A 44739-nucleotide genomic window follows, 5' to 3' on the forward strand; every position below is an offset into this window, starting at 1 on the left:
GAACAATAGTTTCGTTAAACGTGATGATAAGGTTAGAACCATCCCAACGACCAGCTGTAACAAACGGAGGCATTGCATCACGAATCACTACGCGAGCATCAGAGTTTGCATTAGCTAGGTTGCCACGTGCATCTACAATTGAACCATTAGTGAAATCAACCGCTTCATTATGGTCGTTGTTAGCAAAGGCAATCATATCAGCAACAGTGAAACGTGCTAAATCAGAACCTGACTTAGGTATTACATTGTTACCAGCTGTATCAACTGTACCAACAATTAAGTTACCATCAACATCTCTTGTTAAGCCATTCAACACACCAGTAAGTGCTAGAGCAACTGAAGCAGAATGTAATGGTGAAGTTGCACCAGTAGCAATTGTTTCAGAGAAAGCCACACCTAAACTGTTACCACGGTCAGACCAACCTGCAAAACCAGGGCCGCTATATAGTGGGTTATCATTAGCACCTTCGTTATCCAAATCAGTGTCGAAAGCAAATGCATCAAACTCTTCATAACGCTCTGCAATATTATTTGACGCTGTAGGTGTCAAATGACGTGGTTGGATGTAAATGATTGGGTCACCCTCATCACCACTCACACTACCTTCAGCTACTTCACCACCAGAACCTGTTGCACCAGTACCAGCAGAAGCAGTTGTAGAGCTGTAGTCAGCTTCAATTGCCCATAACTCGTAGTTTTCTTGCAAGATTGTAGTTGGAGCCACTTTATCTTCAAGAGTTACAGTTATTGGAGTACCAGACACACCAAATGCACCAGTAGGAGTAAGGGTTACTGTCGCACCGTGAGAAGTAGTAGGAACAACAACTTCAAATTCACCAGAAGTCGCAGAGAAAGTTACAGTACCTGCAGTAGCAGTAACACCTGTTGCATTATCTACAGAACCTACAATTACCGCTGTGTCATTGGTAAACGTGTCACCAAAACGTTCAGCTAAACGCTCACCCGTATCAAGACCTGCTACCGCGTTTTCTTGACCATTTAAGTTTGTTACATCAGAACCACTACCTTCGTTATCCCAAGAAGGGCTAACTGCTAGTAATGAAGAATCTAGAGTTTTAACTAGTTGCTCAGCTTCAAGACCTTCTGGTGTTTCAGGAGGCGCGATATAAGTACATAGACGTGCACGAATATAACCAATTTTACCCGTCTCTTGAGAGAACACGTCACTTGCAATACCGAACTCAGTTGAACCAGCACCGTCACCAGCAAGAGTATCAATAACTAAGTTATCTTCGACAGCATCAGGAGCAGTTAAAGCGCCACCAACACTGTAATCATCACCAGTCACGATTACATTCGATTTGTTATCTACATATTGATGTTGTGGGAACCAGATTGAGAAACGTGTCTCATCATCAAGGGCTTCAGCAAGTACAACAGTCATAGACATGCCGTCATCTGCCAAAGTAACAGACGCTACTTCTGCTTCAACTTGAACAGTATCGTCAGCGTTGGCCGCTAAAGTTACTACCACATCAGTAAGATCAACATCAGCAGCTGAAATAGCTTCACTGAAGTTCAATGTGATACCGTCAGTACCATCAATACCTTTACCTAAAACTTCGTATTCATAAGTAGTGGTACCAGCGCCTGTAGTCTCGCCAATTGAACCAGCAACACTTGATATATATGGAGCACCTGGAGTGATATCAGTCTGCGTGAAGCCAACTGGACATACTTCGATAGTGCCTAAGAATTCTGAAGAACCTTCTGAAGCTGTAGCAAAAGCAGCACCACCAGACGTAATTTCCCATCCTTGTTTAGCTGAAATAGTATAGCCAGAGTTAGCTGCTAAAGCTGCAAGTGAGAACATGCCGTCAGCATCTGAACCGATTGTGTGAGTGTCTTCTGCAGTTGTTATTAGAGAACCATTCTCAAAACCACCGCCAACGGAGTCATTAATGTCGTCAGAAACAGCACTGAAATCTAGAGATAAGATGTCAGCAGTATCAGCTAATGGAGCCCCTGTACGGCAATCACGAATATAACCGTAAGCACCAGCGTTTAACATAGGAAGTACAGCGATACCTGCTTCTGCAGTAAAACCATCTACAAATGTTTGAACTGTAGTGTCGGAGTTAGAACCATTGCCACCGCCATTATCGCCTTGACCGCCAGTGTTATTAACTTGAGCTTGAGGAGTTACTGTTACAAGCGCACCTAAATAATCAGCAGTTCCGCCAATTGTTACAACTAAGGTTTGAGTTACGTCATTGTCGCTCTCGTCACCCTCGTTGTTTACGCCGTTAACATTAGTTACGCCAACACCAGTAAATACATACTGACCACCAGCATTTGTAGTTGTTTCTTGGCTACCCAAGTAAACCATTACATCAGCAAGAGGATTGCCGTTAGTGTCAACAACAACACCTTGAACTGTGCCTGTTAACTCTGCTTGGTTGCCAGTTTCGTTCTGAGTTGCGTCAACTGTAGAAGTAGAATTAGATGTGCTACCCGCATCGCCTTCTGAGTCACCACATGCAGCTAAACCTAAACTTAGGACTACTGCTAGTGCTACTTTAGTTTTATAAAATTGAGTTGTATTAACCATTATTATAGTGTTCCTATTTATTTAAATATTATTAAGTACTTTCTATGTGAACATATTGAGTACATTTCAATCCTGTTTTTCGGTTTGCAACATTATCATGTTTTACGGGCAAGCAATATATCATCATATATTTGTTATTGACAAATAACATTTACGCGTAGAAACACTTATTCATAGTTAAAACCTATAACAATCCTTCGTAGTAGTTCTGTTTCAAAACAAAATTTTACGTAACATATAACTATTAAACTGGATAACTATATGACGTCAAACAAAATTGTATAATGATAGAAGCGTACCAGTCAAGCACCTAAATCAAATTCGTTTAACACATATTCCATGATGTATTCCACGAATTACAAAGTATATAGGGAAGGGGGAGTCGAAGTACCCAATTTTCTCATCAATTTGTAATTAGTTTGCTCAAAATGTAATTTTTTAGTGGTTTTATTGGGTGATTGTGGAACTTTTTGACTATTTAGTGTTCCGATTTCGGTTAAATGCCTAAAGAATATAAATTTTGCTTGGGGGTAAAATTCAAGAAATAATTTATTTTTGAAGCTAAATCGAGAGGTTTTGCTAAGTGTTTGTATATAAAGGTATAGAAAATTACTTTTTATAGTGAAGGTCATTCACTTTTTTCATCAATAGTTTAAGTCTGTTATCGCCACTTCAACACACTCTTCATTATTGAATTATCGAAAGGTCTTCCAATTAATACTTAAGGATAAAAGTAACTCCCTTAGCGACAGCGCTCGTTGTTGTCCTTTGCCTTTGTGATCCCATTTATGGCCACAACAAGCAGCAGTGAAAATTGCCTTACTCGGTTTGAGCAGTCTTAGATTAAGGATATCCTCTTGTCTGTAATTTTGGTCGGCAAATTCACCGTCAAGGTTAAACCAGCCAAATTTGTTAGTATGCAGTTTGTGCTGGTTTAGGTCGATTCTGTCAATTGAGTCAAGTTCGATATATTCACAGCCTAGCTGTTTAATATAAACAGCAACACAACAGCCAATTTGAATATCCTTTGAAAACCATTGTTGGGTTTTTTGTGGGTCGTAATTGTTGGCCATACATTTAGCGGCTTGTTTGGCTTGCCAACTGGCGTTATGAATATCAACTTGTAGCGGTGACTGTTTTTGCAACAGGCTATAAGCAGCGCGTTTGACATGATGCCTTAATCCGGCGATTTTGCGTTGCAGCAAACTTACGTTAGTTATTTTTTGCTGGGCTAAACTGGCCAGCTCTCGTTCATACAGGGCATTACACAATTCAGCATAATGCAGCTGACGTTGGTCGTCAGAAAAAATATCTACCTGTTGAGAGTGGGAACTATGCATGCTTTTGTATTGTTAGAAACTAAAATGGCCAGCGTTAGCCGACCATTTTATACTCAAAAGTTTGAAGTTGCAGTTAATATTACATAGAGAACATTATCTGCTACTGCTAAAAGCCAGACTTACTGACCTTTCACTTCAGATAAACCGTTAAAGATAGCTTTGTCGCCTAAGAACTCTTCAATACGTAATAATTGGTTGTACTTAGAGACACGATCAGAACGACATAATGACCCCGTCTTGATTTGACCCGCCGCTGTACCTACTGCTAAATCTGCAATAGTTGCATCTTCAGTTTCGCCACTGCGGTGTGAGATAACAGCAGTAAAACCAGCATCTTTCGCCATTTTGATCGCGGCTAAAGTTTCAGTTAACGAACCGATTTGGTTAAACTTAATTAAGATAGAGTTACCAATACCGTTTTCGATACCGCGGGCTAAAATCTTAGTGTTAGTCACGAACAAGTCATCACCCACGATTTGAACTCTGTCACCTAACAATTTCGTTTGGTAAGCAAAACCGTCCCAATCTGACTCGTCTAAACCATCTTCAATTGAAACAATGGGGTATTGGTCACAAAGTGTGGCTAAGAAATCAGAGAACTCATTAGCTGTAAATTGTTTGCCTTCACCTTTAAGGTCGTAGATTGCAGATTCTTTGTTGTAGAACTCGGAGGCTGCACAATCCATGGCTAAAGTCACGTCTGTACCTAGCTCGTAACCTGCCGCTGCTACCGCTTCTTTGATTACCGCTAAGGCATCAGCGTTTGAGGCTAAATCTGGTGCAAAACCACCTTCATCGCCAACCGCTGTATTTAGGCCTTTGGCAGATAATACTTTTTTAAGGGCGTGGAAAATTTCAGCACCCATACGTAACGCTTCTTTAAAGCTTTTTGCGCCAACAGGTTGGATCATAAATTCTTGGATATCAACGTTGTTATCGGCATGCTCACCACCGTTGATGATGTTCATCATTGGCAATGGTAAAGAGTAAACACCTGGGGTGCCGTTTAAATCAGCAATGTGTTCAAACAATTGTACACCTTTTGCGTTTGCTGCAGCTTTAGCAACGGCTAAAGACACCGCTAAAATGGCGTTAGCACCAAATTTTTCTTTGTTCTCTGTGCCATCTAAGTCGATCATGATTTGATCGATTTCAGCTTGGGCTAGTGAATCTTTGCCAATTAATGCGGGTGCGATGTTGTCATTAATTGCAGCAACGGCTTTTAATACCCCTTTACCTAAATAACGTGATTTGTCGCCGTCGCGTAATTCTAAGGCTTCACGTGAACCTGTCGATGCGCCAGAAGGAGCAGCAGCACGGCCCCACACGCCAGACTCTAAATATACATCGGCTTCTACCGTTGGGTTACCACGAGAGTCCATGATTTCACGAGCAATAATTTTACTGATATTTGACATTCTTGTTGCCTTCTATTAATTGTGATTCTTAAAATATTCGCCTGCGGCTTTGACAAAACCTGAAAAGAGCGGGTGACCGTCGCGAGGCGTGGAGTTAAATTCTGGGTGAAACTGACCCGCTACAAACCAAGGGTGTTCAGCAATTTCAATGACTTCTACCAAACGTTTGTCTGCAGATAATCCTGTGACTTTTAATCCTGCTGCTTCGATTTTTCCGCGCAGGTTGTTGTTGACTTCGTATCTGTGTCTGTGGCGTTCGTAAATTTCGGTGGAACCATACATATCTTGTACTTTACTGCCAGGAAGTAAGTGACACAGCTGACTACCTAAACGCATAGTGCCGCCTAAATCTGAAGATTCATCTCGAGACTCGGTGGTACCTGCCGCATCTAACCATTCAGTGATCAGCCCCACAACAGGAAAAGGTGAGTTAGGGTCGAACTCGGTACTGTTGGCATTTTCCATGCCCGCAACATTACGTGCATATTCAATGAGCGCCACTTGCATGCCTAAACAAATCCCTAAATAAGGCACCTGATTTTCTCGAGCGTATTTAGCTGCGGTGATTTTACCTTCAATACCACGCTCACCAAAACCACCAGGCACCAATATGGCATCAAGGCCCTGAAGAATATGTTCACCTTTACTCTCAATATCTTGGGAGTCAACATATTTGATATTCACCGTTAAACGGTTTTTTAAACCGGCATGTTTAAGGGCTTCGTTAACTGATTTGTAGGCATCGGGTAATTCAACATATTTACCAACCATACCTATGGTGACTTCACCTACTGGATTTGACTCAGCGTAAAGTACTTGTTCCCATTCGGTTAGGTCAGCTTCGGGGCATTCTAAACCAAATCGTTCAACCACTAACTCATCCAAACCTTGGGCTTTAAGCATGGCGGGGATTTTATAAATACTGTCGGCGTCTCGTAACGATATCACTGCCTTGTCGATAACATTAGTGAACAATGCGATTTTTTGGCGTTCGTTAGAAGGTAAGGGCACTTCAGAACGACACACTAAAATATCTGGCTGAACCCCAACCGAGCGTAGTTCTTTAACAGAATGTTGTGTGGGCTTGGTTTTAACCTCACCTGATGCCGCAAGATAAGGCACTAAAGTAAGATGCATAAACATGGCGCGATTGCGACCTACCTCAACACCTAATTGGCGTATTGCCTCAATAAAAGGTTGCGATTCAATATCACCTACTGTGCCGCCTACTTCTACTATGGCAACATCCACACCTTCAGCACCCGCAATCACGCGGCGCTTAATTTCGTTAGTGATATGTGGAATAACCTGGATTGTGGCACCTAAATAATCACCTCGGCGCTCTCTTTTAAGTACTTCTTCGTAGACACGGCCAGTAGTGAAATTATTACGTGTGGTCATGCGTGTACGAATAAAACGTTCGTAATGACCTAAGTCTAAATCTGTTTCGGCACCATCGTCGGTGACAAACACTTCACCATGTTGAATTGGGCTCATCGTGCCAGGGTCAACGTTGATATAAGGGTCAAGCTTGAGCATAGTAACGCTTAAGCCCCTTGCTTCTAGAATTGCCGCAAGTGAGGCTGCAGCAATACCTTTTCCAAGTGATGAAACCACACCACCTGTGACGAAAATATAATTTGTCATGTGAACCCTAATAAAGGCGTTTGAATTGAATAGGTTTGTACAGTTTGGTTTGAACTCTCTTGTTGAACTTATCGAACCTTCTCAAGATCTCAAGAATTAAACCACTACTAGACGGGAAGATATTATACTAACAAAAGGCACCCCAGACAAAGACTAATCTGAAATAAAAGACAATAAGGTATGTCAATTTGATGAAATACCCATCCCCAACTCATTAGTTGAGTAGTGATGTAAGGGAAGGGTATTAAATGTGGCAAGTACTAGCTCACTAAATTGTATAAAGCCCCGCCCAAGCTGCCTAGTATGAGCACAACGTTGGCCAAAAAGCCCAACACAAAACCAAGTGCTCTACTGCGAGGGTTTTTCACATAAGATACGTAATAAACGGGGCGGCCTACTAAAAATACCACACCAATTGCTGCGGCTATTACCGGGCTGATAAACAAAGAAAATATCCACAGAGCCGGAATAAAAACAATTAATTGCTCTAAGGTGTTTTGTTGCACGCGGTAGTACCTTTCCCAAGTTGGATTACCCGTTACAGCAGGTGCAATCACTTGATATTTCTCTCGATTCATTCCAACTTTGAAGCCAAAAAACAAATATTCTATTAAAGCCAAAAGCGTAACAATTGCTGGTAATTCCACTGGGTGTTCCTTATTTAGGTTAAGTCATTTTGATAGTAATAGGTTTACTCTTCAGCCGCCAAGGTTTTGAGTTGATATAAATACTCAAGGGCCTGCTTAGGGGTGAGATCGTCTGGGTTAATCTGTTTCAAACTCAAGCGTAGGTCATCCACAGAATTAAGTAGGTTGAGTTGTTGTTCACGCCTAGCGATGGGTTGTTGCTCAGGTGCAGGCTGGTTTTCTAGTTCTGCCAATTTATGTTTAGCTTGCTGGATCACACTTTTGGGAACGCCGGCTAACTGTGCCACTTGTAAACCGTAACTTTTGTTGGCGGCCCCTTCTTGTACTGCATGCATAAAACGAATGGTTTCTTGATGTTCTGCTGCATCAAGATGCACATTGGCTAATTCAGGTAATTCTTCGGCAAGTTGTGTGAGTTCGAAGTAATGGGTGGCAAATAAGGTATAGGATTGCAATTTAATGGCTAAATATTCAGCGCAAGCCCAGGCTAATGACAATCCATCGTAGGTACTAGTACCACGGCCAATTTCATCCATTAACACTAAACTGTTTGCCGTTGCGTTATTGAGTATGTTGGCGGTTTCGGTCATTTCCACCATAAAGGTTGAGCGGCCCGAAGCCAAATCGTCAGAGGCACCGATACGGGTGAATATTCTATCTATGGGTCCGATTTGCGCGTTTTCTGCAGGAATAAAACTACCGATATAAGCCATTAAAACAATCAATGCCGTTTGCCGCATGTAAGTAGATTTACCACCCATGTTAGGGCCAGTGATGATTAACATGCGCCTATGGGGATTAACAGCTATAGGATTGGCAATGAATGGGTCTTTCATTACGTGTTCCACTACTGGATGCCGCCCTTGGCCAAAGTGAATGCCACTTTGTTCGCTCAGTTCTGGGCAATGGTAATTCAGCGTTTCAGCTCGTTCTGCAAGATTGGTGAGTACATCTAACTCTGCAAGTGCATCAGCACTTTGCATTAAACTGCTTAGTTCAGGTAACAAAATATCGAATAGTTCATCGTACAAACGTTTTTCTAATGCCAAGGATTTACTTTGACTGGTGAGTACTTTGTCTTCGTGCTCTTTTAGTTCTTGAATAATGTAACGTTCGTTATTTTTTAAGGTTTGCCTACGTACATAATCAGCGGGCACTTGGTCAGCGTAGCTGCGGCTCACTTCTATAAAATAGCCATGTACTTTGTTGTAACCCACTTTTAAGGTGGCAATGCCAGTGCGCTCTTTTTCGCGCTGTTCCAGTTCATCTAAATAATCGGTTGCCCCTTTGGATAAGGCGCGAAGTTCATCTAATTCAGCGTTATAGCCAGATTTTATGACGCCGCCGTCGCGGATCAAAACCGGAGGTGCTTCTTCTATGGCATTATTGAGTAAATCTGCAAACCTAGGAAATTGATTGATATCGTTTGCCAATTGCATCAAGCCAGTGTTGGCGCTTTCGGCCGATTGGTCAGTGACAAACTCTTGGATTTCGGGCAACAACATAAACCCTTGGCGTAGCCGAGCAAAATCTCGGGGTCTGGCTGAACGCAGTGCTAAACGCGCTAATACCCGTTGCATGTCACCTACCTGTTTGAGGCTAGCTTGCAATTGTGGGTAGTCACTGTTGAGTAGCGATTTTATATTTAATTGCCGTTGTTTCAGTGTTTGTAAATTGGTTAACGGGCGATGTAACCAGCGCTGTAACAAACGACTACCCATAGGGGTTGATGCGTTATCTAACACGCTGGCAAGAGTATGTTCTTTGCCGCCGGCTAAATTTTGCGTGAGTTCCAAATTACGCCTAGTGGCCGCATCCATTAAAACCGTATCAGATTCTGTTTCAAGTAGAATACTACGTATATGTGGTAGGGCACTTCTTTGTGTGTCTTTTACATATTGCATCACACACCCGGCGGCGCATAATCCTGTTTTATTGGCTGTTACCCCAAAGCCGGTAAGTTCTTTAGTGCCAAATTGTTGATTTAACTGCGCCGTGGCGGTTTCAAAATCAAACTCCCAAATTGGGCGACGTCTTAGACCTTTACGCTGCTCAATAATATGTAAAAAACCAAAGTCCTCTGGATACAATAACTCTACTGGATTAGTGCGCTGAATTTCGGCGGCTAGGGCTTCAATGTCTTTAGGTTCACATAGGGTGAAACGCCCTGTGGTTACATCAAGCGTGGAGTAACCAAAATAGTGATTATTCTGTTGTTTGACACTGGTTACTGCCGCTAAAATATTGTCTTGTTTGTCTTCTAACAAAGCTTCGTCAGACACAGTGCCTGGGGTAACGATACGTTGTACTTTTCTTTCTACCGGACCTTTGCTGGTCGCGGGATCGCCTACTTGTTCCACTATGGCAACCGACTGCCCCATTTTGACCAAACGGGCCAGATAATTTTCGACAGCATGATAAGGGACTCCCGCCATAGGAATGGCATTACCACCAGATTTACCTCTAGCAGTTAATGATATGTCGAGTAATTCCGAGGCTTTTTTGGCGTCATCAAAAAATAGTTCATAAAAATCACCCATACGGTAAAACAGTAAAATATCCGGATGTTCTGCTTTTATCTTCAGATATTGTTGCATCATAGGTGTGTGTGATTGTAGCGCGGGGCTATTTTTTATGGTTTGCTCTGCAAAATTATTCGGTGGCATAATAGCGGTTACTTTATTCTTCTTATCTGATGGTTGGCGTGACATATTTATCGTTAGATATCACATTTTTAGGTTGCCTACATGACAGCAGACATAACCCAACTAGCTCAACTTTTAGGAAATACACTGGCGGCTAAAGGTTGGCATATCTCTTGTGCAGAATCATGCACAGGAGGAGGGGTAGGATACGCCATCACAACTATTTCTGGAAGCTCAGCTTGGTTTAAAAAGGGCTTTATCACTTACTCGAATGATGCCAAACAAGAGATGTTAAATGTCAGTGAGCAAACCTTACAACAATTTGGTGCTGTGTCTGCACAAACTGTGGAACAAATGGCAGCCGGTGCGGCGCAGCAAGCAAAAGCTGAAGTGGCTGTGGCTATAAGTGGTATTGCTGGCCCTGATGGCGGCACACCTGAAAAACCTGTGGGTACAGTGTGGTTTGGTTTTTTCGTTAATGGGCAAAGCAGCACAGAAAAGTTATTGATAGAGGGCGACCGGCAACTGGTCAGAATCAAAGCAATTGAATTTGTGTTGTCACATACCTTGAAGTTGCTGGCTAAATAAATAGATCCTAAAGTCTAAAAATAATTTCTACTTTTTACTTGTAACTGTATAACCATACAGTATACTTCGCAGCTAACTACTGTATAGCAATTAGTATTGAATTGAACGTCTTCAATACCGACAATCACAAAGGACATTCTGATGGATGACAATAAAACTAGAGCGTTGAGCGCCGCCTTAGGCCAAATCGAAAAACAATTTGGTAAAGGCTCTATCATGAAATTAGGCGATAATAAAACCATGGACGTTGAAACAATTTCAACGGGCTCATTGGGTTTAGATATAGCGCTTGGTGCGGGTGGCTTACCTTTAGGGCGAATCATTGAAATTTACGGTCCAGAGTCCAGTGGTAAAACGACCTTAACACTTGAGGTCATTGCAGAAGCACAACGTAACGGTAAGGTTTGTGCTTTTATTGATGCAGAACACGCTCTTGATCCGATTTATGCTAAAAAACTTGGTGTAGATGTGAAGGAGCTTTTAGTCTCGCAACCCGATACAGGTGAGCAAGCATTAGAAATTTGTGACATGTTAACCCGTTCTGGTGCGGTTGATGTGATAGTAGTGGACTCGGTTGCAGCGCTAACGCCTAAAGCTGAAATTGAAGGTGATATTGGTGACTCACACATGGGGTTAGCTGCCAGGATGATGAGCCAAGCTATGCGTAAGTTAACGGGTAACTTAAAACAGTCGAATACTATGTTGATTTTTATTAACCAAATTCGTATGAAAATTGGGGTAATGTTTGGTAGTCCGGAAACCACAACAGGTGGTAATGCCTTGAAGTTTTATGCCTCAGTGCGTTTGGATATTCGCCGCACCGGTGCGGTTAAAGCGGGTGATGAAATTGTTGGTAACGAAACCCGAGTTAAGGTTGTTAAAAACAAGATCGCTCCTCCATTTAAACAGGCTGAATTTCAAATAATGTACGGTGAAGGCATTAATAGTTATGGTGAGCTGATTGATTTAGGTGTAACCCATAAAATGGTCGAAAAAGCCGGCGCTTGGTACAGCTATAATGGTGAGCGTATTGGGCAAGGTAAAGCCAACTCAATTGTTTATTTAAAAGAGCATCCTGATATGGCAGCAGATATTGATAAACGTTTAAGAGATTTATTATTATCTAAGCCAGTAGATGCTGATGAAGCGCCACAAAAAGAAGGTGCCGAATAGCTCAAGGTGCTGACAAATGACATAAAAAAACCGCGTTAGCGGTTTTTTTATGTGTCGAATTCAGTGTTGATATTAGTTTCTAAACAAGAGGGACTTGATTGACTTCGACTAAGCTTGGATGCTCAAGTTATCTAAGTTATTAATTAACTGATTACTGGCTTGTTCCATTTTTTCAAAAAACTGTAAGCTTTGTTTAATATCACCACTTTGCAATGCTTTTAAGCCAGCAATGCCATTTTGGTGAACATCACTGTGGTGCCTATCTAGAGTTTTATATGACGAACTATCTTGGTATTTGCGTGAATTATCGCTGTTGTACCACAATCCCAACCTACATTGTTTATGATCTACAAAAGAATCAATAGATTTTTGTGAGCGTCCCAAGGCTACTTCGTAGACTTCACCCTTCCATACTATATGGTCTAACTTCACTGTTTGAATAAAACTGCTTTCTGACGCCCCAATAATCGACGTTTTCATCGACCCCACAGTATTGTTAATTCCACTATAACTGTTATTTAAGCCGGCAATAGTATTAGACAACTCTACGTTAGACTCTTCAAGTGCGGTAGCAAATTTAACACCAGACTCCGTATCTTGTTTAATTCTTGCAATAAGACCGCCAACTTCTTCAGCTGACTTACTGGTGTTGCTTGCCAAGCTTCTTACTTCATCAGCCACAACTGAAAATCCGCGCCCAGCATCACCGGCTCTTGCCGCTTCAATTGCAGCGTTAAGTGCTAACAAATTGGTTTGATCTGATATTTTAGAAATGGTTTCTACAAAAGAATTAATACTGTCGGCAATGGCTTCTAAGTTGGCCATACTTTGCGACATGTTTTGCATTTTTTCGGTTATTTGCTCCATGCCGCCAGCGATACCCGTTATGGATTCTTGACCGCTATCCAAGACTTGATTGAGTTCATTGATGGATTGAGCTTCTTCTTGGATCAATTCATAGGAAGACAAAACCGATTCTCTGATACTGGTGACTTGGCCAATACAATCAAGCAAGTTGGGCCATACTTGGTTGTCAAAGCTAACCTCTGCGGCAGAGGCTGAAGCCACTTTCAAATCGCTTATTTCTGCAATGAGGTCTTCGTTCTCAGTTTTATAACGATTTTTTTCTGCTTCTATTTGAGCTAATTTTTGTTCTAATTCAACATATCTGCTTTTACTGACGAACATGAATTGAGACTCCATATATAATGAATAGTAAAGGTCCAATGTCCCTTTTTATAACCTACTGAGAATTTATAGCATAAGTTCTCACTCAGTACTGGGTAAATCTGTGATGACTAAATTAGTTTTCGGCTGATTGCCGCAGAACTAAAATTATAATGTTGTTTTGCAAAACTTTGCTTACATCTTCTTTATCAGCATTAAATCGGCAGCTAGATAAGCGCGATAGCGGCGATGTTATTAGATCTTAGGGTACTGAAATCACACTTTTTTAGACACTTTGCTATGCATTTTCGCCCAACTATCAGGAAACTTTCCTTGTAATACGTATGAAAAAGAAATGAGTTCTGCAATGACATGGTATAGCTGTTCAGGGATTTCTTGGCCTAAGTCTAAAGTGGCGAGAAAATCACTCAAGTAAGGGTCTTCATGCACTAACACTCCGTTTTGCCTCGCCAGAGCAATAATTTCTTCTGCTAAATCACCAAATCCTTTGGCGATAATGGTGGGAGCTGATGATTGCCCTTGCGCAGTGGTGTCACTTTGGTTGCTTTGCTGATACTTAAGGCCAACAGCGCTTCTTTGCTTGGGTTTGTTTGATTTTGGGTCTTTCATTAATCTCGTGCTCTTTTACGCTTTGGCTTGAAACATGTGATACGGACGTTGTTGCAGGGTATCTGGAATTTTTCCTAACTGGCAATGGCTTTTGCTTACGTCAATTCCAAGTGAATCAAATTTTCTGCGTAATAAAGGTAAATAGTTCATTACCTGAATTTTCACCGCCTCATTAGAGGCATAAAAATTAATTTCTAAGGTATCAGTTCTCAGTTTGGCTTTTGTGAGTAATTCTCCTAATTCACCCACCGCCAGTTTCATAGTGAGCTGCCATGTTTTATTACTACTTCCGTCATCAGAAGTGTTTTCTTTATGGCTATCTTCTCGTTTAATCAGTAATTCTATATCTTTAATTGTGCCGCCTAAAGCAGCAGGTAGATTGTAATAGAAGGTTTCTTGTCCCTGGATCATTTGTTCAGCATTGCTCAATTTGTTGGCTTGATGTCCAGACATCAAACGTCCAATCTCTTTCATCAATTGGTGTTTTTGTTCTAATTGCGACAAATCAGTCATGGCTTTTGGCGTAACAGTAGTAGACGGATTCTTTGTGGCGCCGCTTAATACATTGTTTAGGGTTTCAGTAATATGCCCAGCACGAGTTGTTTGAGTTCGTGCCAATCTTGCACTTAGAGACATTTGTAATAGCGTGACTAAACCACTCATAAACCCTTGCCCAGTGGCTGGGTTTACCATTTGCAAAGCTGACAAATTGAGGGCAGGGGTGGACAGTAGTTGTCGTATCTGACTTACATCTTGCTCTTTTCCTTGAGGTAGCGCTTGTTTGATTTGCTGTTGAACTTGTTCAATCAATTGCTTGCTTGGTTGTTCCGTCACTGCTTTAAAAAACTCCATATCACCTAATGCTTTTTCTACAGCTTGAAGTGGAATCGCTGGTGATTCGGCTTTGGCTTGTACTATTCGCAATAAACTTTGAACAAGATTAAGTTGTTGTGTTTTGTTAGCAATGAGATTAGGGGTTATCACACTTTCTTTAAAAGGTGTGTTTTGTATAGCTGCAAGCAAATTTGACGCCGCGTCTTTCAAGTTTAATTTTACATCCTGAGATTGATTACCATCGACGCTTGGCACCGCTACGTTCGATTTAGTCATACTTGGAAGGGATGCCGCTATAGGTGTATTTGATTTCTGTGTCGTTGGGAGCAGTTCAGTCTGAGAACTCTGTTGTTTGTTACTTGAGGTGGTTAATTCAAGTTGCTTAATGAGAGCCTGTTGATTGGGCAATTTAAGTGGAGCCAAAGCTTGAGCAATTTCTTTAGTGACAGGAATTTTGGCCACTGGTTGTACACTTTGAAGCAATAGTTCAATTTCGCCTCGTGGTCTTAATTGTAAAGATATTTTGTTTAAAGGCAGCGATTGTAATTTGTTTAGTAGAGCTTGATTTTGTGGGTCGTGAATTTTGCTTAGTTGTTGTAATACGGGTTTGATAGGCAGTTCTAAATTTAGGTCGTTAGTTTGACTAAGCTGCTGCAAGCTAGCTTTAATAATAGGTGTAGCAAGCAATGGGGCGAGTATACTTTGTTGACTATTCGCGAGTTTTGATTGTGAATTTGGCTCTAAACTGACGCTGGTACGGGTTTCTGTATTAGGTAAGTTTGTTGTCGTTACCTGTTGTGAAAATGGGCTCGCAATTTTAGTTGAAGTATCTTGCAATGGTGTAGCGACAGAATGGTTTCTTATCTGCACTCTATTGGCATTGGCCGCGCTATTTTCACTGGTGCTAATTTGTACTTGATTCGCGAGGCTGGTTTGGTTTTGTACAATAGTCAGTTGCCAATTGTTTCCCCTTGGACTGATGGTAAGCGATACTTTGTCTCCAACAGTAAATTGATTAACGTTTTTAACCGGCAAGTTTAGTTCAACCGCAGGTCGTTGTTCAGTCAACTTTACTTTAATAAGGTTTTGCTGGTTAGCCACAACGGTGTTTGGTTCAGCGTTAGCATTAGTAGTGTGTGACCTAAGTTGCTCGGTGGCACGACTTGGGCTGGGTAACACCGATAATACAGTGGCATTTAGTAAAGGCAATTTTATGGGGGTATCTGATTTTATTTGCGGATTATTTGTTAGTAGCTGTTTTGCAGGTAATTTAAGCAAACTCTGAAGCTGTTGTTCTGTGAGGGCAATACTACTTGTTTGTTTGTTACTTGCCTGTGAAAAAAACTCTAAGCTGGGCATAGGCTCTAAAGAAATTTTTACTTGATGATTTTGACCTTCGGTGAGTTTGCCTTTAATTTCAGGGTTATTTAACAAAACTGTTTTATTTGCCAACACCGCGCTTTTATTTAAACTTAGAGTGTTACCGGCTAAATGTTTTACTAATACCTCAATTCCTTGACGAGCGGCTTCTGAAGTAGGGGCCAATTGGCTCAACTGAGTCAGTGCCTGTGAAATAATGGCTTGCGATGATTGAGTAATGTCAGGCATATAAATGTTATCGGCTGATATCAAGAAGCATGAGTTAAATCACAGTTTACTCGCAACTAACCTAAATTGGCTAATCCAGTTGTTCATTTGGCGCGTTTTTAGTGCCGTTCAAATATTCTTAACGCAATTTACTGTATTTATTACTCATGATTATTTTGTTACTAAATGCTGGTAACTATTTGGTTTAGCTAGTAGGTCAAGGGCCAACCCTATGATATTATTGACGGCTAACTTGCGGCGTGCTCTGTAAAATCATATAGAATCGAAATTGAATAAACGAGGATAGGTTTGGCGCTACTTTCTGTAACTAATTTATCGGTTGTCAAAAGAGATAGGTTATTGTTTGAAAACATAAACTTTGCTGTTGAAAAAGGCGGTTTACTTTATGTCAAAGGTCAAAATGGTGCCGGTAAAACCAGTATGCTGCGAGTGTTAGCAGGATTAGTCGCCGCCGATTCTGGCGAGGTGTGTTTCTCTCAACAAAACATTCAAACAAGTCGTGAAAGTTATCACCAAAACTTGGTGTATTTTGGTCACAAACTGGGTATTAACCAGACCATGAGTGCGGTAGAAAATTTGCAATTTTGGTGTAACCAACATCAAGTATCCATTTCAATTGAGACAATTTTTAGTACCTTACTGCAACTTAATTTGGTTGGTTTAGAAGATATTCCCGTTGCCAACTTGTCGGCGGGACAACAGCGACGAGTGGCATTGGCGCGGTTTTGGTTAAAACAAAACGCACAATTGTGGATATTGGACGAACCTTTCACTGCCCTTGATACCCAAGGTATTGATTTATTGAGTAAACAAATTACTAAGTTTCTTAATAGCGGTGGCGCGGTGATAATGACTTCTCATCAAAGGTTAGATTTAGATTATCTGACTGATGAGTTGACCTTGGAGTATCGTATTTAGTGGCAGCATTAATGGCTATTTTGAAGCGTGATCTTGCTTTGGCTTATCGTCAAAGGGCAGAGTTGCTGCAACCCATGATGTTTTTTGTATTGGTTATTAGTTTATTTCCTTTAGCGGTTGGGCCTGAGTCAAATACATTACAGGTAATTGGGCCCGGAGTAATTTGGGTTGCCGCAATATTGTCATCGCTATTAGGTTTAGAGCGTTTATTCCGTGATGATTTTCAAGATGGCTCACTAGAGCAACTAATGTTGTCCACTACGCCTTTGGCGATGGCAGCGTTGATAAAAGTTTTGGCCCATTGGTTGACGAGTATTTTGCCCTTGATCTTATTATCGCCATTGTTGGCATTGTTTTTACACTTGAGTGAGCCTATGTATTGGGCTTTATTGAAAACTTTGCTTCTTGGTACACCAATATTGAGCCTTATAGGAGCGATAGCCGTAGGTTTGACTGTGGGGTTAAATCGTGGCGGGGTGTTGTTAGCATTGTTGTTATTGCCGGTGTTTATTCCCTTGTTAATCTTTGCTACTTCGGCAGTAGAGTCGGCTTCAATGCAATTGCAATATACAGCTCAACTAGCGATTATTGGCGCTATGTTCCTTTTTTCTCTAGCCTTGGCGCCTTTTGCCATTGCTTATGCACTTAGAGTGAGTCAAACCTGATGTGGAAGTGGTTACATCCTTACGCTAAAACTGAACGTACTTATCATTTATGCCAAAGCTTGTTGCCTTGGTTTAGTTTACTTGGATTACTAGTGATAGTAGTGGCTACCGTTTGGGGACTGGCTTTTGCCCCTACGGATTATCAACAAAGCGAAGCTTACCGAATTATTTATGTACATGTTCCAAGTGCGGTGCTCTCAAAAAGTTTATATAGCGCGATGGCTATTGCTGGCTTCGTTGGTTTGGTTTGGCAAGTTAAAACGTCATTTATGGCGATGGTTGCCTTAGCACCTATAGGCGCCACAGTGACTTTTGTGTCACTGATCACCGGTGCCGCTTGGGGTAAACCTATGTGGGGTACATGGTGGGAGTGGGATGCACGATTGACTTCGCAATTAATTTTACTGTTTTTGTTTCTTGGTGTGATTTCCTTGTACAAAGCCTTTGAAGATAAACAACAAGCGGGTAAAGCCGCTGGGGTGATGGCATTAGTGGGCGTGATTAATTTGCCGATTATTCACTACTCAGTGGAATGGTGGAATACGCTGCACCAAGGTGCCACCATTATGAAGTTTGATAAACCTTCAATGCCCGCGGAAATGTTATGGCCACTACTTTTGGCGATATTGGGCTGGGCATTAGTCAGTGGCGCTATTTTTCTAATACGTATGCAAAATGAAATAATTAGGAGAGAAATTAAGCGCCCTTGGGTGGTGGAATTGGCAATTAAAAACGCTTCGGCGAGTAAGGGGAAATGATGCATTTTGAAGACTTTAGTAGTTTCCTTGATATGGGCGGTTACGGTTTATATGTATGGTTATCTTTTGGTGTTACAGCACTCAGTTTGTTGATTTTATGGCTGGATTCAATTTTTTCAAAACGATCATTAATGTCCCAAGTTTTGAGCGAGCAGGCAAGGCAAGCACGCATTAAAGCGGCAACTGAAAAAAGTGTTAAAGGAGATTCAGTATGAACCCAAGACGTCAAAAACGTTTGATGGCGGTATCTGCAATCTTATTGATAGTAGGCGGTGCTATTGGTTTGATGTTGTATGCATTAACTCAAAACATCGATTTGTTTTATACCCCTTCTGAAATTATCCAAGGAAAAGATGGCAAAATTCCCGAAGTTGGTCAGCGTTTACGCATTGGAGGTATGGTTGTGCCTGGTACGGTAAAACGGGATCAACAGACCTTAGCAGTGAGTTTCGACTTAGTTGACACAGGCCCTACTGTGACCGTGAGTTACCAAGGAATTCTGCCCGATTTGTTTCGTGAGGGGCAGGGCATAGTAGCCACTGGAGTATTGACTAAAAATAATCATATTGAAGCTCACGAAGTGTTAGCCAAACATGATGAAGAGTATATGCCACCGGAATTGGCTGAAAAAATGAAGGGCATTAAACACGTTAAACCAGACCAAGCAAGTTACGGTTCGTCAAAGGCAGGTGAATAATCATGTTAGCTGAATTAGGTAATTTTGCTTTGGTACTAGCGCTCATGATGGGGATATTGTTGTCTATTTATCCTATGTGGGGCGCTTATAAAAATCATACAAAAATGATGGCAATGGCAAAACCGTTGGCCATTGGTATGTTTGTGTTTACCGCTTTTGCTTACGGATGTTTGACCCATGGCTTTATAACTGACGATTTTAGTTTGACTTACGTGGCTAATACTTCGAATAGTACCTTACCTCTTTACTACAAAATAACCGCTGTATGGGGAGGCCATGAAGGCTCGTTCTTATTGTGGGTGCTGATATTTTCTATGTGGACAGTGGCGGTAGCTCTTTTTAGTAAAGCGATTCCCCTCAAAATGGTTGCCAGAGTATTATCTATTTTGGGCATGGTGGGCATTGGTTTTTATTTATTTATGTTACTCACGTCTAACCCGTTTGATCGTCTGTTGCCGTTTTTCCCGATTGATGGCAAAGACTTAAATCCTTTGTTACAAGATTTTGGAATGATTATTCATCCACCTATGTTGTATATGGGTTATGTTGGGTTTTCTGTTGCTTTTGCGTTTGCCCTGGCAGCACTGATTTCTGGGCAATTAGACTCAACTTGGGCACGTTGGTCTAGGCCTTGGACCATTGCGGCTTGGTCTTTTTTAACTGCGGGTGTCGCTCTTGGTAGTTGGTGGGCGTATTACGAATTAGGTTGGGGCGGCTGGTGGTTTTGGGATCCAGTAGAAAATGCTTCTTTTATGCCGTGGCTGATAGGTACTGCTTTGATTCACAGTTTGGCGGTGACCGAAAAACGCAAAGTGTTTAAGTCTTGGACTGTCTTGTTAGCTATTTCCGCGTTTTCTTTAAGTCTGTTAGGAACCTTTTTAGTGCGCTCTGGAGTACTCGTTTCTGTGCATTCATTTGCTAGCGATCCTAGCCGAGGGTTATTCATTCTTGGTTTATTGGTGGTGATTATAGGCGGTTCTTTAGGTTTGTATGCATACCGAGCGCCGCAACTCAAAGCAACAGGTCGTTACCAATTGTTTTCGAGAGAAGTGTTGTTGATTGGTAATAATGTATTTCTCACTGCCGCTACTTTAGTGGTGCTGCTCGGTACTTTGTTGCCTTTAGTACATAAAGAGTTAGGTATGGGGTCTATTTCAATTGGGGCGCCATTTTTTAATCAAATGTTCACCTATTTGATTATGCCTTTTGTATTGTTTATGGGCATTGGACCTCTTACTCGCTGGAAAAGCCAATCACCGCAGGCATTGTATAAACAGTTGTTGTTGGCATTTGCGTTAAGTATTTCAGCTGGCGTGTTAATTAACGCTAGTTTTGAACAAAGCAGTTATATGGCTGCCTTTGGATTAGTGATGAGTTTCTGGATTATTGTTGCCACTATTATGGAAATTCAGCAACGTATACAACCTCAACTCACTTCAGGTAAGTCGACTATTTTGCAAAGTCTACAAAAGCTCACTCCTAGTCATTGGGGCATGGTATTTGGACACTTAGGCTTTGCGGTCACTCTCATTGGTATTGCATTAGTGAGTGCGTATAACGTCGAGCGCAACGTTAGAATGACAATTGGCGATAGTGTGTCGTTACAAGGATATGAGTTTGTGTTCAAGGATGTATCAAATTACACCGGGCCGAATTATACCGCAGATGTTGGTCATGTTGATGTGTACCAAAATTCTAAAAAGGTTGCACAGTTGTCTGCAGAAAAACGTTTTTACCCAGTACAACGCAACGTGATGACTGAAGCGGGAATCGATTCTGGATTAACGCGAGATTTATTTGTGGCATTGGGCGAACAGCTTAAAAATGGAGATTGGTCTGTACGAATCTATGTGAAACCTTTTATTAATTGGATATGGCTAGGCGCCTTTATTATGGCTTTTGGTGGCATCTTATCTATTAGTGACAAACGTTATCGTATGACGAAAATGGCTAAAAAGCCGCATACGAATAAAACGCCGTCTCCGGTTTTAAAGGAGCAAGTATCGTGAAAAAAATAGCCGTTTATTTAATACCTTTAGCGCTGTTTTTAGGGCTAATTATATTCCTGTACCAAGGTTTATTTTCTAATCCAAGGGAACATCAATCTAGTTTACTTGAACAGCCGATGCCCGAATTTGTATTGCCTGATTTGATGAATATTGAAAAAACTTATACCCAAGATGTATTTCTTGGCGAAGTCACTTTGCTCAATGTATGGGGAGTCTGGTGTATCACATGTGCGATAGAGTTACCCTATTTAAAACAGTTACAGGGTGAAGGGAAACACATTGTTGGTTTGTACTTCGATCAAGACATGGATCCTGACTTTGGGATTAAAACCGTGGCGCGAGTGCAGCAGGAAGTCACGGATAAGCTCAACCAGTTAGGTAACCCCTATGCTTTCAATATTTTTGATGTAAAACGGGATTTATCTTTAGATCTTGGTGTGACTGGTGCTCCAGAAACCTACTTAATTGATCAACAAGGGAAAATCCGCCTTCATCACATTGGTGATATGAATGCTCGTGTTTGGAGTGGAAAATTTGCCCCCGTATATGATGAGTTGATTGCGCAATGAATCGATTTAGAAGCATGTTAATAATTTTTTTCTTTGGGCTTGTAACAACTCAAATTTCAGCAACAGAAGATAAGTTTCAGTTTGATTCAACTGAAAAAAACGCTTTGTTTTTGGAGCTGACCAAAGAATTACGATGTCCTAAATGTCAAAACCAGAACATTGCTGATTCGGATGCCATGATAGCGGTAGATTTAAAACGCAAGGTGTATGAGTTGCTACAGCAAGACTACGACAAAGAACAAGTGATAGTCTTTATGAAAAAGAGGTATGGGGATTTTGTCTACTATCAACCTCCGGTAAACCCAATGACCATTTGGTTATGGCTGTTACCAGTGTTGTTTATTTTTATTGCTTTGGGTGGAATAGTCATTTCTCGTAAACGCCAAGCACCAGAGATTAGTCAAGAACAGTTAGATAAAGCACAAGCAATTTTGGAGCGTGAGCAGTGAGTCTTTTTTATCTTGGTGCGGGGTTATCTGTTTTAATTGGTTTGATGTTTATTGCCTTTCCGTGGATACGTAACAAAGAGAACGATTCATTCAGTACGTTAACCAATAAGAGCTTAATTAAACAACGCCTTGCGGAATTACATTCAGAACAACAACTCGGATTATTGAGCGATAGCGACAGACAGAAATCAGAAAATGAGTTAAAACTGGCTTTGTTGGATGAATTAAATACCACTGAAACTCGTGAAACTAAAACTAGTATTGCAATCGTAATTGGTGCTCTGGTGAGTTTGTCGGTAGGTATTGGCGCCTATCTATATGCTAATCAAATTCAACCTATTCAGCAGTGGCAACTAGCGCAACTAGAAACAAGCGAACTTGGGCAGCGAATGATTAAGGGAGACGAGAGTCTCAATTTACAAGACTTACAAACCTTTGCTCTGGGCTTGAGAACTAAATTGTTAGATACCCCAGAAGATGCGACGGGTTGGATGTTATTAGGCCGAGTATCAGGTGCGATTAATCGAATAGATAGTGCTATTCAAGCGTTTGAGAAGTCTTTGAAGTATGACCCTAGTAACATTGGGACTCTATCGAGTTATGCTCAAGCATTATTGATGACAGGACAAGAGCAGCAAGTTTTGCAGGCCAAAAATGTGTTGTTGCATATTTTGACGTTAGAGCCAGACAATACTAACGCCATGGGAGTGTTAGCTATTGCAGCGACTGAATTAGGCGATAAATCATTAGCCCTTGAAAACTGGCAACGTTTAGTCGCGTTTATACCCGAGTCTGATCCCAATTTTATGGCGGTTAAACAGCGTATTGTGCAGCTACAGGCAGAGTTAGGGCAGTTGGGGCAGTCTCTGGAAGACAATGCAGAGCCTGAGGTTGAAAGCTTAAGTTTAACTGGCGTTTCTGTGACAGTTAATATCAGTGAAAACTTGCAGAATAAATTGCCTAAAAATGGCTACCTTTTTGTATTTGCACAAGAGAGCACAGGTCAAGTAAAAATGCCCGCTGCGGTAGTAAAAATGCCGTTGCAAAGGTTTCCTGTTGTAGTTGAACTTTCAGATGCTAATGCCATGATGCCAAATTATACCTTGTCGCAATTACAACAGGCTAAGTTAGTGGCGCGGATCTCTATGGATGAAAATGTTGCTCAGTCAGAGGGAGAGCTTCAAGGTGACGCGATGGTTACGCTAAGTTCAGAGCAGATGACCCAAGAAACAATAACGATAAATAGAGAATTATGATGAATAAAGTAGGTGTTTTAGTTTTAGTATCGGGATTGTTGTTGGGAGGATGTGCGTCACAACAAACCACAGCTGAAAGAGCGCAACAGTATGAAGATCCCAAAGACCCTTTAGAGTCATTCAATCGCACTATGTGGGATTTTAATTATGATGTCTTGGATGAGTATATCTTGCGACCTACAGCAGTGGCTTATGTGGACTACATGCCGCAAATTGCGCGCACAGGTCTTTTAAACATGGCTGACAATCTAGAAGAGCCCTCTAATGGCCTTAATAACTTGTTGCAGGGTAAGTTGGACGGCACTTTTATTAGCTTAGGGCGCTTTCTACTCAACTCCACTGTGGGGTTGTTAGGTTTGATTGATGTTGCTAGCGAAATTGGATTAAATCGTGAGGAAGAAGAGTTTGGTGAAGTATTAGGAAAATGGGGGCTGAATACTGGACCCTATTTGATGGTACCGGCTCTAGGACCAAGTGATCCACGTAGTTTAGTGGGGGATGTGGTTGATTCCTCTTATTCACCTATTGACGGGCTTAATTTCTACTTGGGTTTTTTACGAGTGGGTATTAAGGCATTGGAAAGCCGTGCATCGTTAATTCAACAAGAACAACAGTTAAATTCTTCGGCTGACCCTTATGCTTTTGTAAAAAGTGCTTATTTTCAAAATTTGGAATTTAAAGTGACTGATGGAAAGGTAGAAAAATCCGAAGAGGAAGAAGCCTTAGAAGACGACATTGACGCGTTTTTGGATGAATTTTAATCCAAGGTTAAATCTAGCAAGCGTTTAAACCAAAAAGCCCTGAATATTTTCAGGGCTTTTTGGTAGAAGGACAGTTTATTTATAACCGTTTGGATTATTCGCTTGCCAATTCCAAGAGTCTCTACACATTTCCGCTAGTCCTCTGGTGGCCGTCCAACCCAAAGCCTCGCTGGCTGTTTTTGGATCTGCATAACAAGAGGCTACATCACCTTCTCGTCGCGGTACAAACTGGTAAGGGACGGTTTTGCCACTTTGTTTTTCGAACTCTTTTACCATGTCTAGCACGCTATAACCTTGGCCAGTGCCGAGGTTATAAGTCACTATGCCTGGAGCCGTATAAAGTTTCTCTAAGGCTTTTAAATGACCAGCGGCCAAATCTTCTACGTGTATATAATCTCTAACCCCCGTGCCATCTGGGGTGTCATAATCGTTGCCGTAAATAGAAAGTTGCTTACGTTTTCCTGTGGCTACCTGAGTGATATAAGGCGTCAAATTGTTGGGGATACCATTTGGATCTTCACCGATAAGTCCTGACGGATGAGCGCCGGCCGGATTAAAGTAACGCAATAGCGCAATATTCCAATCGTTGTCAGATTTATACAAATCCCCCAATACTAATTCAACCATCAACTTTGACATGCCATACGGATTGGTCGGTTGACCTGTTGGCATATCTTCACGAAGGGGAAGTTCAACAGGATCGCCATAAACCGTTGCCGAGGAACTAAAAACGAGGTTTTTCACCCCATATTTTTTCATGGCTTCGCATAATGTTAAGGTGCCATACACATTATTGTTATAATAATTGAGTGGTTTTTCTACGGATTCACCTACAGCTTTTAATCCAGCAAAATGAATGACCGCGTCAATTTTATGTTTAGAAAAAAGTAACTCTAGAATAGTGTGATCGCGAATGTCTCCTTGCACAAAAATGGTACTTTTACCGGTTAATTTTTCAACCCGATTTAACGATTCTTGAGAAGAGTTACATAGATTGTCCAACACTATGACTTGGTTGCCAGCCTCTAGCAGTTGCAAAACAGTGTGACTACCTATGTAACCTGCTCCGCCCGTAACCAAAATGGTCTGCATAATTAATCTCCCTGTGTTTGAGGTTGTGGAATATATTTAGCACACAATCCATATTGTACTGGTTTGACTAGCAAAGGATAAAGCAAGGTAACCAACAATGCCCAAACAATTGCCATCCAGTTTGTTGCCATCTGAATTATAAATACAAATATGGGAATAACGACCAACATTTTCAAAATATTGAGTAATAACTTTTCTGGCCCAATTAGTTTGCCTTGGGCTATTTGTATTGCTGCCAATCTGTCGGTAAGAGGTAAGTGTTGTAGTTGTGGGATGTTTTTAGTAGAAAAATACAACTTCATATTAAGAGTGACCTGAGGTTAAGGTTAAATAGCCCAACTCAGTCTATGGATTGAGTTGGGCATTAGATCTTAACGATAAGTTTACATTAGTTGCTAGCTTTATCCGCCAGCTTTTCCCATTTCTTCGTTTTAAAGGTCAATAGGAAAATGACAATACCAATTGCGATGGTAAATAGACTGATTTGAAGATACAAGTTAGGCATGTCTTCGACTTTGTTTGGATCAAAGTTACCCGCTAACAAGCCTGCAATTACGTTACCTATAGAGTAAGTCAGTACAAACACGCCCATCATTTGCCCCGCAAAACGTTTAGGTGATAATTTACTTACTGCGGATAACGCGACTGGGCTTAAACATAACTCACCTACAGTGTGTAAAAAGTAAGTAGCGATAAGCCAGTATGGGGCGACTTTTAGACCTGTGGCAGCAACTTGGGCAGCAAAAAACATCACAAGAAAGCCTGTGGCCATGATGATTAAACCTAAAGCACATTTTACGCCGTAAGAAGGAGTGATCATTTTTTTAGCCATGTTGATCCACATAGCTGCAAAGAAAGGTGACAAAATAATAATAAAAGTAGAATTGGCTGATTGTAACCATTCAGGGGGAATTTCAAATGTTCCAATAATTCTATCTGTGTAGTTTTGTCCGAATAAATTTAGCGAGGAGCCTGCTTGTTCAAAACCTGTCCAGAAAAATATAGAAGCCACACAGACTAAAAATAATGCCCCTAATTGACGCTTTTCATCGGGCGTATTGTTTCCAAGAAAAAACACCGCTGCGAAATATACCAAAAATAACAGAGTCGCAATAATGGCGAATTTCTCTGCCACTACTACTGCATTAAAAGTCATCATATTGTTCATTAACATATACGTGACAGCGACAATAGTCAGTAAAAACGCACCAATAACCGACCAACTGATTTTTGTTGCTTTAGGTGACAACTTTACTGTGGGCTCTGCGCCGGCACCGTTTAATTTGTCGAGAGTCATTTTATAGGTAATTAAACCCACACCCATACCAACAGCAGCGGCACCAAATGCCCAGTGCCAACCCATATTGAGACGTAAATAACCACAAACAGTGTAGCCAATCAAAGAGCCTAAATTGATACCTAAATAATAAAGCGTGTAACCACTATCTCGTCTTTTATCTTCGCTAGAATATAACTGACCAACCATAGCGCCAATATTCGGTTTAAGTAAACCCGTTCCCAAAACCACTAAAATTAAGCCGATAAAAAAGGTGGTGTCATCAGGAATGGCTAACACTATATGGCCACACATTATTATAATACCGCCATACCATACGGCTTTTTGTCCGCCTATCAAACGGTCTGCCATCCAACCGCCAGGCAAGCCCATTAAATAGACCGAACCGGTGTATAGGCCATAAATAGCGGTAGCCGAAGCAACTGTGATAGCTAACCCACCTTCTTGCATAGATGCGGTCATAAAAAGTACTAGCATGGCGCGCATACCGTAGTAACTCATGCGCTCCCACATTTCGGTGGTAAATAGTGTCAGCAGACCTCCGGGATGCCCCAAAAAGTCTTTTGTTTTTGATTGAACTGATTCAGTTGTCATTTAATCTGCCTTTTATTTTTATGGTGTTTGACACGTTAGGCTAAGCCTTAAGATGCAAGCCTCCCTGAAGGCCAAAAGTATCTAAAGTCTATGAGTTATCAATTCAGTCCAAAAGGTTTTTTAAGTCTGTATTGGAAAAACGCTTAACTGTGCCGGTCATTTGGACGCATTGTTTATACTAGAGCTCTGAGATTAAAACAACTATGGAGTAAAAAACAGACTTTGTGAAAGAGTCTTTCTGCATTTTTATTAGAAGGCATTTTACGAGTTAACAAAGGTACGACTATGACATTTCCGGACTGTTCTCCGTAGTTTTTACAACAATGCATTGGCGTCAACAATTTTTAGCATGCTGGATGTATTGAAGGGCGTAAAACAACCATAGCCACAAAGGAAAGAAGGTTTGAACAATCATAAGGTCTGGGGGCGCGGCACGTAACGGGAGCTCGAAGAAACTTAAATAAACTATCTAAACGCAATTAAAGCGACAGGCCATGGTCAGCCCGCAAGTTTATTATTGTATTTGTGGTTAAAATTCAGACCGTTATCACCCTCGTGCAAACCTTTGTGCGCCCGTTATGTACTGCGGTTCAACTTATTAATATAGTTAACTTAATTAACCGTTTCACTCATTCATCAATTCAGCTATTATACTGCCGCTTTATTTAGGACAGGTATTATGGTGTTGAAAGCCTTATGGGATTTAGGAATAGCAATATGTTAAGACAGTTAAGAATTCAGATCATCGCAGTCGTTGCTTTAGTATTCATTGCCCCAGTTAATGCAATATCGCCCACTTCACAGCAAATTGAACAATTCAAAAACATGCCGCGAGCGCAACAAGAAGCACTTGCACGACAAATGGGATTTAGTCTATCTGACTTTCAAATATCATCTCAAGGTGTTGATGGGCAGTTAGAACAAGATAAAAAAGACTACCAAGTTGAAAGAAATGTTAATGAACAAGACATTTCGCTGCAGTTATCTCAACAAAGTGCAGTGCAAGCATTAACGACCGAGTTGAAGCCTTTTGGCTACAACTTATTTGCTACCCCTGAAGGTGAAGAAAGTCGCATAACCTTTGCACCTTCTGATAATACACCTGTACCTGCTGACTATGTTATGGGACCAGGTGACAGTATTAGTGTTCAGCTTTTTGGTAAAGAAACTAGTCAGTTTGAATTGTTTGTTAATAATGAAGGCAGCATTCAGGTACCTAATTTAGGACCGTTGTCGGTTGTGGGCCTTAGTTATCAAGAATTAAAAAATCAACTCACAGAAAAATACAAGCAGCAAGTGATTGGTGTGACTCCCCACATTACTATGGGGAAATTAAGAACAATTCAAATATATATGGTAGGCGAAGCTTACCGTCCAGGTGCATATACACTAAGCGCATTATCCACTATTACTCATGCTTTATTTGCAAGCGGTGGCGTGAACGATATTGGTTCATTGCGTAATATTTTATTGAAAAGAGCGGGCAAAACCGTGGCTAATTTTGATCTCTATGACTTGCTGGTTTTTGGCAATACCGAGCATGATAAGCGCCTGCAGCAAGGTGACGTTATATTTATACCCACAGTGCAAAAGTTGGTGAGTGTAGATGGAAACGTTCGTCGACCTGCCATTTATGAAGCTAAAGGCGATGAATCGCTGCAAGACATAATTTCAATTGCTGGTGGTGCGCTTCCAAGTGGCGCAATTGACATGGTTCAGATAGCCCGTAAAACACCACAAGAAGGGTTGGAAGTCAAAACTATTAATTTATTGAGTCGTACTGAATCCATGGCATTAGAGAGTGGCGACTATATCAATATACCTGATGCCAACGATGAGTTTTCTAACGCCATAGTGGTGTCGGGGGCTTATGCTACTCCAGGTATGATCCAGTGGAAGCCTGGATTGTCATTAGCAGAAATCATTAAGCGTAACTCCATAATTAACAGCACCGATTTAAATTATGCTTTAGTTTTAAGGCGTGACAAGTTTGCTAGTCAGAGTGAAGTTATTCAGTTTGAACCTAGTAAAGTATTAGATGGGGCATTTGATTTACAGTTGAAAAAATTAGATCAAATTACCTTATTCAACCGTTATGGTTTTGATGAAGTTAAAGAAACCGAAAAAAATATTGTTGAAGGAGACTTAAAAGCGTCCCCGGAAGAATTAGAATCCGAACAAGCCAATTATCTACATGAACTCGAAGCGGTATCATTTACCAATAAACAGCTCTTGTTAAAAGAAACCAAAACCTTTTCACGTAAAAAACTGTTGACCCCCGTCATTGCTAGGCTAAAAGATGAAGCGAGCCTTGGCCATCCGTTAAAATTAGCCGAAGTATCAGGGCATGTGAAGTACCCAGGTGTTTATCCTATTGCAAGCAATGGTAGGGTGCGAGATCTTATTTTGGCCGCTGGTGGGCTTGTTGAATCTGCTTATGTAGAAAATGCGGAACTATCGAGAACTCAAATTGATAGCAATAAGGTCATGAAAGTTCAGCATATCAATATTAATCTGCTTGATGCTTTATTAGCTAATAACTCTGCTAATCAAGTTTTAATGAGTAAAGATGTGCTCAATGTAAAGCGAACCCCTGACTGGAATTACGACCGTAAAGTTGAATTGGTAGGTGAACTGGTTTTCCCTGGTGTCTATCAAATTAGAAAAGATGAAACTTTGTCACAAATTATCAAACGTGCTGGTGGTTTTACATCAGAAGCAAGCGCCAAGGCAGCAATCTTTTTACGCCAAGAGCTTAAAGAGCGCGAGCGCATCAATCTAGATAAAACGGTAGAAAGCCTACGTCAGCAAGTGATTGCCAGTAACTTATCTGGAAGTCAAAATGTTAAGGCAATCAATTACAGTGAAGCCAGCCTTATGATTGAAGAGCTACTTTCTGTAGAGCCAATTGGACGTCTTGTCATCGACTTGCCTGGTTTATTAGCAGGTAGTACAGCTAATGATATTCAGCTTGAACATGGAGATAAGATATATATTCCAAGAATCTCCCCTTCTGTTTCAGTAATTGGTGAGGTCTTTGTACCGACTACTCATATTTTGGAAGAGAATATTACGTTAAATGATTATATTGAGCGCTCAGGTGGGCTTACCGAGCGTGCTGATAACAGTAAAATATATATAGTAAAAGCAAATGGTTCAGTGATAATTCCAGACAACAGCTTTTGGTTTAAAAATGAGAGTGTAATCTTTGAACCAGGTGACACAATAGTAGTGCCAAGAGATGTGGTTAATTATGAGCGACTTGGTTTATGGCAAACGCTTACCCAGATATTGTATCAGTCGGCAGTGGCACTTATTGCAATTAAAACATTGTAATTTGACTAAATTCTTATTCGAGTAAATAACATGACTGATAATCAAAACAATGCTCCGCTAAGGGATAATGTAAGATATGTTGCCATATCGCCAGATATGCTGCAGACCTCAAAAAATGCTGATGATGAGATAGATTTACGAGAATTATGGTCTGCAATATGGTCTGGCAAATGGATTATTATTGCAGTAACTGCCATATTTGCCATCGTATCCGTTTTTTACGCACTTAGTTTACCCAACATTTATAAATCTGAAGCACTACTTGCTCCTGTACAAACTGAACAACAAGGAGGCATTGGAGCATTAGCAGGGCAGTTTGGTGGGCTTGCATCTTTGGCGGGCATTAATTTAGGTGGTGGAAAAGTAAATAAAACCGCCTTGGCCATTGAAATCTTAAAATCTAGAGAGTTTTTTGCTAAGTTTGTAGAAAAGCATAATATTCTGCCAAACCTAATGGCCGCTGAAGGTTGGAGGTTGACTGATAATACCGTTATTTATGATGAAAATATTTATACGCCTGTCAGTGGCAAATGGGTAAGAGAAGTTGAACCTCCAAAAAAGACACTGCCTTCATTACAAGAGGCTAAAAAAGAGTTCGATCAACTAGTAAATATAGAGCAAAGCAAAGATACGGGAATGGTTATTATCAGTGTGGAGCATGTCTCGCCTTATGTGGCTAAACAATGGGTAGACTGGTTAATACAAGATATTAATATTGAGATGAAGACGCGTGATAAACAAGAAGCTGAAAAGAGTATCACGTTTCTTCAATCTCAAATTGATAAGACAACAATATTTGAGCATAAAACTTTATTGTTTCAACTTATTGAAGATCAGACTAAAACTTTAATGTTTACAGAAGTCCGAGATGAATATGTTTTTAAAACAATCGATCCTGCTTTGGAAACTGAATTAAAGTTTAAACCCAAAAGGGTCTTAATTGTTGTTCTTGCTATTATTTTGGGGGGGATGTTATCAATAATTATGTTATTAATTCGCCATTTTTCAGCAAGTACTAAAGAAAAGGAGCCAGAGGATAAAACATCTGCTGGACGTTACTAACGGAATTAATTGGGAAGGCGCAATGTTCATTGGTCTGAGTGTAATTTGTTGCAAACCTTTTTGGCAATAATGAACTTGCTTGACTCTGTTTACGTTAATAGAAATTCCGAGGATACGTTTTTCTCTCAATAGATAAAACCACACGTAAAATCAAGTTTGAAAGTTACGATGATGGTAAATGATCAAATTGACATTTCACGTCGCATCTAAATCACATAAGGACAAAATTGCTAATGTTTTAAGTCAGATTATTTTGAATACGATCTTAATGATATCGACGCGTTTGTACTCTCTGAAACTATGTCTGTAAAAACTAATCTGCACTAAAAGTGATAGTCAATAGAGTTCAAAACTTTGTAATTATTGTGGTGTTTATTTCATTGTTTATTTTAGTGCAGTAACCGTTGCTTTGAGTAGGTGTGGAGCCATACATGTTAAATACACTGCTTATTATTCGAGAATATACTCAGAAGTAGAGAAATGGTTGAAATGCATATATTTATGATTATTTCCCAGAATGGGGATACAAGGAAATTAGCCTTTGAGCTCACTGGTTAAAAAATTTTTAGGTACAGCTGGATTACAATTAGTCAGTAAAGGATTAATGGTTATATCAGGTGTAGTCTTTGCTAGATATTTAGGGGCTGAGCAATTTGGTTTATATAGTTTTGCTTTATCAATCGTAACACTAGCGACCCTACCTGTTATTGCAGGTTTGCCTAATTTATTGGTTAGAGAAATCGCAAATCATCAACTTGAAAAAAACTGGGGATTATTGACAGGTGTTATAAGTTGGTCTCGATGGTATGTGTTTATATTATCAATCTTGATCATTTCTTGTATGTATATCGGATTAAACCTAGATTTTTTTGAAAATAGTGTTACTAGCTTGTTATGGATGGCTGTTTGGTTGATCCCGCTACGTGGTCTATTGACTCAAAAAAGTGCGGTTTTAAATGGATTCAGACAACCTGTTTTAGCTCAATTACCGGCTCAATTACTCGTTCCTTTAGTTACATTGTGTGTACTATCCTATTATCTATTATTCGATATTGAATGGAATTCAAGGACGTTAGTTGGTATCTCAATATTGGCATCATTCATTGCTTTGCTACTAAGTGGTTTTCTGCTTAGTAATACAATGAAATTACATTCTAAAAAGTTAAAATCAATATACACAATAAAAAATTGGCATCGTTCATTAATACCTTTTACGTTAATTACTTTTATTTCAACTTTAAATACAGAATTAGCAAGTGTTTTACTTGGTTGGTTAGTCAGCTATGAATCAGTCGCTCATTTTAAAGTTGCCATGCAAGCTGTGGCATTAATATCTTTAGGTTTATCTTCAATAAACGCAGTGATAATGCCTAATGTTGCCCGTTATTATAAGCAAGGTGACTTAATCAAAACACAAGAAATATTAACTAAAAGTGTACGTTTAAGTACCTTTGTATCATTACCAATTATCTTGATATTGGTTTTTTTTGGTGAATATCTAATTCGAGCATTATTTGGTAATGAATATTTACCCGCCTATCCCATTTTAGTTATTTTGTGCATAGGGCAATTGGTTAACGTCTTAATGGGGTCTGTAGGGTTAGTGCTTAAGATGACAAATAATGAAAATAAGGTACTAAAAAGCATGTTATTAACATTAATTTTGACTGTTTTACTATTAGTATTATTGATTCCTTTTTACGGTAACATAGGTGCAGCAATTGCTGTGTCGATAGGTTTAGTATGCTGGAATATAATAATGGCAATAGATGTGTATAAATTAACCAAATTAATGCCTTGGATAAAGTGAGAGAATTTTAATGGAACAGCAAATAATTGTCTTAGGTATGCATAGAAGTGGTACATCTATGCTTAGTAAATTATTAATTAACTTAGGTGTTGACATGGGGGATGGAAACCATGTGGGGAGTATTTCCAATGTGGATGGTCATAATGAAGACACTGAAATGAGAGTTATTAATGAGGCAATTTTATCTACCCTGAAATCTACCTGGGATGATCCACCTAAAAAAGAAGATATAGCTCATATTGAGGATTTTATTTGTAAACAGTATACCGAATTTGTTGATAAAAGGGGCGGACTTTGGGGAGTGAAAGATCCAAGACTTTCACTTTTTGCATCTGAGCTGGATAAAGTTTTGACCAATCCAAAGTATATTTTTATACTTCGTAATGAGGATAGTGTCGCGAAATCTTTAAACGTTCGTGACGGAATGTCTATTGACAAAGCGAAGAAACTTAAATGTAAATATGACGAATACATAGTCGATTTTTTATCAAATAAGAGTCATCTGAAAATACAATACGAGGATTTAATTGACTCTCCTACTCAAGTTTTATTTTCAATCTGTAAATTTCTTGAAATTAAAGTAAGAAAAGAAGCAATCTCACATATAAGAAACCAAACAGACCTTGAAGAACTAAAAAAACAAAAATTATATTTATCTTTGAAAAATGCACTTTTTTCTGTTTGTAAAGATCCCAAAAAGATTTTTAGAAAAAATACTTTTACATTCATAAAAGCTAATCTACGTCGTATAAAGGAGTTGTATTTATAAAGTTATTTAGAGTATTTCTTACAGGGGAGCTTGTGTGAGGAGGTAATAAATTCTAAGTGTCTGTGATTTGACAATAATCTCTTCGAGTTAGGCCGGTTAGTCAGTCATAAACAGTTCACTGTTAGTGATAGCTTTCATCTTCATCATCGATTGGGGACTGCTAGCGTTACTTTAGCGTCTTGCTTACCTAATTATTGAGTGACTCAATCTCATTGGTAATGCATACACTTTGAGTATATCAGTGGGAAAATTGAATTTTGTGTAGGGATTGTAGTAATGGACAATTATAGGAATCGTTTGTTTTGAATTTTACAAAGAAAGTTAGATTATGATAGATATAATTCTTCCAACGTATAATGGTGATAAATGGATAACGGAATGTCTTAATAGTATTGTTAATCAGAGTTATCAAAATTGGAATTTGTATATTGTAGATGACGGTTCTACTGATAGAACTCTATCTATTGTACAAGATTATATAACGAGGAAAAATGAATCAAGAATAAACGTTTTTAATAAAAAAACGCAGAAAGGCGCACCCTCGAGCCGTATGGAATTTTTATCATATTCAAAGTCTGAATACATTGCGTTTATAGATCAAGATGATTTTTGGCATAAGGATAAACTCAAGTTACAGATTGAGCAGATTGTGGATAATAATTGTGATCTAGTATTCGGAAATATAGAAATTATTGATCCGCAAAGCAATATAGTACTAGGTAAAGCCAATAATGAAAATTTGAGAAGAAATCACTTTGATTATAGTAAGACATATATTGAATTAGCGAAAGATATTGTATTGTACTGTCCTATCCGTATAGGAACTGTTTTGATATCTAGAAGCTCATTAATTTCGTCTGGTGGGTTTGATTTGAGTCTTACGGGTGGAGAGGATTGGGAGTTTTGGGTTAGATATATTTGCGAAAGAAACAAGATCTCTTTACTACAAAAGGTAGTTTCTTATAGGAGGGTGCACGGTGAAAATACTTCTATTATAAACCGTATACCTAGACTAAGGTCATGGTTATCAGCTGCCGACAAAATATCAAAAAGATATCCTTATCTTGAATGTGTAATTAAAGATTTTTATAGGAATACATATTTGAAATCTATAATTTCAATGATGAGAGAAGGAAATACCGCACAAGTAAATCTAATTGACAACGTTTTTAAAAGTAGAGTTAATAAAAAAACTAGATTGCTGGGTGTTGTTATAGTGAAGTTTTGGTGGGTCAATAGTATTTTTTTGAGGTTACTAACGAAAAACTATGGTTTGATATTTAAAGTCATGAATAAGTAAAGTTTATGATTACCGTTGAATTTTTAGCTTTTCTTACTTTGTTTGTTATATGTCTAATTATAACTTTTCTAGAACGGAGTTTTTCATTTAACAAGTTAACATCGATATTTATTTTCGTATGTTTATTTATGTATTTTATTGTTGTCAGATACTCTGGGCCTGATCATGACATATCGACTTATTATGACATGATGTCGTCAGCCAATATGTCCATTTATTTCTTCAAAGAACCTATCTTTTGGTTAGGTTCTCGATACTTGTATCTATATATAAATGACCATGAAACTGTCTTATTGTGCTTTGATACGGTTTCAATTTTAGCCGTTATTCGTGCAACAAAAAACTTTGGTTTACCAAAATATTTTATATTTCTTTGGTTTCTGTTTTTTGCTGTTCTTATGGGGTATCAAAATGTTTACCGCCAGTTTCTTTCTATTTGCTTTTTCTTCCTCTCAGCTTCTTATGCATATAATTCTAAATTATATAAGGCGGCAATTTTATTTTTGATTTCGATATTGTCACATAATGTCGCGGCATTGTTTCTCCCAATCTTAATTATATTGACGGATTTTAGAATATTTAAGAAATATAAAAACATTCTTGTTTTGTTATGCGCATCTAGTGTGTTGGTCTTATTGCCTTTTGTTGTGTCGTCTAAATCAAATAACAATACAGGAAATATGGGCTCGGAAATATACTTGATTTGTTTGGCATTAATATTTTTGTACTTAGTACTAATTAATAAATTAAAACTAACTGGAATATCTAGTAAGTTCTTTATTATTCAAATTTATAATTTAATTTTATTATGTAATGCCATTTTACTTATGGGGAGTGCTCAATCTAAGAGGGTTGGGATGTTTTCTCTATGTATAAGCCTATTTTGCTTGATTCTTATTAGTGAACAAAAAATGTATCGCTATAGGGCTTTTTTTCTTTTGAAGGTTCTTATAATTATTATGCCAAGTTTAGTTTTTTCAAGTTCCTTTGATATGTTACTAACAACTAACAATCAATAAATTAGGTGGGTTAATGAATATTGCTTATATTTTCATGGGATATCCTGCCCAAAGTGAAGCTTTTGGGCAAGTGGAAATAAAAGGTCTTAAAAAATTAGGTGTGAATGTCGATATATATTCATTATCTAGTAAAAACAAGAAATTAGTAGTTGATGATTATTGCACTTATTACAAGTTTTCATTAGCGGATTTAAAGATCATGTTTTTATTTCTGCCTAAGTTTATTTATTTTGCATTCAAGACATCCGGATCCATTTCTGAATTCCTTAAATTAACGTACTTATATTTGCCTAGTTTGAGCATTGCAAAGAAAATCTGTATTAACAAATATGATGTGGTCCATCTGTTTTGGGGGCATTATCCTTCATTGATTAACTTTCATTTAAAAAACTTTAACAGTGATACTAAAGTTTCTACATTCCTTGGTGCTTATGACTTGCTATCGAATTTAGGTATATCCAAGTGGGGCGTAAATAATTCAGACTTAGTTACAACGCATTGTAACTTCAATTTAGTATTATTAAATAATATATGTAGAAAAAAGGTCACTGTTTTGTATCGTGGTATTGATATATTACCTCAGAATTTGAACGTTAAGAATGAGTTGAGAATCTGTTTTGCTGGTCGTTTAATTAAATCAAAGGGTGCAGACAAAGCAATAGAATTGCTAGCATTGTTAAATAAATATGATTCGTTTCATTTAGATATTTGTGGTGAAGGTTCAGAAAGTAGTACGCTAATGTTATTGGCTGAAAAACTTAACGTATCAGACAAAGTAGTTTTTCATGGGCATGTACCTCAAAGTGAGTTATTTGACATAATGCGGAACTCTACATTATTTATTCTACCCACATCGCATAACTCTGAGAGACTCCCTAATGTAATTAAAGAAGCAATTAATAATAATAGTATACCGCTGACTACATACACTCCTGGTATTGCTGAGCTGATTCCAGAACGTTTAGGACTTATCTTAGATTTTGATGATATGGATTCTGTTTTAAGCCGAGCCAAATTACTATTGATGGATAATAGTGAGCGTATTCGAGTTCTCATAGATTTATACGATGGATTGTGTCAAGACTTTGATAATGAAAAGTTATCTAAAAAACGTTTACAATATTTTAAGGGGTACTAGTGAAATCAGTTTATATACACGGTTCTTATTTTGGGAATAATTACGGGGACGTTCTCCTTGTTGATTTATTTGCTACAAGAATTAAGTCTGCTGGTTATATGCCGGTTTTTCCTTTTGCTAATTCTTTTTACTATGAACAAACAGGTGTAACGACTGGATTGGTTCCGCCATCAGATGTTTTATGCGGTATTTATTGTGGTGGAGGATATTTTGGTGAACCGTCAAAAGGCAAGTTAAAATGGAGTGTTAGGAATACATTTAGACATATTCGTAGTTATTGGCTTTTTAAGAAGCATTCAATTCCTTACGGTGTGTTTGGCGCTGGCTTTGGGCCAATTTCTTTCCAGCCATACAAAGGGACTGCTTTGAAAATATTTGGTGGCGCAAATGAAGTTGTGGTTAGAGATTCTGAAAGTAAATCATTTATTAATGAGTATTCTTCAAAGAAAACTCCAATGAAAATAGATGTAAATGCCGATGTTGTAATATCTTTAACTAAAAATGACATTCCAGAGGTTAAATTTAATACCGCCAAACAAAGTTTTGATAAGTTACCTAAAGGAAAAAGGTATGTTGGTATTCATGTAACGAATAAGTACAAAGATAAAGGGGCTTTCAAAAAAGTTGTAAATGCTATTAATGAACTTTCTCAAAAAAATTCTGATTTATACTTCGTAATTATTTCAGATGGTACTTCTCGATTAGGAAGAAAGTTACAGCAAGAAATTGATGGAAAGCTTATTGAAAATATGTTGGGAAGTAATAATTGTCAATTTTATAGTTATGAGAATCACTGGGTTCTGACGGCTTTTCTCTCCCTTTTAGATGTGGTAATAACGTCCAAATTACATGTTGGTATAGTTTCTACTGCTTTACATACTTCAGTTATTTCAATACCCTACCACTCAAAAACGATCAGGTATTATCAGCAGGTTAAATCCCCTGAAAGATGTTTGACGAAATTTTCTAGTACTTCAGATGTATTAAATCATCTCGAGTCTTTTATTTATTCTAATCCAATAGATGTTCCTCAAGAGGTAATTGATTCATCGAAAGATGTTTTTTCTCGGATGATTAAATTTGCAAAGTACTGTCAAGCAAGTACTAAGGGGAGGCGGTGTTAGTCTCAATTATTTCCCCGGCTTATAATTCCGCAAGCTGGATACTGAAAACATACCAATCAATTAAGAGTCAAAGCTATTCAAATTGGGAGTGGTTAATTACCGATGATTGTTCTTCTGATGAAACGTTAAATATACTAGATAAACTAGTTAATGATGATCCTAGAATCAAGGTGTTTAGTAATACAAAAAATAGCGGAGCGGCTGTATCTAGGAATAACTCTATTAAAAATGCAGCGGGTGATTTTTTAGCCTTCATAGATAGCGATGATCTTTGGCTCCCAGATAAACTCGAAAAACAATTAACATTTATGGGGAGTCATATTGCTTTCTCATTTACAGCTTATGAACTTATTGACGAAAATGGAACTAGGCTTCATAAAACTGTAGATAGCACTCAGCAAGGTAGTTTTTCATATAAGGACATGCTTAGAAAGAAAGCTACACTTGGGTGTTCAACAGTTATGTTACGTAAATCAAGTTTTAATGATATAAGCATGCCCTTGATTAGAACGGGTCAAGATTATGCTTTATGGCTTAAGTTATTAAAAACGGGTGAAGATGCACATGTTTTAAATACAATTTTAACTCAGTATCGAATTCTGCCTAATTCAATATCAAGGAATAAAGTAAAAAAAGCAAAACGTCAGTGGGAAATTTATCGAGAAATAGAGAGATTGGGTTTTTTTGAATCAAGTATTAGTTTTTGTTTTTATGCCACAAGAGCAGTATTTAGAAAGTCATAGATCTAATTAAGTGCAGTAGTGTGATTACCAAGGGATTATGTCAGTCTAATTACCGAGAGACTTTGTCGTAAACAGCATATCAGCCAGTTAATATACTGGCTATGTTTTATGCAGATTCTCGGATGAGTTTTGTTCTTTTAACTCTTTGTGCTGTGGTATTCATGTCATTCCTTAACCATATGCTGCGAACGCCATTTGGGCTAACATCAATTCTAAGTACTTCAGTTAGCTTCTGCTGACGAAGGTGAGGATGTTCTAGAGAGAACTCGATAACCGCTTTCTCGATTTCCATGACTATGCAGTTCTTATGACGTATGTTGGGCGTCTCATGTCGTTTTAAGGCATCAGCACCACCTTGCTTAACCAGTTTCAAGTGGCCGTTTATTGTGTCACGCGATATGTCACTTTGGCGCGAAGCTTCAGAGATATTACCTAACCTTTCAACCAAGACCATATTAAAATACCGTATAAAGAAGTGTCCACTTCTAGTCGTTTAGATTAACTGAAGCAATAATCAAATTAGGATTAAATATCCCTAAATTTAAAGTAGTACTTGACTCTCAATCTGAAAAATAATAATGAAGTTTGATTTAGATTGTTACCAAACCTATTGAAATATATACAAAAATCTATATTATGCATTTTCCTATTGAGGATGTAATTCAATACGCAAGGGAGTTGTTTCAATTACACATCCAACCAATTCCTTCCTGTCGTTACTGTTTACACTACTATCTTTTTTTACAAAAAGAGCCCCGAATGATTATGACAGTGAAATGATGGAATTGAACAATGATGTTGACCTGAATTTATATTCACGATATAAATTAATAGCTTACAGGTGAAAGGCGCTCAAACAAGGTTATAAGGAATTTTATTTTGAAAAGGCTATTTTTAATGCCAAGATTTTTGGTTTTTTACTTCACTGTATCATTATTTTCTGCACCTAACGTTTATTCAAGTGATTATCAATCAGTCGCCTCAATATCTGATGGGGTTTTTGAGTCACCCTCTGAATTTGTCTTTTCATCAAATCAAGAATATATGTATGTTGCAAGTGCAAATGGCATTGTTGTTGTTGAATTGGATGAATCAGGTAACCCAACTTCCAATACATCAACCTTTAGTGATTTTGGTGATGGAGAGAGTGCCGCTGGATTTGGAGAGGGACTAGTTTTATCGCCTTCTGGTGAGTTTCTATATTGGGCAGGTCAAATTAATAACTCAGGTCAATATTTTCATGGACTTGTGGCTTTTTCAGTTGACACCGATACGGGGTTACTCACCCATTATCAAACATTGGGATTTGATGCAAGTTCTGGCGTAAATACCGGTAGTTCTGAAACTATTATGGTGTCACCAGATGGCAAGTTTCTTTATTCGCATAATCCCTATGGTGATCCAGGTTACGGTTTATTTCTTATTTATTCACTTCATGCTGAAACTGGCGCCATGGCGTTTGTAGATCAGTATGATTTAGGAGATGTTGGGGTTAATTATGAGCACAATTTTGATCTCTCATTTGATGGAGAGTATTTGATTTATGCTTACTCTGATTATAGTAATAATGGTGCACAAATAGTAGTTCTAGATAGAAATCCAATTGCTGGGCTTTTAAGTGAAGTTAGCAGAACTACTTGGGCTGAGGTTTCATCATTATCCGATTTAACAGTTAAATCTTCTAAGTCTGATGGTTCAATTTATGTTTATTCTGGGGGAACCTTATCGGTTTTTACCATCGATGAACTGGGCGTTATGACTTGGTTATATAATGAATCAACACCAAATTATGATGCCGTAGCGGCTATGTCATTAGACGTTAATAATTCAAATGACCAAATTGTTGTAATGGCAAGGGATAGTAATGACAAGCAGTTAATTGATAATTTTAGGCTTAGTGCTAACAGTAATCAATTTGAATTCAGCGAGCGAATAGAAAACCTAAATATCCTTTCTTTTCGAATAAGGTTTAATGAATCCCAAGATAATATCGTATGGCTAGGGCATAGCAACGATAGAGTTTACTATGTCGACAGAAATAATGTTAATTTGGGCAGTATTGTCGAGTATCCCTTTGGTGATTTCGGTTTGGAGAATTTTAGTCCCCTTTATGTTAATGATAATAGTTTATTAGGCTCGGGGGTAGTTGGTACAGTAATAAATACAATTGATTTGATGAGTAATGCAGGCGAAATTGAAGTTCAATCTTCAATGCTAAGTGAATCATATCGTCTCTATAACAATTTTGTCGCAGTCAATTCCGAACTTGCTATTGGTCTATTGGTGCATCCTTTTCCAAGAACGACAACAGTGGAGTTCTATCAAAAAAATCCACTGGACGGCAGTTTTTCTATTAGTGATGAATTTATTCTTGGGGATGGCTCTAACAGCTATGATGTTTTTAAAGCAGAATCTGATCCTTCTGGTTCATATTTAATTTCATTCGAACGTAGTTCTAATACTTCCGGTGTTTTTGGGCTTGTGGTTTATCAGATTGATTCAACTAACCATAATTTAGGTGTCATTGATGCCGTACTTTGGAGTGATGTGGACGCTAATTCGTCGTTCCCTAGTTTTTGGTTCACTGGAGCTGTAAAGTTGGTGTTTTACGAACAATCAAATGCTTTTTCTATGGGAAATAAGTTGTTTCGTTTTAACGGTAGCGAGATTACATTTTTAGGCGATATGAGCTCCCCAGCCGATACAGACCTATTTGTGGCTGATGACGGAGTGACGGCTTTCAGTGTAGAAAGTGATGGAACAACATCGACTATAAATAGCTATTCCATTGATTTATCTGCTACAGAAGCGAATACCTTTTTAACAGAAGCAGGGACGTTAAATGGCGTTAATGGTTCAATCACGCCACTTTTTGCATCCAATGGCCAAATGGCTTATGTAACAGATTCATCCCAAGGTCAATTAGCGATTGGAGAAATAAAGTACAATGCAAACTTAGATTTATTTGCGCCTGTCATCGCCAACGTCATTCCACTTAATACAATTACTCCTGACGGTGTTGCCGTTAAAGCGTATCAAGCCGACGATAATGCCAATGTATTCTGGTTGTTGTTGCAAGGCGGCCAATACGAAACAATTAAATTATCCCGCACATTCCCGCCAACCCAACTTTTTAGTTTTAATTATACTTTTGATGCGTCTGAAAGAGGTACACAAGGGCATGTAATGAGTGGTGTTTTTGAAGGGATACTTCAGGAAGATAACGATACGATTGTGATAGAAAGCTTTGTCGCAGGTAGCCTAGCGGGATTCGATTACCTTACATCGGGTTCAGTGGGCATGCGTGCTGCAGATCCATCCGCTAAGCCTCAGATGAGTTTATCAGGGGATACAGTAGACTTTTGGATTTGCCCACAAGGTTTTAGTGCAGTTGGCGACAATGGTAATGGTGATTGCTCCTTTGGCTCTGAAGGAGGTTTTTTAATTTCACCTTATGTAAATACTAATACAGGTGATTGCATTGCAGAAAGCTCCCCCGGAATTTGTGAACTTTGGGCTTGGGCGGGTATTCCTGAGTTAGGTGATGATTACCGTGATGGCGATATTCCTTATAATAAAGCCAATTGGTCGGCGGTATTGTTAGGGGATGCCATTGATAGCGACGGGGATTCTATTTTTGACTTATTGGACTTTGATGACGACAACGACAACATTGATGATGTTGATGATGCCTTCCCGTTAATAGCGATTGGCAATTTATTAGATTCTGATAATGATGGCGCACCGAATGAATGTGACTCAGATTGTTTAGCACTGGGTATGACTGCTGATAATGACGATGACAATGACGGTATTGCCGATGTTGATGACCCATTTCCATTAAATTCAAACTCAGTACCTCCCCCTCCGGTCATTAGTTCATTGAATGCTGAGGACGGCGCTTTAATGGTTCGATTCTCACCAAACGGTGACGGTGGCTCAAGCATTCTAGATTACACAGTAACCTGTGGAGACACGAGTGTCACCAGCACGCAATCACCGATTCGAATCGAAGAGCTCGAGAATGACGTTAGTTATAGCTGTACAGTAAAGGCACGTAACATTTTGGGTAGCAGTTTAGCGTCAGACATTGTCATAGGTACGCCAGAAGGAATAATCAGAAGCGGATTGAATATCCCACTTCTAAAAGTAATTATAGACGCTCAGTCAGCGACTTAATAAGTGAATTAAGAGCGCTACTTTATAATTTTTTTAACAAGGAAATAGAATGATGAAGAAACATAATCTGCTTACATTGAAACAAGTTTGGCTATTGCCATTAATGTTGTTGGGTTTAACGGCATTTGATGCTCAGTCGGATACAGGAAAAGTGACGACGACTGTCAGTCAGTTTTTAATAACGGATGGTAATTATGGTAATTGTATGGCTAAGCTAGATGTTAGCCCGCGTTCTGAATTGCCACAATGCGGAAATCACTGGGTGAGTTTCAGTTGTGACGGCACCTATCAAAGTAAAGACATAGCGTATCGCATGTTGGACACGACACAGATGGCTGCGGTTTTGGATAAAGAAGTGACTATTCATCTAGATGACAGTCGCAGGCACAATAGTTTCTGTTTAGCGACTCGCGTTGACTTTATCCCATAGTCAACGGAAAGTGGTATTGTGAAAAGTCTAATAGTCGTTGCGGTTACAGTGTTTTTCATCCTGTTAAGTATTCAGTGGCCATCATTAGATGACAATCCCCCTGAGTTGGAGGTGGCATTTGTTGATGATTTATCTTTGGAAGTAGTGCCCTTTATTGACGATAAGTCTTCAGAGGTATTAACTATACCTTCTGAAGACTCGGTGCCACAGCAGGTGGAGTTAGCGCAAATTAGTGAGGCGGAGTCAATCCAAGATGTAGGACCGACCTTGGATCCAGACAGTTTTGTAGAAAGCTCATCTGAGGGTGAGCCAACTAATGTTGGTGAATTTCTCGATCCAGATACTCATATAGCCCCCTCACCGAATAGTGAGCCTCGTGATGTGGGTGAACCTTTAGATCCAGATAAAGTTTTTGCAGAGCAACAGGCATATAGAGAAAGTAAAAACATTGGACCGATACTAGATGTTGATGAAGTCTATATGGTCGACGATGAG

General features: G+C 39.1%; 37 protein-coding genes (1 of these 37 only partly in view). 24 read left to right on the forward strand and 13 right to left on the reverse strand.

Going from position 1 to position 44739, the window contains the following annotated elements:
- The 6 genes from KO534_RS12570 to mutS all read right to left on the reverse strand — a co-directional run.
- Nucleotides 1-2572, reverse strand: the 5' portion of a protein-coding gene (locus KO534_RS12570) for a carboxypeptidase-like regulatory domain-containing protein (protein WP_215929993.1). 857 nt of this gene lie to the left of the window's left edge; 2572 of the gene's 3429 nt are visible here — the first part of the coding sequence; it begins with the start codon at nt 2570-2572; its stop codon lies off the left edge, out of view.
- Between the two features lie 695 nt (nt 2573-3267).
- The gene (locus KO534_RS12575; protein WP_215929994.1) at nt 3268-3912 is read right to left on the reverse strand and encodes a hypothetical protein; all 645 of its coding nucleotides are present in this window, start codon (nt 3910-3912) and stop codon (nt 3268-3270) included.
- A gap of 119 nt (nt 3913-4031) precedes the next feature.
- Entirely contained in the window at nt 4032-5330 is a 1299-nt protein-coding gene (gene eno, locus KO534_RS12580; protein WP_215929995.1) for a phosphopyruvate hydratase, read from the reverse strand.
- A gap of 15 nt (nt 5331-5345) precedes the next feature.
- Nucleotides 5346-6977 carry a CTP synthase gene (locus tag KO534_RS12585; protein WP_215929996.1) on the reverse strand — a complete coding sequence of 544 codons (1632 nt, stop codon included), beginning with the start codon at nt 6975-6977 and terminating at the stop codon, nt 5346-5348.
- Between the two features lie 260 nt (nt 6978-7237).
- Nucleotides 7238-7624, reverse strand: coding sequence for an MAPEG family protein (locus KO534_RS12590; RefSeq protein WP_215929997.1), 387 nt, complete (start codon nt 7622-7624; stop codon nt 7238-7240).
- A gap of 44 nt (nt 7625-7668) precedes the next feature.
- Nucleotides 7669-10290 (reverse strand): DNA mismatch repair protein MutS, encoded by a 2622-nt coding sequence (mutS, locus tag KO534_RS12595; protein ID WP_215930048.1) that lies wholly within the window; start codon nt 10288-10290, stop codon nt 7669-7671.
- An 81-nt stretch (nt 10291-10371) separates the two neighbouring features.
- On the opposite strand from mutS, the gene KO534_RS12600 reads away from it, so the two are divergent.
- Together KO534_RS12600 and recA are read left to right on the forward strand one after the other, a co-directional pair.
- On the forward strand, nt 10372-10857 hold the full coding sequence (locus KO534_RS12600) for a nicotinamide-nucleotide amidohydrolase family protein (protein ID WP_215929998.1): 486 nt from the start codon (nt 10372-10374) through the stop codon (nt 10855-10857).
- 141 nt (nt 10858-10998) lie between these two features.
- A complete protein-coding gene (recA, locus tag KO534_RS12605; protein ID WP_215929999.1) occupies nt 10999-12030 on the forward strand; it encodes a recombinase RecA in 1032 nt (343 codons plus the stop codon).
- 108 nt (nt 12031-12138) lie between these two features.
- Here the strand turns inward: recA and KO534_RS23625 are convergent, their stop codons facing one another.
- The 3 genes from KO534_RS23625 to KO534_RS12620 all read right to left on the reverse strand — a co-directional run bounded on the left by KO534_RS23625 (nt 12139) and on the right by KO534_RS12620 (nt 16269).
- Complete coding sequence (locus KO534_RS23625; RefSeq protein ID WP_215930000.1) at nt 12139-13218, reverse strand: methyl-accepting chemotaxis protein; 1080 nt, start codon at nt 13216-13218, stop codon at nt 12139-12141.
- Nucleotides 13219-13473: 255 nt separating this feature from the next.
- A complete protein-coding gene (locus KO534_RS12615) occupies nt 13474-13827 on the reverse strand; it encodes an EscU/YscU/HrcU family type III secretion system export apparatus switch protein (RefSeq protein WP_215930001.1) in 354 nt (117 codons plus the stop codon).
- 15 nt (nt 13828-13842) lie between these two features.
- Nucleotides 13843-16269, reverse strand: a complete 2427-nt coding sequence (locus tag KO534_RS12620; protein ID WP_215930002.1) for a flagellar hook-length control protein FliK — start codon at nt 16267-16269, stop codon at nt 13843-13845.
- A 288-nt stretch (nt 16270-16557) separates the two neighbouring features.
- Here KO534_RS12620 and ccmA point away from each other — a divergent pair, with 288 nt between their 5' ends.
- The 10 genes from ccmA to KO534_RS12670 are packed head-to-tail and all read left to right on the forward strand — an operon-like array spanning nt 16558 to nt 24351.
- Entirely contained in the window at nt 16558-17187 is a 630-nt protein-coding gene (ccmA, locus tag KO534_RS12625; RefSeq protein WP_215930003.1) for a cytochrome c biogenesis heme-transporting ATPase CcmA, read from the forward strand.
- Nucleotides 17188-17198: 11 nt separating this feature from the next.
- Entirely contained in the window at nt 17199-17852 is a 654-nt protein-coding gene (gene ccmB / locus KO534_RS12630; protein ID WP_215930004.1) for a heme exporter protein CcmB, read from the forward strand.
- Nucleotides 17852-18610, forward strand: a complete 759-nt coding sequence (locus KO534_RS12635) for a heme ABC transporter permease (RefSeq protein WP_215930005.1) — start codon at nt 17852-17854, stop codon at nt 18608-18610. Before ccmB ends, KO534_RS12635 begins: the two co-directional genes overlap by 1 nt.
- Nucleotides 18607-18825, forward strand: coding sequence for a heme exporter protein CcmD (gene ccmD / locus KO534_RS12640; RefSeq protein ID WP_354667935.1), 219 nt, complete (start codon nt 18607-18609; stop codon nt 18823-18825). The genes KO534_RS12635 and ccmD overlap by 4 nt, the downstream gene beginning before the upstream one ends.
- Nucleotides 18822-19307: a cytochrome c maturation protein CcmE gene (ccmE, locus tag KO534_RS12645; protein ID WP_215930006.1), complete on the forward strand. Its 486-nt coding sequence runs from the start codon at nt 18822-18824 to the stop codon at nt 19305-19307. The genes ccmD and ccmE overlap by 4 nt, the downstream gene beginning before the upstream one ends.
- Before the next feature lie 2 nt (nt 19308-19309).
- Nucleotides 19310-21316: a heme lyase CcmF/NrfE family subunit gene (locus KO534_RS12650; RefSeq protein WP_215930007.1), complete on the forward strand. Its 2007-nt coding sequence runs from the start codon at nt 19310-19312 to the stop codon at nt 21314-21316.
- Nucleotides 21313-21885 carry a redoxin family protein gene (locus KO534_RS12655; RefSeq protein ID WP_215930008.1) on the forward strand — a complete coding sequence of 191 codons (573 nt, stop codon included), beginning with the start codon at nt 21313-21315 and terminating at the stop codon, nt 21883-21885. The genes KO534_RS12650 and KO534_RS12655 overlap by 4 nt, the downstream gene beginning before the upstream one ends.
- The gene (locus KO534_RS12660; RefSeq protein ID WP_215930009.1) at nt 21882-22334 is read left to right on the forward strand and encodes a cytochrome c-type biogenesis protein; all 453 of its coding nucleotides are present in this window, start codon (nt 21882-21884) and stop codon (nt 22332-22334) included. The genes KO534_RS12655 and KO534_RS12660 overlap by 4 nt, the downstream gene beginning before the upstream one ends.
- The gene (gene ccmI, locus KO534_RS12665) at nt 22331-23590 is read left to right on the forward strand and encodes a c-type cytochrome biogenesis protein CcmI (protein WP_215930010.1); all 1260 of its coding nucleotides are present in this window, start codon (nt 22331-22333) and stop codon (nt 23588-23590) included. The genes KO534_RS12660 and ccmI overlap by 4 nt, the downstream gene beginning before the upstream one ends.
- Entirely contained in the window at nt 23590-24351 is a 762-nt protein-coding gene (locus KO534_RS12670; RefSeq protein ID WP_215930050.1) for an MlaA family lipoprotein, read from the forward strand. Before ccmI ends, KO534_RS12670 begins: the two co-directional genes overlap by 1 nt.
- Before the next feature lie 75 nt (nt 24352-24426).
- Here KO534_RS12670 and galE read toward each other — a convergent pair whose 3' ends face one another.
- The 3 genes from galE to KO534_RS12685 form a co-directional block, all read right to left on the reverse strand.
- Entirely contained in the window at nt 24427-25443 is a 1017-nt protein-coding gene (galE, locus tag KO534_RS12675) for a UDP-glucose 4-epimerase GalE (RefSeq protein ID WP_215930011.1), read from the reverse strand.
- A gap of 2 nt (nt 25444-25445) precedes the next feature.
- The gene (locus KO534_RS12680; RefSeq protein ID WP_215930012.1) at nt 25446-25745 is read right to left on the reverse strand and encodes a DUF6170 family protein; all 300 of its coding nucleotides are present in this window, start codon (nt 25743-25745) and stop codon (nt 25446-25448) included.
- A gap of 86 nt (nt 25746-25831) precedes the next feature.
- Complete coding sequence (locus KO534_RS12685; RefSeq protein ID WP_215930013.1) at nt 25832-27334, reverse strand: peptide MFS transporter; 1503 nt, start codon at nt 27332-27334, stop codon at nt 25832-25834.
- 717 nt (nt 27335-28051) lie between these two features.
- Here KO534_RS12685 and KO534_RS12690 point away from each other — a divergent pair.
- The 9 genes from KO534_RS12690 to KO534_RS12730 all read left to right on the forward strand — a co-directional run bounded on the left by KO534_RS12690 (nt 28052) and on the right by KO534_RS12730 (nt 39635).
- Nucleotides 28052-30670 carry an SLBB domain-containing protein gene (locus KO534_RS12690; RefSeq protein ID WP_215930014.1) on the forward strand — a complete coding sequence of 873 codons (2619 nt, stop codon included), beginning with the start codon at nt 28052-28054 and terminating at the stop codon, nt 30668-30670.
- A 30-nt stretch (nt 30671-30700) separates the two neighbouring features.
- Nucleotides 30701-31732 carry a Wzz/FepE/Etk N-terminal domain-containing protein gene (locus tag KO534_RS12695; RefSeq protein WP_215930015.1) on the forward strand — a complete coding sequence of 344 codons (1032 nt, stop codon included), beginning with the start codon at nt 30701-30703 and terminating at the stop codon, nt 31730-31732.
- A gap of 541 nt (nt 31733-32273) precedes the next feature.
- Nucleotides 32274-33542, forward strand: coding sequence for a flippase (locus KO534_RS12700; protein ID WP_215930016.1), 1269 nt, complete (start codon nt 32274-32276; stop codon nt 33540-33542).
- A gap of 10 nt (nt 33543-33552) precedes the next feature.
- Nucleotides 33553-34311: a sulfotransferase gene (locus KO534_RS12705; RefSeq protein ID WP_215930017.1), complete on the forward strand. Its 759-nt coding sequence runs from the start codon at nt 33553-33555 to the stop codon at nt 34309-34311.
- A 328-nt stretch (nt 34312-34639) separates the two neighbouring features.
- A complete protein-coding gene (locus tag KO534_RS12710; protein WP_215930018.1) occupies nt 34640-35611 on the forward strand; it encodes a glycosyltransferase in 972 nt (323 codons plus the stop codon).
- A gap of 5 nt (nt 35612-35616) precedes the next feature.
- Complete coding sequence (locus KO534_RS23725; protein ID WP_354667936.1) at nt 35617-36630, forward strand: EpsG family protein; 1014 nt, start codon at nt 35617-35619, stop codon at nt 36628-36630.
- A gap of 13 nt (nt 36631-36643) precedes the next feature.
- The gene (locus KO534_RS12720) at nt 36644-37768 is read left to right on the forward strand and encodes a glycosyltransferase (protein WP_215930020.1); all 1125 of its coding nucleotides are present in this window, start codon (nt 36644-36646) and stop codon (nt 37766-37768) included.
- Nucleotides 37768-38892, forward strand: coding sequence for a polysaccharide pyruvyl transferase family protein (locus tag KO534_RS12725; RefSeq protein WP_215930021.1), 1125 nt, complete (start codon nt 37768-37770; stop codon nt 38890-38892). Before KO534_RS12720 ends, KO534_RS12725 begins: the two co-directional genes overlap by 1 nt.
- Nucleotides 38886-39635, forward strand: coding sequence for a glycosyltransferase family 2 protein (locus KO534_RS12730; RefSeq protein WP_215930022.1), 750 nt, complete (start codon nt 38886-38888; stop codon nt 39633-39635). Before KO534_RS12725 ends, KO534_RS12730 begins: the two co-directional genes overlap by 7 nt.
- 106 nt (nt 39636-39741) lie before the next feature.
- Here KO534_RS12730 and KO534_RS12735 read toward each other — a convergent pair whose 3' ends face one another.
- On the reverse strand, nt 39742-40089 hold the full coding sequence (locus KO534_RS12735) for a helix-turn-helix domain-containing protein (protein WP_354667937.1): 348 nt from the start codon (nt 40087-40089) through the stop codon (nt 39742-39744).
- 443 nt (nt 40090-40532) lie between these two features.
- On the opposite strand from KO534_RS12735, the gene KO534_RS12740 reads away from it, so the two are divergent.
- The 3 genes from KO534_RS12740 to KO534_RS12750 form a co-directional block, all read left to right on the forward strand.
- Entirely contained in the window at nt 40533-43814 is a 3282-nt protein-coding gene (locus tag KO534_RS12740; protein WP_215930023.1) for a beta-propeller fold lactonase family protein, read from the forward strand.
- Between the two features lie 49 nt (nt 43815-43863).
- Nucleotides 43864-44244 carry a hypothetical protein gene (locus KO534_RS12745; RefSeq protein ID WP_215930024.1) on the forward strand — a complete coding sequence of 127 codons (381 nt, stop codon included), beginning with the start codon at nt 43864-43866 and terminating at the stop codon, nt 44242-44244.
- An 18-nt stretch (nt 44245-44262) separates the two neighbouring features.
- On the forward strand, nt 44263-44739 hold a 477-nt coding region (locus KO534_RS12750), incomplete at its 3' end, for a hypothetical protein (protein WP_215930025.1).

Source organism: Paraglaciecola arctica (assembly GCF_018861065.1).
Classification (GTDB): Bacteria; Pseudomonadota; Gammaproteobacteria; order Enterobacterales; family Alteromonadaceae; genus Paraglaciecola; species Paraglaciecola arctica_B.

Bases quoted from the DNA above. Each gene is read 5' to 3' on its own strand.
- KO534_RS12575 (WP_215929994.1), bottom strand. From the start codon at position 3,912: ATGCATAGTTCCCACTCTCAACAGGTAGATATTTTTTCTGACGACCAA.
- eno (WP_215929995.1), bottom strand. From the start codon at position 5,330: ATGTCAAATATCAGTAAAATTATTGCTCGTGAAATCATGGACTCTCGT.
- KO534_RS12585 (WP_215929996.1), bottom strand. From the start codon at position 6,977: ATGACAAATTATATTTTCGTCACAGGTGGTGTGGTTTCATCACTTGGA.
- mutS (WP_215930048.1), bottom strand. From the start codon at position 10,290: ATGCCACCGAATAATTTTGCAGAGCAAACCATAAAAAATAGCCCCGCG.
- KO534_RS12600 (WP_215929998.1), top strand. From the start codon at position 10,372: ATGACAGCAGACATAACCCAACTAGCTCAACTTTTAGGAAATACACTG.
- recA (WP_215929999.1), top strand. From the start codon at position 10,999: ATGGATGACAATAAAACTAGAGCGTTGAGCGCCGCCTTAGGCCAAATC.
- KO534_RS23625 (WP_215930000.1), bottom strand. From the start codon at position 13,218: ATGTTCGTCAGTAAAAGCAGATATGTTGAATTAGAACAAAAATTAGCT.
- KO534_RS12615 (WP_215930001.1), bottom strand. From the start codon at position 13,827: ATGAAAGACCCAAAATCAAACAAACCCAAGCAAAGAAGCGCTGTTGGC.
- KO534_RS12620 (WP_215930002.1), bottom strand. From the start codon at position 16,269: ATGCCTGACATTACTCAATCATCGCAAGCCATTATTTCACAGGCACTG.
- ccmB (WP_215930004.1), top strand. From the start codon at position 17,199: ATGGCTATTTTGAAGCGTGATCTTGCTTTGGCTTATCGTCAAAGGGCA.
- KO534_RS12635 (WP_215930005.1), top strand. From the start codon at position 17,852: ATGTGGAAGTGGTTACATCCTTACGCTAAAACTGAACGTACTTATCAT.
- ccmD (WP_354667935.1), top strand. From the start codon at position 18,607: ATGATGCATTTTGAAGACTTTAGTAGTTTCCTTGATATGGGCGGTTAC.
- ccmE (WP_215930006.1), top strand. From the start codon at position 18,822: ATGAACCCAAGACGTCAAAAACGTTTGATGGCGGTATCTGCAATCTTA.
- KO534_RS12650 (WP_215930007.1), top strand. From the start codon at position 19,310: ATGTTAGCTGAATTAGGTAATTTTGCTTTGGTACTAGCGCTCATGATG.
- KO534_RS12660 (WP_215930009.1), top strand. From the start codon at position 21,882: ATGAATCGATTTAGAAGCATGTTAATAATTTTTTTCTTTGGGCTTGTA.
- KO534_RS12670 (WP_215930050.1), top strand. From the start codon at position 23,590: ATGAATAAAGTAGGTGTTTTAGTTTTAGTATCGGGATTGTTGTTGGGA.
- galE (WP_215930011.1), bottom strand. From the start codon at position 25,443: ATGCAGACCATTTTGGTTACGGGCGGAGCAGGTTACATAGGTAGTCAC.
- KO534_RS12680 (WP_215930012.1), bottom strand. From the start codon at position 25,745: ATGAAGTTGTATTTTTCTACTAAAAACATCCCACAACTACAACACTTA.
- KO534_RS12685 (WP_215930013.1), bottom strand. From the start codon at position 27,334: ATGACAACTGAATCAGTTCAATCAAAAACAAAAGACTTTTTGGGGCAT.
- KO534_RS12690 (WP_215930014.1), top strand. From the start codon at position 28,052: ATGTTAAGACAGTTAAGAATTCAGATCATCGCAGTCGTTGCTTTAGTA.
- KO534_RS12695 (WP_215930015.1), top strand. From the start codon at position 30,701: ATGACTGATAATCAAAACAATGCTCCGCTAAGGGATAATGTAAGATAT.
- KO534_RS12705 (WP_215930017.1), top strand. From the start codon at position 33,553: ATGGAACAGCAAATAATTGTCTTAGGTATGCATAGAAGTGGTACATCT.
- KO534_RS12710 (WP_215930018.1), top strand. From the start codon at position 34,640: ATGATAGATATAATTCTTCCAACGTATAATGGTGATAAATGGATAACG.
- KO534_RS23725 (WP_354667936.1), top strand. From the start codon at position 35,617: ATGATTACCGTTGAATTTTTAGCTTTTCTTACTTTGTTTGTTATATGT.
- KO534_RS12720 (WP_215930020.1), top strand. From the start codon at position 36,644: ATGAATATTGCTTATATTTTCATGGGATATCCTGCCCAAAGTGAAGCT.
- KO534_RS12735 (WP_354667937.1), bottom strand. From the start codon at position 40,089: ATGGTCTTGGTTGAAAGGTTAGGTAATATCTCTGAAGCTTCGCGCCAA.
- KO534_RS12740 (WP_215930023.1), top strand. From the start codon at position 40,533: ATGCCAAGATTTTTGGTTTTTTACTTCACTGTATCATTATTTTCTGCA.
- KO534_RS12745 (WP_215930024.1), top strand. From the start codon at position 43,864: ATGATGAAGAAACATAATCTGCTTACATTGAAACAAGTTTGGCTATTG.